This is a genomic window from Salinimicrobium sediminilitoris, assembly GCF_020866905.1.
GTDB classification, from domain to species: Bacteria; Bacteroidota; Bacteroidia; order Flavobacteriales; family Flavobacteriaceae; genus Salinimicrobium; species Salinimicrobium sediminilitoris.
Genome location: NZ_JAIVCC010000017.1, coordinates 173761 through 231431 on the forward strand (window position 1 = coordinate 173761; position 57671 = coordinate 231431).

Here is a 57671-nt window from a genome sequence, read left to right on the forward strand (position 1 = left end):
TGGTGCTTGTAATTTGAATTTTACCCGAAGGGTATAGAATCCCAATTACATCCGGCGCTGGAAATACAAAAGCTCTGCCGGCTTCGCCGTCAGCTTTTCTTGTTTTCGTCGCTACTGCAAAGCAAGCTTTGCGCAGCTCCTTAAACAAGAAAAGCGATGCTTTCGCATCGCTTTTGTGCTTGTCGGGATGACAGGATTTGAACCTGCGACCCTACGCCCCCCAGACGTATACGCTACCGGACTGCGCCACATCCCGAAATGAGAGTGCAAATTAAGCAGCTTATTTCTAATTTTCAAAGGGAAATATGCCTTTTTCCGGCCTTTCTCTTTTTCCTAATTTATGTCTGTCGCAAAATAACAGGAAATCAGAGGTCTAAAGGATTTCTGTAAAAACGCTAATCCCATAGTTTTAATAAAATCAATATGGGTTTAAGATACTTTTTTGAATAGCTATCCATTTTTTGCCTTAGTTTAGCCTCTGCACCTAAAACAGCTAACCAAAAATGAAGAAATATTTTATTTTTTTCTTTCTAATTCTTCTTCAGCAATCCTGCAAAATTCCTACTGAACCAAAAATCTACCCCTCTCTTTCTGAACGTGGGCTTGTTGCAGAACATGCAATGGTGGTATCGGCAAGAAAAGAAGCTTCAAAAATTGGTTTAGAGATCCTTAAAAAGGGAGGCAATGCATTTGATGCAATGGTAGCTACAGAGATGGCCCTGGCCGTGGTTTATCCTTATGCCGGCAATTTAGGTGGCGGTGGATTCATGGTGTACAGGCTTAACACAGGCGAAACCGGCGCTCTTGATTACCGGGAAAAAGCACCGCTTGGGGCACATCGTGACATGTACCTCGACAGTTTGGGAAATGCAGATCCTAAAAAAAGCAGGTTTGGAGGCCTGGCAGTAGGAGTTCCGGGCACTGTAGCCGGTATTTTTGCTGTCCACGAAAAATTTGGAAGTATGTCCATGGAAAAGATCCTGGCTCCTGTCATTGCTCTGGCCCAGCAAGGATTTATAGTCACCAAAAATCAGGCAGCCTCACTTAAAAAACACAGAAGTGCGATTATTAAAGCCAACGGAGAGGAAGTCTTATTTGCAGAAGCTCATGAACCCGGGGACACCCTTAAGAACCATGCTTTAGCAGCGACTCTGGTAAAGCTTGCAACCAGGGGCAGGAACGAATTTTATTCGGGAGGGACTGCAGAAAGACTGGTAAGATTCATTCAAGATAATGGAGGAATAATTTCAATGGAAGACCTGGCTACTTACGAGGCGCAATGGCGGGATCCTATTTCTTTCACTTACGACGACTTGAGGATCATCTCAATGTCTCCGCCATCGAGCGGCGGAATTGTAATGGGCCAAATTATGAAAATGATCGAAGCCTATCCCCTGGGCGAATATGGCCATAATTCGGTAAAGTCGATCCAGGTGATCACCGAAGCCGAAAGAAGAGCGTACGCCGATCGCGGCCACTACCTAGGTGACCCCGATTTTGTGGAAATTCCGACGCAAAAATTACTCAGCGATGAATATTTGGAGGATCGTATGCACAACTTCAGCTTTGACAGCGCCACTCCCTCCTCTGCCATTAGTCACGGCAGCATTCCAGGCTATGAAAGCATGGAAACCACCCACTACTCTATTGTGGATTCCGAAGGAAATGCGGTCTCGGTGACTACCACACTTAATGGAGCTTATGGATCCAAACTTTATGTGGAGGAATTAGGTTTTTTCCTAAACAACGAAATGGATGACTTTAGTGCCAAACCCGGAGTTCCCAACATGTTTGGACTCATAGGAGGCGAAGCCAATGCTATTGAGCCCGGAAAAAGAATGTTGAGTTCAATGACTCCTTCAATTGTAGAAAAGGAAGGAGAGCTTTGGATGGTTCTGGGTTCCCCGGGTGGATCCACTATAATCACTTCCGTGATGCAAACTATCTTAAATGTTGCCGAATACAGAATGGGAATGCAACAGGCTGTGAGCGCCCCCAGGTTTCACCATCAATGGTTACCCGACGAAGTACTTTTTGAACCCGATTCTTTTGCTGAAGCTACCCTGGATTCCCTGCAATTAAAAGGTTATGAGGTCTCTGTGGGAGAATCCACCATATTAGGAAAAGTTAACGCTATTCTGGTCCTTCCCAGCGGAAAACTGGAAGGAGGCGCCGATCCCCGGGGAGATGACGCTGCGGCAGGATATTAGTCGTGGTAAAATTGTGATCAATAATTAGCTTAAGGGAGGAATGGTGTACCATAAAATTTTATTCCTGCTTTTCTCATTTCTTCAGATAGGCTGAAAGGTTTCAAAAAATCTGCCTTTGATGTACATTTTAGATGCCTTTACAATTCTCTATTCACACTTTTATTGGAAGAGGCTTTGACCAATAAAAAAACCAACTAAACAGAGTGAATTTCGATATATGGATCCGTATTAAATGAGCAGAAAGAATTATCTTTAAGAAGAGCTTTTTTGAAGCATTACTCCCGGCACACCCCTTTTAAGATAAGGCTTTGAACGGAATAAAGAACCTTTTAAAGAAAATGCTCTTCCCGGTGACCCCGGTAGTTGTTCTTGCCGGAATGTTTTTCTTCATATTCATCTGGACCCTTATTGAAATATTTTCTACAACCCAAGCTTCTTCATTCCTTGCCGCGATAGCGGTTCCAATTTCTCTGTTTGTTTTTGTTCTTTATGGGGTCGAAAGGTTTATCGTTAGAAAAATTAATTATAGAATACTTTTTATTGGAGAACTTGTCCTTTTGCTAATTGTACCAATATCCTTTTACTATTCAGTAAGTATGATCGATCTAAATGTGACTACTGAAAAAAGTTACTTTGTAGTACTCTTTGTCTCAAAGAAAAATCCGTTAACTGACTTTAAAAGAAAAGGTTTATTTGAAAAAGAGTTATCTGTATCTGATCATATTATCCATTTGGACAGTAGCCTGTACAACAATGAGGACCTAAGAATAAGAGTGCCCGAAAACTGGCGGGAGATCTCTTACTCTAATGGAGAAATAATGCTTTCGGGGAAATTGACCCGTTACAGATTGTATTCCACAGAGGAGAATTTGAATATTACTGTTGATGAACTGCTGGGGGAGCTTGAAAAAGAGACTTTAGAGAGATAGAATAGGTTTAGAAGAAGTAGCTTGAATAATTCCGGTCCCACACATATTTTGCTATTCTATGGGTGGTTTTCCACCTTATTATAATAGAATACTTTTAGAAGCTGTTAACTTCACTGCAATCTTTGGTCACATCACGGAAATTGCCTAATTTTTAGTCTCTCCCGTTCTTAAATAGAAGACGCCCCCACCTCGAAAAAAGTTTGCATAAAGAAGCTTTTATTATTCGTACAACTGAAAAATGCGTTATGGAAAATTACAAAGATTTTGAAAAATTTGAAAAGCGACTTAACAGCCTTGATGATGATATAAGATCACGGGCGCTGCAGTACGCTTCGGAATTCTATGCCGATCACGATCTTAGCCGCGAAGAAGCCCTGGAAAAAGGCATTTCCAAAGCCGAACTGAAGAAAAGGGATCTGTAAACAGCAAACTATCCCATTTGGGTAGTTTTGTACTGGTAGTTTATCCCGGGACGACTATGCATTTCAACACGATCCCAAGGGGTAGAGGAGTGAGCTTCTCCTTTGGCTCCGCATTTAAGATCGCTCTCCTGGGCTTTTGAACCAAAAATGGAACATAAAATAGCGGTAACGACAGCAACAATAACTTTTTCCATTATTCTTAATGATTTGGGTTTTGATGTAGTTGCCTTAGGGAAGCGGGCCAAATGTAATAATTAACTTTTATTTAGGAAAAAGAAATGTGCAGAAAACTGCACCTCATATAAGGTGCTGAAAATGCCATTTTTAAGACGGACTATTTAAGCTTTTGTGAACTGGATCTGTTGAATATTATTACTCCTCCCCTTCTTCAGTAATCTGCTCTTTGATAAATTCAATTACCTCCCCATTGATCTCCGGGGTAGACCAATGCCCAACTTTTTCATAGGTATGGAATTCTGCATTTACGCCTTCGTTTTTATAAATATTTTGACAGGTCTCCCAACGCTTTGGTTGCATTTGTTCCCCAACAGTCGCATATACAACCGTACGCTCTTCTTCATTATAAGCATCGTCATATAGCACTGCATCATTGTCATCCAGTTGGCCCATAAAAATAAACTGCGGCACCTTTTTATAAACTTCAAGATCTATTTCACTACCCGAGATCTCCCGCAGGTCATTGATCCCCAAAGGATAATTAAGCGTATAATTATTCATCTCTTTTAGTGGCAACATGAGGATACCATTCAAGCCACCGGTGACTACGGCCCGAAGTTTTTCCGGATGCAGAAATGTAAAACGGTTGACAAAACTACCGGATGCCGAGAAGCCAGTCATTACTACTTTTTCCTCTACCGGAATCCCCAGATCCTGTAATCTTCGCCTGGCATCCCTAATCATCGCCAGCAACTGCAAGTCTATACGTTTGATCTCCTCATTTTGGGAGAGCATGGCATCTCTGTCCAGAGCGTGGGTGTATACGAGATTTTCCTTTCTAGTCCTGGGAAAAACCGGCACAAGTAACGGCAGGTGAAGTTCGGTGGCAACGATATTCCCTATAGATCTTTTTGTAGCCACAAAAATTGCCCCTTCCCGATGTAGTTCAATGGAATCTGATGTGAAACCGGTATTATTCGGTTCGACAGCCAGGAAGATTGTTTCAGCTTTTGTAGTTCCTTTTGGGATCATCAGTAAATATTCATGTGAAAAACCGGCAGCGGGATCGGCTTCAATGGAAATGAGCGTATCCTTAAGAAAGGACCCTGATCTGCTTTCGGAAAATGAGTTTTGGGAAAAACAATTTAAGAATGTCAGAATTAACGCAAGGCTAAGAAATAACTTCATAACCATTTTTTTAGTAGACGAACCGTCTGAAGTTTAGCACTAATAAAATTAAAAAAATACTCTAAAAAAAACTCACTTCAGAAGGTTACTTTAAACACAAAAAATATTTAAATGAAAAACAACCGGACATTTTTTACTGTTATTTTATTATCGTAATATTACAATGATTAATAATGTTATTTGTTTTACACAAACTTTCAAAGATGAAAACAGAACAAGAACTTAAAGATTCGGTTAAAGAGCGGTATTCTAAGATCGCGGAGCAGGGGAAGATAGAAAATGCTGCTTCCTGCTGCGGTGCCACTACCCCTTCCAACAAGGTATATAATATTATGATGGACGATTACACCGGCACAGATGGTTATTTGGAAGATGCCGACCTGGGTCTGGGTTGTGGTCTCCCTACTCAATATGCAGGAATAAAAAAAGGTGACACCGTTATAGATCTGGGGTCTGGTGCAGGTAATGATTGCTTTGTAGCCCGTCATGAAACCGGTGCGGAAGGTAAAGTGATAGGGATTGATTTTACCCCCACAATGATCAATAAAGCACGGACAAATGCTGAAAAGCTCGGGTTCAACAATGTGGAATTCCGCGAAGGAGATATTGATGAGATGCCTGTAAATGACAATAGTGCAGATGTCATTGTGAGCAACTGTGTACTTAACCTTGTGCCCAATAAGCAAAAAGTGATAAATGAGATCTTCAGGGTTCTCAAACCCGGAGGACACTTCAGTATTTCTGATATTGTTTTGGTAGGGAAACTTCCCGAAGCTTTACGCGAAGACGCGGAAATGTATGCAGGATGTGTGGCAGGAGCCATTCAAAAAGGGGATTACTTGCAGCACATTAAAGATGCAGGTTTTCAAAACCTTATCCTTCAGAAGGAAAAAACTATCACCATCCCAGATGATATTCTTGAGAAGTACCTTTCAGAACAAGAAATAGAAGAGTTTAAAAAAGGAGAAACGGGCATTTTCAGTATCACAGTTTATGGGGAAAAGCCCGGCACAAAGAAAGATAAGCCGAAACTTATAATGTCAAATTTACAAGACCAGGGAGCATGTTGCACCCCGGATTCCGGATGCTGTTAGAGGAAAACAGAGGCATTTATTGCCATATTAATGACAAAAATACCTGCTCCTATTAGGGCAGGTATTTTTTATTAAACGGCTAAATCTTTTAGCCAGTCTGCCTAATTGAACATTTTTCAATAGGTTAATGTCATTAATGAATTTTTAATGTTATAAATTCTTAACAAAATTATTCTCGTCTTTTAAGAAAATTTTTAGATTTACAATCTGATAATATTCCGGCTTCTTCCCTACCATTAGCCAGAACAAGTAAACCAATTCTTCTATAGGTATTTTATTAAGATTAATAGATAATACTTAAGTATCTACCAATTTAATAGGAGAGATAACAGCATTGCCCATATGAAACAAATTTACCTTCTCGTCCTCATTCTATCCCTGTTTAACATCAAAATTTCTTTTAGCCAAAATTTTGATGCCAGTTTAATTGAGCTGTATTTTGCCAATGACAGTTATCCCAGTGAGTTTATAAAATCTGATTCTGGTTTTTATTTCACCGCTACAGATCGCCATAACGGAAGAGAACTATGGTTTACTGACGGAACTCTTAAAAATACCCGAATAGTTAAAGACATAGCCGAAGGTGACAGAGATTCAGATGTTATTCCATTGGTGGTAATGGGAGATTTATTGTTTTTCCAGGCCAGTATTAATTGGTGGTCAGATCCTCAACTCTGGGTTAGTGATGGGACTGAAGATGGCACCTATCCTATTAAAGACATTCCTGTTTATGAAATGTTCTTATTTCAGGGAAAAGCTTTTTTTCAATCTTCCGGGGAAGCCGCAGGAAACGAATTGTGGGTAAGCGACGGCACCTCTGAAGGAACTAAGCTCTTTAAGGATATTAATGAGGGGCTGAATGGCAGTCATCCTGCAGGATTTTTTGAATTAAATAACCATCTATATTTTACAGCTAATGATGGAAAATCTGGTAGAGAAATATGGAAAACTGATGGAACCTCTGTGGGCACTACTTTACTAAAAGATATTCATGCTGTTCATGGTGCATTCTACAACAATACTAATTTCTTAGAATTTGATGATCAATTTTATTTTATGGCCGAAGATGGTCAGAATGGAATTGAGCTTTATAAAAGCGATGGAACTGAAGAAGGCACTGTCATGGTAAAAGATATTAATCCTAACGGCAATGCTGCAACCCACCTGATTGGTACGGTGACTCCACAAGGAATTTATTTTATAGCGAAAGATGGGCAAAACGGATATGAACTATGGAAAAGCGATGGAACCGAAAATGGAACTGTAATGGTCAAAAATATCACCCAGCAGGGGGATACCTTCAGTTTTAACAGTTCTTCTGATAGTTTTGCTACTTCAGGTAATACCGTCTTTTTTGTCGGTAATGATGACATTAATGGAGCCGAACTATGGAAAACCGACGGATCTGAGGAAGGAACCTTGATCGTAAAAAACATTAGCCCCGGTAGTAACTCGACCTATATAAGACATTTAAAAAGTTTCGGAGATAGAGTTCTTTTTGTGGCTTCTTCAAATAACCTGGAAATTTCTCAGCTTTGGACAAGTGATGGTACAGAGAACGGTACCCTGCCACTACACGAAGTAGATATAACTACCAATCTTTCCACCTTTAATTTTGAATTTATTGAATTTAATAACAAAGTTTATTTTGTTGCAAACTCCATAATTCACGGTCACGAATTATGGGTAACCGATGGAACAGCAGACGGCACAAAACTTTTTAAGGATTTTAATCACTGGTGGAGTAGCAACGCCCAGAACTTCCTTGACATTGATGGATTGTTATATTTTAGTGCTAGAAAATATTCCCATGGAAATAATTTATTTATAAGTAATGGAACCCTTGAAGGCACAAAAAGAGTAAAAGAGATCAATTCAGACTATATGTCCATAGACGAAAATTCTGAAATGATTGAGATGAATGGCAAGCTATATTTTAGTGCTATAGATGCAGAGTATGGCTATGAACTGTGGGTAAGTGATGGCACCGACAGTGGTACTCAAATGATAAAAGATATAGCACCGGGATCCAGAAGTAGTATGACCAGTGAAGGTTACAGTAAAACTTTTTCTATTGTTGGAGACAAGTTATTTTTTAGAGCCAATGATGGAGTCCATGGTAATGAATTATGGATGAGTGATGGAACTCCTTCAGGAACAAAATTAGTTAAGGATCTATATCCCGGAGCCCCAAGTGGTGATGCTTCTAACATTGTGTCTTTGAACAACGCCATCTATTTTAGAGGTGCTGACAATACAGGACCTGCCTTATGGAAATCTGACGGAACATCCGGTGGTACTGTGAAGGTAAAAAACCTTCAGGATCTCCGGCAAATTAGAGTGGTCAATGATAAACTTATTCTTACCGCCGATCTTCAAAATAGCACCTACGGTGCTCATGATCTTTTTTCTTCGGACGGAACTGCCGAGGGAACTATACATCTGAAAGCTTTTGGAGGTAATCTTGATGGAGATATACAATTCATGACCATACTAAATGATGAATTATATTTTGTTGCCAAAAATCCTGAAACTTTTAGAGTTTCTGTTTATAAAACTGACGGAACCTTGGAAGGTACAAAGCTAATGGTCGACGGTGGAAAAATTGGAATTCATCCGGATATTAACGTTATCACCACCTGTGGGGATTATGTCTATTTCATTGCCGAGAAAGAAAATAATTACAATGGAACTGAATTATGGAGAACTGCAGGTTCACCTGAAACCACCATCAGGTTGACCAAAACAACCGAAGGAATTTATAATTATATAAGTTCTCTGGCCTGTTTTCAAGACAATATTTATTTTAAGGATGCATATAATAATAAGGAAATCTGGCGAACAGATGGAAGCCCAGAGAATACGGATTTGATTTCTTATACCGTCAACGGAGGTGTTCCAACAGATGACTTAATGATCAATAAACTTGTCGCCGGTAAGAATGTTCTCTACTTCCTGGGAAGCACCAGTGAAAGCGGGGAGGAACTCTACGCCATCCAAAATGGTGAAATAGCCGCTCTTCCTGTAGATGAACCCCCCTCGGAAAATATATCGACAGATCTATTTTCAATTGAAATTAGCAATGAGACCTGTGCAGGTAAAGACAACGGGAATCTTTTTATTGAAGCTTCAGAAGAACATCCTTTTGTTGTCGAAATAGATGGAAAAGCTTATAGTTTTACTAAAGAATTAATGCTTGGGGATCTTAAACCAGGCGATTATACTATTTGTATAACTATTGAATCCCGTACAGATTTCCGGCAGTGTTTCGAATTTAAGGTAGAATCCGGTGGTTCCCTTGAAGGCGCGATGCAGTCGATAACCCGTCCCACTGGAAATTTTGTGAATGTCTATATTGAAAATGGCACAGCTCCTTTTATAGCCACGCTGGACGGAAAACTGATTGGCACTTACGCTTCTTCTAAGTTTTCTGTATTAACCAATGGTAAAGGAACGTTGGAGATTTCCTCTGGAAACGCCTGCGAAGGAAAGTTAGCCTTCAATGTTGAAGGAAATTACTCAATGGTAGCTTTTCCTAATCCAACTACTGCAGAACTACATATTGCAATTCCCACAGGTGATCTCAGAAAACTTCCGGTGCATCTCTACAATGGATCCGGCCAGCTTATTTCTTCAGCTTCTTATAGTATCAAGAACCATCTGCTAACAATCGATGTTGAAGATCTGAAACCCGGTGTTTATTACGCCATATTAAAATTAAAAACTCCTCACACCATTCAATTTGTGAAAAAATGAAAAATTTCAAATTAATTATTCTCTGCTTTCTGGTCTTCGCATGCTCTTCTGACTCTGAGCCACCAGATGAAAACGAAAAACAAAATAAAGCTCCGGAAGCACCCATCTTATTAACTCCTGAAGACAACCTCTTCTGTGTAGATAATGAGCTGGAATTTAGCTGGTTATCCGCAACAGACCCTGAAGGTGACAATGTTTCCTACTTATTCGAGATTTCTACTTCAAGTGATTTTTCGGAGATGTACTATAGAAAAGAACTCACTTCCTTGATTATGAATAAACAATTCGATAAAGGTATGACTTACTACTGGAGGGTGGTAGCTAAGGATAGCAAAGGCCATACCGGTGCCTATTCAGCTGTTCGCAACTTTTTTACTGAAGAAGCACCCAGCACAAATTCATTGCCGTCTGTTCCGAAAAAATTAAGTCCTGAAGAATATAAAATATACGGTTCAGAAGTAGAGTTAGCCTGGGAATCTATAGATCTGGATGATGACGAACTGAAGTATGATCTTTACTTTGGCACCTCTGAAAACCCTCCTTTATTGAAAGAAAATCTATCAACCTACGCCTTTGTAGTTAACAATTTAGAAGCCGGGACAATTTACCATTGGAAGATTGTGGCAATGGACGGAAAAGGTGGTAAATCTATAGGACAAGTCTGGAGTTTTAAAACAAACTAATGGAAGCTGAAGCTTTACTACTGAGTCTTTAACTTAAAAACAAAAGAATATAATACAGATTTAAAAAAATCATCTATTAGCATGGGCAGGTTAATAAGGACTATTTTAAATTAATCCTCATCCCAATTTTTCCAGGTTCTTCTCTTTAAGGAATGGGACAAGAAAAGATCCACTGCTAATTGAAAAAATATAAATAGCTGCTTAAGAACAGGACATTTTAAGCAGCTACTTAATTTAAATCATTTTTTATAGTAAGGTATTTTTAGGAACCTTCAGCTACGCCTTTCACCCTCTCGGCAGAATCTGATTTTGACAGGGACAAACGAACAATACTGTCTTCTTCTGCTTTAAGATCATGAGGTATATTTCCTTCAAGAGATAACATATCCCCTTTTTCTATTTTGTGTACCTGTCCATTAACTCCAAACGATATTATTCCTTCAAATAATTCTACAACAATAGGATAAGGCGTTTTATGTTCTTTCATCACCTGTCCTTTCTTCATTGCTATTCGTATTTCTTTACTGCTATCGGTATCCATTAAGACCTGGACGGCAGGTTTGGTATCATTATATTCGAGGTTCTTTAATAAAGAAGCGGTTTTCATAAATTATTTTTTAAGTTTCGATTTAAAGTACAAAAACTTCAGGAGAATAGGGATGTTTCAGCTAAATCCTAACAAAGGTTTTAGAATATTTAATTTGATCTGGTTTGTTGAAGCTTCACAAAAACACATAAAAAAACCGCCCGAAAATGCTATTTTCAGGCGGTTAATATTAAAAATGTTCTTCAGCTTATAGCCTCTTCAAGCCTCTTGTTTCCTTCTTCTCAGCGGGAACTATGCTAATTGCATATCCTCCTCCCGGAGCGCTCCACTGCTTTAGATCACTCTTACTGGTCACAACTACCTTCCTGATCTTATAAGCCTGCGGATTCTTTTTGTAATGCGCATCTTTAGCATCGGAATAAATGGTCGCAATATACTTTTGTCCAGGCTCAAGGAAATCAAAAGATATTTTTGAAGTTCTCGGGGTTTCCCCGTTTACATTTCCAACAAACCATTTTTCAGTACCTTTTTCTTTACGGGCAATAGTAATGTAATCTCCCGGTTCAGCTTCAAGATAAACACTCTCTTCCCAATCCATTCCCACATCTTTAATAAATTGGAATGCATCCATAAACCTTTCATAGTTCTCAGGAAGATCGGCAGCCATTTGTAGCGGACTATACATAGTTACATATAATGCCAGTTGATTAGCAATGGTACTGTTTACCCACGAATCATTTTCAGGATTTACCTTACTAATATCCATTTCAAAGATCCCTGGAGTATAATCCATTGGCCCTCCTAAAAGCCTGGTAAATGGAAGTACTGTCACGTGGTTAGGCTTGGAACCTCCAAAAGCCTGGTATTCTGTTCCTCTTGCAGATTCATTGGCAATAAGGTTTGGCCATGTACGGGCAACGCCTGTAGGCCTAACGGCTTCGTGAGCATTAACCATGATCTCATAATCTGCCGCTTTTTCAATAGCATACTGGTAATGATCTACGAGCCACTGGCTGTAGTGGTTCTCTCCTCTTGGAAGAATGTCTCCCACATATCCACTCTTCACAGCATTGTAACCGTGATCTTTCATGAATTGATAAGCGGAATCCAAATGGCGCTCATAATTTCTTACCGAAGAAGAGGTTTCATGGTGCATTACCATTTCCACACCTTTGCTCTTTGCATAATCTCTTATCTCCTCAAGGTCAAAATCGGGATATGGAGTCATAAAGTCAAAAACGTAATCCTTGGAATTCCCAAACCAGTCTTCCCAGCCAATGTTCCAGCCTTCCACAAGAACTCCGTCAAAACCGTGCTCGGCAGCGAAATCTATATACCGCTTAACATTTTCTGTAGTGGCACCATGAGTTTCATTAGGCGTGGCGTTTTCAAAATCTGTTTCTCCAAGTTTTACTGCGGCAAAATCATTAGTGTAGTGCCAGCTGCTTTTTCCTGTGATCATTTCCCACCAAACTCCTACGTATTTCATAGGTTTGATCCATGAAGTATCATCAATAGCCACAGGATCGTTTAAATTGTAAGTCATTCTTGAGGCAAGGATATCCCTGGCATCATCACTTACGATAATTGTTCTCCAGGGAGTCTTCCCTGGTGCGATCATGTATGCTTTATTACCTGTAACATCTGGAGTAAGCCATGATTCGAAGATCATGTTCTCATCATCCAGCTCCAGGTGCATTGCAGAATAATCGAGCAAAGCCGCTTCGTGCAGGTTAATATAAAGCCCTTCATCTGTTTTCATCAAAAGGGAAGTTTGCACCCCGGTATCCGAAAATGAGGTTTGGGAGAGGTTATCTGTAATAGAACCTTCCATTTCTCCTCTAATTTCAGAAAGTTTTGATTCAATATAATCATATTCCTGTGTATCGTAATCTCCCGGGATCCAGAAAGCGGTGTGATCTCCTGTCATGGCAAACTGGGTTTTTTCATCTTCTATGATGAAATGTCCCAGGTTTTGCTGCTGCGGAAATTCATATCTAAACCCGAGTCCGTCATTGAAAACTCTGAACCTTATGATCATTTGACGATCTGTTGGCTTTTGGTTAAGCACTACTGCCAGTTCGTTGTATTTATTCAGAATCTCGCTTTCTTCTCCCCAAACCGGTTCCCAGATTTCCTCTAAATCAGACTCTTCACGTTCTATGACTTCAAAATTATTGATTAGATTATGCTCATCATTTTTTAGGATCAATCCCAGCTTACTGGTTTCGATCACAGGCTCACCTTTGTAAAAAAGGCTATAAGCAGGAGTTCCGTCTTCCAGTAACTCAAACTGCATTTGCACCTCCCCATTAGGGGAAGAGACTTTTTGAGCTACCGCCACTGCAGTAAAACTTAACCAAAGGCAGGAGATTATTAGTAACTGCTTCATCTTCAATTTTTTCATTAGGTATTTATTTATTAAGGGTAATTAATTGTTTCTTTTTATTATCAGGAAACCTTATAAAAAGTCGATTGTTCTCGGCATCATAATGATATCCCGAAACATCAAAGATAGTATTCCATTTTTTCTTAAGCTCCTCTGCAGGCTTCTCCTCCAAAATTTTTCCGTTCAGGTTCACTGCTATCGGCTTCTCTTCCAGGTAGATCTCCAGCCAAAAATTTCTTTTTTCATTATTGCTGAAGTTATTTTCCTGCGGCTCATTAATTGTTACGACTACTTCTGAAGAAGTTGTTTTACTTTCAATCACCGTCTTAACAAAATGATCTTTTCGATAATCATTTGTTGTTCCCTCATCCTCATAAAGCGTAAATTCTGAAGGTTTTGCTCCCGGAAAGATCTCCAGGATCAAGGGCGCATTTTTCATGGCCCCTATATAAGGCATCACCGGCATTTTCGGAATGATCGCACCTTCTTTAACGAATATGGGAATAACTCCAAGAGGGGTGTCATAGTCAATAAACTGCTTTCCCTTAAAAGACTTTTTTGGATCATTATAATCTCTCCAGTTTCCTTTTGGCAGGTAAACCTGTCGGTAAGTTACTCCTTCCTCTACCACAGGAGCTATAAGCAGTTCCTCTCCAAACAAGAACTGATTATCTAATTCATAGGTTTCTTCCTCTGAAGGATATTCCAGCAACAATGGTCGCATAATTGGCAAGCCTGTGTCATATGCTTCCCTTGCATAGGTGTAGATATAAGGATGAAGCTGATATTTAAGTTCAATAGCTTCCTTTGCAATTTTTTCGGCTTCCTCTCCAAATAACCAGGGTTCCACAGCATTGTTTCCTTCGTGGTGGGCCCGGCTCAACGGATTAAAAACTCCAAACTGCAACCAGCGCACGTATAATTCTGAAAATTCTTCATAATCTGTGATCTCTCCGCAATAACCTGAAATATCTGTGGTCCAGAAAGGTATAAGCCCGAGGCCTGCAGACATTCCCATTGGGACCTGGTCGGCAAGGTTTTCCCAGCCGTCGGTTACATCTCTTCCGTTTCCGCTATCGCCGCTCCAGCCAAAGGTGTAGCGCTGCATCCCGGCATAGGCCGCCCTGGTCATTTGGAAAACCCGCTGGTTTGGATTTCTCTTTTCGAACTGCTCTGTTACCACGCGGTCCCACTCCAGTCCATAGACATTATGGATTTCGGCGTGCATACCTTTGTGGTGCTTCATGTAAAGCCTGTCTGTGCTTTCCTCGTTGCTCCAGGCCGGTTCGCCCATGTCTGTCCAGAATCCTTTTACTCCGTCATCAAGAGGCTTTTGCTGAAGTTCTCCCCACCAGTCGGCTACTTTGGGATCGGTAAAATCCACTACTCCGGCGTTTCCACCCCAGGGCCAGGGCATATCATAAGGCTTTCCTGTGCGAACATCGATAGCCAAAAATCCCTTTTTTGCCGCCTCTAGCCACTGATCTTCAACTACCTGGGAAATGACGGGATCCTGAGAGATTATCACCTTAAATCCATCTTCAGCCAAATCTGCAAGCATCTTTTTTGGATGGTCATACCTGTCCTTTCTCCACTCGAAATTCTGCAGGCCTTCTACCCAGCCAATATCCTGGTAAATAATGTCTATTGGAATTTCCCTTTTTCGGTAGTCTGTTGCAATTTCTCTTGTGAGCTCTTCGTTTACGAGCATTCCGCGGCTTTGGGACCATCCCAGGGCCCAGTTTGGTGGCATGATCGGTTTTCCGGTCAACCTTGTGTAGCTTTTGATCACTTCTTTCAGGTCTTTGCCATACATGAAGTAATAGATAAACGCCCCATCGGGTGCCGAAAATGCGAAATATTCATCAGATTTTTTTCCGAAGTCAAATTCTGTTTTATAAGTGTTGTCGAAGAAGATTCCGTAGTTATAGGTGCTTAAAAAGAAGGGAATGCTCTTGTACAATGGATCCTCGGTATCTGAATAACAGGGTTTATCACTGTTCCACATCGTGAAAGAACGTCCCCGGCGGTTTAGCGGACCGGTTTTCTCTCCCAGACCAAAGAACTGCTCTTCTTCCCGCAGGACTTTTCGTGTTTCAGTCCGTGTTCCTTCAGTAACATAGGCTTCGGCATCAAGATCTCCTAAAACGAGTCGTTGATACCTGTCAAAAATTTGAATTTTGAAGGGATTCTTGTGGACCATCACCCGGAGATCTCCCGTGAAGATCTCAAAGTTGGAAGCATTTTCTTCCACGTTAATGTTGAAATTTGGATCAAATTCTTCATTAATAACGGCAAAGGATTCATTGTTGCGGGTAAATTCCCCCGTGGGAGCATACCAGAACTTAATGTTCTTTGAATCAAGAAATTCGAGCATCAACTTCTCCCCGCCTTCACATCCAAAAATGAGCTTTTTGGCACCTGTTTTTTCAAAGCTGGCGCATGCTTCCAGGGAAATCTGCTGAGAGAGTGCTCCGAAAGAAAAGAGCATAAAAAGGAGCGTCAGCCTAAAATTTGAAATTTTCATGGTAGTCTTTTTAAAAAGTTATTTCCGGGAATTCCTCAAAGGTTTTCCCGGAATAACACCCTTAAAACCAAATGTCAAGTAGGGATTACTTATTTGGCTTCGAAATGTATAGTTTCAATGTAAAAGTCCACTGTAATCAGATAATCGCCTTCGGTTTCTGAAGTCACCCTCCACTTATTGTCGGGGTCATCACAACTATTTCTCACATAATATTCAGAAGCATTAACTATATCTGCATCAGCTTGGGGCGCGTTGATCCAGACGCCATCACACCATTCCCCCTTAAAAGTTGAAAATTTCAACTCTCCGGGACTCAAATGGGCTTCATAAGTAAAAATGAAAGGATCGACTGCATCCTGCACAAAGGCCTCAGAAGGATTTAGAGGAGCCCAGCCATTTGGAGCGGCGTCACCTATTGCATATAGTTCTGAATAAGGCGCATTGAGCTTTTCAAAACTTACATTTTCCTGCTCAAGGTCAATAGTAATATTATAACGACCCCTGGTTTCATCTGTCACCGTCCATTGATTGTCCGGTCCGTCGCAGCCGTTGGTCACGATATAACCGCTAGTTCCGGTAACAGGGACTGTTGTTTCGGTAGCATTGAGCCACTGCCCGTCACAGAAGCCCCCGGTAAAAGTGGAGAACTTGATGTTTCCGGTGTTTAGGACTCCGTTGTAGGTGAAGATGAAAGGATTTGTTTCACTTTGTTTAAAAGCTACAGGAGCACCAATGTTCCAGCCACTTTCCGAAGCATCTCCTACAATGTAAATTGCATTAAAAGCAGGCTGTGCATCTTTTACTTCGACCTGTTGAGTGGTTTCTACAGTTCCTCCTGCACCTGTTACAGTAAGAGTTACAGGATATGTCCCTGCTTCGGTATAAGTGTAGGTCGGGTTTTCTTCGGAAGAAACACCGGTTCCATCTCCAAAATCCCATTCATAGCTGTCCACGTTCTGGCTTAAGTTTGTAAAGCTAATAGTGAAGCTGTTATCCTGAGCTGCTGCATAACTGAAGTCGGCCGTAGGGGTGCCCACAACAGTTATGTCCCGGGAAACTGTATTTTCAACTTCTCCGGTGGTAGCAGTCAGACTAACAGTGTAAATTCCTGCATTTTCATACAGGTGAGTAGGGTGCTTTTGAGTTGAACCTTCAGATTCATCTCCAAAATCCCAAAAGAATTCTTCGGCATCGGTGCCAAGGTTTGTAAAACTGATGAGCTGGGGATTATCGGGAACCGCTTCAGAAGTAAAGTCGGCTGTTGGTTCGGGAGTGACTTCCGTGATATCATCATCAGAACTACAGGCCGTAAGCCCGAGGACGAAAAGGAAAAGAGTCGATATAACTTTGATATTTTTCATAATGTTCTTTTTTCCTGGTTAGTATTCGAGCACAAGCATGCTCCAGAATTTTAAGTAAGGCACTTCAAGCGTGATCTGGTTACCACTCTGAGTAAATTCGAGTTCCTGGGAAGCCCCTCCGTTAATATCGGGAGAGGCAAACCACACTTTAGAAACATTTCTACCTGCCTCTGCAGTGATACTAAAATTATCCTTAACCAAAGGTTCTCTCTGAATTTTGCTATCATCTCTCCATTGCAGGGTAGAAACGCCGTCGTAGTTCAACAAGTGAAGCACCTGACTGTTCTCCAATTGTTTTCCAACCACAGCAGCCTGCCCAACAACCGGAGGCCAGCTGTTCAGTTTCACATCTACATCCTGAGATTGTACTGCAGGGAAATTGAAGCTTCCGCCGTCACGTAAAAGGTTCTGATAAGCAGTGTGGAAATCGTAATACTCTCTAACGTTATTACGCAAATCCATGCTCATATCTAATTTATCATTAGGGAAATATTCACTGGACAACATGTGTTCACCCAATTCAAGATGTGCACCTCCAAAGGTGAAGATCACAGCATCGGTCATCAGGACAGCAGGAGTATTGAAATTTCCATCCTGGGCGTTATAGTTCATATATGCTGCCAGTACTGTATTGAGCTCTCCATTGGAATATTCATAATTCTCGAGGATCACCCGTGCAAGATCCTGATACTGATACCTGCTCCATATTTCTGAATAGGCAAAATCTACCGGAGCTTCAAGGATCTCTTCCTGCTCGTATTGGTCAACGGCATTAAGAACCAGCTTCTTATTTGGGAAACGATTCTCTAAAGAAATAAGAAAATCCTTATAAGCCTCTCCCAGATCAATCTTATAACCTTCATAGTTGTAAACCGTACCGCGGTTTCCCAGTTGATCAAGGTGCCAGCCATCAAATTCCAAATTTTCATAGACAGTAGCTGTCTCTCCAAAAATGTGCTCCTGCCATTCATCATTAGCAGGATCTGTCAACTGAATGTCTCCAAACCCTGAAAGTATATGACGATTAATATCGTTGTGATTGCGGTCGTTATACATTAACCACTCTACAGGCACGGGCTGTACTTCATCCTTTTTCCAGGCTCCAAAAAGTAGATTATAGAACATGGAAGCCATATTACGCTCCTGCGCCTGTTCAATAAATCCTTCTACAGTTCCCAGGTAGATCTCCCGGTTAAAAAGATCGCTCCAGGTCTCTGCCGGCTCACCATTTTCATCAAGAGGCAGAGGTCTTTGGTGCTCAAAATGCCAGTCGTAATACTGTAGCCCGTTTATGTGGTAATCCTTCAGGTTATTAAGAACGTCTGCTCTTTGGGAAGCTGAAATATTACCAAACTGCGAAAGAAAACCATAGCGGGGAAATTTGGTCCAGTCTGAAGAGACATCAACAGCCACCGTTCCAATTACTGTTTCCTCTCCGTCGGTTTCTTTTACAAGCTCAACCATGTAGCCTCTAAAGTCTTCGGAAGGAGGTTCCCAGGTCCAGGAAGTGCCGGTAAGTGGCGCCTCTTCTATCACTTCGCCCAAATATTTGTATCGTACTGTAGTGTTCTGGTGAGTCCCGTTCACACTGAAGTTCACTTCCTCACCCGGATTGTATTTTGCTTTGTCCTTTTTAAAATTGAGGACTTCGCTGTAGCTCATGTTCACCCCTTCATCAATGGGGCTTAACAGGGCGTCATCGTCGTTATTACAACTCACTAACGCCATGAACAATGCCAGTGGCGCGAGGAGCAAAAATTTTCTTTTTTTCATGTTTTTATTTTTGAACCTCCTGCCCGAAAACAGGAGGTGTTAAAAATCTCTTTTTTAAGGCCTAGAGTTTCGTAATGGTCATGTTATCTGTATCCAGATTGATCCTGATCTCATAAGTACCGGCGTCGCCTTCCTGCAGTTTCCATTTATTGTCCGGGCCTACACAACCTATCGCAGTGATATGCTCCGGATTGGTTACCGCCTGACCATTCTCGGCACTTACGATCCATTCACCGTTACACCAGTCTCCCACAGATTTGGAAAACTTGAATTCTCCGGTTGGATTGATAGCTCCCAATTCCCCGTTAAAGACAAAATCGCCATTATCATAAGTAAGCGGCATTGGAGTGTTGATATTCCAATCGCTTGGGCTACCGTCTCCTACAATGTAAAGACCCATAGGAGTGAATTTGATCGTGTTGTTCCCGGTGTTCAGGCTAACCCTGTATCTACCCGCAGTTTCTTCGGTCACCGTCCAGTTGTAATCGGGCTCACAGCCTGCTCTTTGTTCTACAGAACCGTCAACAGGCGCCTGGCCATTTTCTAATGGTCTGTACCACTCTCCGCAGAAATCTCCTGTTTCTCCTGCAAGGATCTTAAAGCTCCCGGGATTGAAATTTCCTTCATAAGTGAATACGAAAGGATCCTCCTCACTTCTCTCAAAGGCTGCAGGATTGTTGATATCCCATCCGCTTTTAGTAGCATCCCCAACGATCCAAAGTCGGTCGAAAGGTGAGTCTTCTATAGGATTTATGTCAATTGTTTTGTTTAGCAGATCAACTCTCAGCCTGTAATTACCTTCTTCTGTAACTGTCCACTGGATATCTTCTCCGCTACCACCTTCATTGTACACTATCTTATTATCATCATCGGCATCTTTTGTGTAAAAGTCCTGGCAGAAACAATCATCCTGACTTACTGCAAATTTGAAATTTCCTTCAGTAAGTTTTCCTTCATATATAAAAACCCCACGTTGATTTGCTGCAGTCAGTTTAGTCGCATTAGAGATATCCCATCCATTTGGACTTGCATCCCCTACAATAAACAACTTGCTTGAAACAGGTTTATAAGTAGCTACCGAAAATGCCTTTTTTGACACTTGATCTTCAACAGCAGGATCTGCAACTTCAGCCGTTAATCTTGCTTCAAGATCGTAAACCGTTCCGGCATCAAGTCCGCTGTTAAGCAATCTGTGATTGAGGGTTCCATGATCTATAGAAGCCAGATACCTATTCTTCTCACCTTCCACAAGGGTAATTAAGGGATCTGAAAAATCGCTTCCTGCAAGATCTATTTCAAGGGTATACATAATGGCAGCCCCGGTGCCCCGGTTTGTCCCTGTAGACCAGGTAAAGCCAAGTTCATTCCCCATAAAACGTTCTTCCAGTTCCAGGTTTTCTTCAGAAACTGTGAGAGCCAATTCATTATTAACATTTTCAATGGAAGGATCTTCCAGTTCATCAGTTTCACAGGAACCGCTTATCACTCCCAGGACAAGGACGAGCGTAATTACGTAAAATCGCTTCAGGTTTAAAATTGAATTCATATTTCTCATTTTTTAGTAACCGGGGTTTTGAACCAGGTTAGGATTCCTGTCTAATTCTATTTGAGGGATAGGAAATAACAAGTGCTTTTGTGAAGCATTGTTCCTCCCAATGGATCTAAGGAAGTTAAGACCATATTCGCCATCATTAACACGAATGAGGTCAAACCATCTTTGGCCTTCAAAAGCGAGTTCGATTCTACGCTCATGTAAAACTGCATTTCTAAAATCGGCCTGGCTAAGATTTTCAATATCATCAAGCCCTGCACGGTTACGTACCATGTTCAGGTAATCTTCGGCAAGTTCTGTTTGTCCCAATTCATTTAAAGCTTCAGCTTTCATAAGCAGCACATCTGCAAATCTTAGAATAGGAAAGTTCATTGGGCTGTTGTCATAAGCAGAAACCTGGCTTAATGGCACTAAAAACTTTCTGGTGTTATAACCTGTAAAAGAGAAACGGCTTTCATATTCCTTTCCGTCAAATTCCGGTCCGCCTTCGTAAAGTACTGTGGCATCCTTTCGCTCATCTCCTTCTTCATAAGCGTTTACAAATTCTTCAGTAGGCTGATTCCAACCGTAACCACCGGCAACAAAGTTGGCACCTCTTGGCCCCATAAAAGGACTTGCCCATGAAGCCTGATTTTCATTGCTCCAGAAATCATATCCTCCATTAGAAGCGTACTGCACTTCAAACAGGGATTCTACAGAATTTTCATTTGTAATGGAGAAATTATCAGCGTAATTCTCGTTTAGGGCATATCCCAGACTCTCAACTTCGTTAGCGTATTGCACTACTTCCTGATAATTTCCCAGAGTAAGATGCACCTTCGCCAGCAAACCATAGGCAGCTCCTTTTGATACTCTTCCTTTATTTTCCGAACCGTAAGAAGATTTAGGAGGTAAAAGTTCCGCAGCAGCATTAAGATCACTAATAATGAGCTCATAAACCTGAGCAACAGGATCACGTGGAGGGAATAGATCACTGTCTGAGCTTTGCGGCTCGGTGATCAAAGGCACATCTCCAAAGAATCTTGCAAGAATGAAATAGTAATGAGCTCTTAGAAAATGTGCTTCTCCCATGCTTCTTTTCCTTATGTCTTCATCAATGTCCATTTGCGGAGCTGCATCTAGAACGATGTTTGACATAAGGATCCCCGGCCATGGGCCTCTCCATAGATCCAGTACTCCGGCGTTATCTGTATTGGTTACAAAGTTTGCCATATCCTGGGTCTCGATTCCGTCAGATCCTCCCCCGGCACCAACAATACTGTTACCGGCCATGATATCTGTACTCCACATCCTTAAATTGTAAAGCTTTGGCCATTGTAATGGCTGGTAAGCTCCATTCACCACAGTCACCAACTCTTCGGCGGTGGTGGGATAATTCTCCGTGTTTATGGTGTCCAGCGGTTGCCTGTCAAGAAAGTCGTCGCTACAGCTCATAAGGAGCAGGGCAACCAGGGACATGATGTATATTTTAAAGTGTTTCATCGCTATTTTTTAAAATCCTAGATTAATTCCTACTGTGAAGTTGCGGGTCACAGGATATATGTTATTGTCAATTCCATTAGGTCCTACTTCAGGATCAAATCCTGAGTAATCGGTGATGGTGAACAGGTTTTGTCCGGCGAGATAAACTTTAGCTGAACTAAAAACATTATCTCCAAATTTCTCTACAGGTAAATTATATCCAAGGTTCACATTTCTGAGCCTCAGGTAAGAACCATCTTCTATATAACGCGTAGAAGGACGGGTGTTGTTGTTAGGGTCACCAAACACTGCTCTTGGCATATCATTACTCGTTCCCGGACCTCTCCATCTGTCCAGTACAGCTACTGATTGGTTTGTGGTAACCGACATACTTTCAGTATAAAGCCTGTTGGCGTTGAAAATATCATTCCCATAAACTCCCTGGAAGAAGATACTCAGGTCAAAATTCTTATACCTCAAGGTGTTGTTAAGGGAAAAAGTAAAATCTGGGTTTGGATTACCAATAAAGGTACGGTCATCATCTGTGATTCTTCCGTCGTTGTTAAGATCCTTAAACCTGATATCTCCCGGCGCTGTACTGGTCGCGGGATTCGTTCCCGGAGATTGTACTGCCGCATTATCAACTTCGGCCTGAGTCTGGAAAATTCCCTCCTGAACAAATCCGTAGAAAACATTGATTGGATATCCCGGCTGAATACGTGCCAGGTTATAGTTAAGTCCAATTCCACCTGTAGTAAGAGGGGTATCACTGTTGATATTGATCACCTCGTTATCATTGTAGGTGAATACATAATCTGTACTCCAGCTAAAATCCTCTCTGGCAAAGTTGTAGGTAGTCACTATGGCTTCAACACCCTGGTTTCTAATTGATCCTGCATTTATGAAAGGCACATAGATATCTGAGTACCCTGAAGTCACTGGCACCGATTGTGGTACCAACATATCTTCGGTATCCTTACGATACAGGTCGATCTTGAAATCTACAGCCCTGTCAAAAAGAGTGGCATCAAGACCAATATTGTATTGTTTCTGCGATTCCCACTGCACATTTGTATTTGGCAATGTGGTTGGAACAGCAGCAGTTACAAAATTACCATTGAAGTTATAAACATTGGTGTTGTAAGCAGAAGCAAAGGCGTAGTTCCCAATCTCCTGGTTTCCTGTCACCCCATACCCAAGCCTAAGTTTTAGCTCATTAATGGTATTCGATTCTCTAAGGAAATCCTCATCTGAAATTCTCCATGCAGCCGAAGCCGAAGGGAAGGTTCCGTACTTATTACCGGCACCAAATCGAGAAGATCCGTCTCTTCTAACGGTTCCGGTTAGGTAATACTTGTCCAGGTAATCGAGCTGCACCCTGGCGAAGTATGAAAAGATCGCCCATTCTGATCCGCTTCCGTTAATCGTTGGCAATTCAATTCCGTTATTGATCTGCTGAGTAGATTCACTTGGGAAATTCTGAACAGACCCACTAAGGTATTTGAAATCATTCTCCTGGGCACTGGTTCCCACCACCGCTGTAACAGAAGAACCATTGTCAAATTCCTTGTTGTAAGTTAAGATGTTATCCCAAAGAATGGTTACGCTTCGGTTTGATGACTCAAATAAAAATGCGTTTGGTGAAATATCGGTATCCCAGCTATAAGCGGGGCTCCACGTTCTTTCATACCAGAAATTCGCTTCGGCTCCAAAAAGGGATTTGAAAGTAAAATTCCTGAAAAGATCCAGTTCCCCAAATACATTCCCTTGAAGATTATAACCTGTAGTAGTTTGATCAACTATAGTCGCTTTACCTATTGGGTTTTCAACGTCTCCTGAATAGATAGGCTGACCAATGGGACCGGAAAAGTCTCCGTTTTCACGGTAGATAGGTTGGGTTGGAAGAGAAAGAATGGCTCCGTTAATGTTCATTTCCCCCTGCTCCTTGATGTCATGGTTCACCTTCAAAGAGTTCCCGAAGCGAAGTCGATCATTAACATCTGTATCACTGTTCAACTGAAAAATATACCGGCGATAATTATTGTTGATAATCACTCCTGACTGATCAAAAAAGTTGAGGGAGGTATATACATTCGAGTCCTCATTCCCATTACTGTATGCGAGGGTCACATTGTTTTGATGGCCTGTGGTAAAAAGGGCATCAAGCCAATCTGTCCCTGCTCCAAGAGCAATAGGATCGGCAAAAGCGGGATTTGTAGTAAATCCACCTGCGGCGAGCATCTCATTACTAAGTAGTGCAAATTGTTGCGCATTCAGAACATCGATCATGTCTGTTGGCTCCTGTATTCCGGAAAATATATCCAGGGTTAACTGTCCAACTCCGGCTTTTCCTCTTTTAGTGGTAACGATTACAACCCCGTTAGCTCCGCGTGATCCATATATAGCAGTAGCCGATGCATCTTTTAAGATCTGCATGGAAGCCACATCCTGCATGTTAACCTGGTTGAGCCCTCCATTCAGCGGTACTCCGTCTACAACAATAAGTGGATCATTATTACCAATAGTACCAATTCCCCGAATTCTTATCGTAGGATTGTTACCCGGTTGTCCCGAAGTGATAACCTGAACCCCGGCAGCACGTCCCTGTAAAGCTTCTCCAATGTTGGAGGCGGGTTGGGATTCAATATCATCTAAATCGATTGCGGATACAGACCCGGTAAGATCTCTCTGTCGCGATTGACCGTAACCTATAACCACCACCTCATCAAGTGCAGCTGCATCGGTATTTAATGTGACCGTCATAAAATCTGCCGCTGCTTCAATCGTTTTCGTTTCATAGCCCATATAACTTATCGTGAGCATAGAAGAAATAGAGGGAACCTCTATTGTAAAATTTCCATCAAAATCTGTGACCACTCCATTGGTAGTCCCTGTTTCAATGATGGTTGCTCCTGGAAGCGGAAGGTCTGTGTCATCAAGAACCTGCCCCTGTACTTTTACCTGGGCATTAACTTCCTGGGCTGTTAACATAATACCGATAAAGAAGAAAAGCAGCATGAGGCCCTCTTTCATTTTTTTACCAGAATTTAATAGCGTTTTGTTCTGCATTTATATTTTTTTTGATAAACAAACATTGCCAACCGGAAACCGGGTGGATTAATGAACACTTCAAACTTCCTAAATAAAAAGACTCCTATGACCTTTTTTAGAAAGCATATAGAAATAAAGATGGTTCAATTACGGTTAAACACCTGTAATTACAATACTTAAACAAAAAAGTAGACGCTGTTTTATATAGAAAATATTAAAGAAATATCGACTATTTTATAACTTTAGGGTAGTGTTTTCGAATAATTTCTGGTCAAAATCCTTCTTATCAAGCCAGGATTTATTTCTCAATTTGGTCTTGTAGGCATAAATGGAATTCACAGAGTATCCCAGGATCTGGGCAATGATTTCATTGTGGGTGATTCCCAACCTTATAAGCGCAAAAATCCTGAGTTCTTTATTCAAAATCTTGCCCTTTTTAATATAGATCTGTTCCTCGGGCCTCAGGAGCGAATTGAATTCTTCAATAAAATTAGGGAAGAGCTTAATAAAGGCTTCATCAAAATTACGAAGCAGTTTTTCCTTTTCCTTTTTAAGATCGTATGTACTTAATAAGTACTTTACCTTGTCGAGTTTTCCCTCTTCGGCAGTGACCTCTACCCTGGATTTGAAGTCCCTGAATTTTTCAAAAATATCTGCATCCTGTGTGAAGAAAAATCCAATATATTCTTCCTTAATCTTATTTGCCTCCAGGAGTAAATGATTCACCCTGTTCAATTCAAGGTTATTCAAATTTATTTTTTCATTGACGGCGGTAAGCTCACGGTTTATGATCTTTAAATTTTCATGAGCTTCTTCAATCACCTTCCTTGCCCTTTTAAGTTTCCTAACCTGGAAAAGGATCACTACCGCGAGTGCAATTACAAATATGAGTAGAAAACCCATAACCACATTCTGGGTAAGCAGCCGTGATCTCTGCCTTTCAATACGGTCGATTATTTGTTCTTCAATGAGAGGAAGAATTGCTCCTACCCTGATCTTTCTTTGTTGGGCACCATAGAAGGAAGCATCTTCATTGGCCTTATGGATATAAACAGAAGCTAGCCTGGTGTTTCCTTTTTCAAACATTATTTCGGAAAGTCTTATCACGGCCAGGTTCTCCTTTGCAGAAGTTTCAATATCGGCCATTGCGGCCACTGCCAGGTGGGGTATGGCTTTTTGTTTTTCACCCATCTCCACATAGATCTCTCCCAGAATAAAACTTGTAAGTGCCAGTTCCCGGGAATTTAGCTCCCGTCCCAGTAACTTTAAAAAACCCTTTCGGGCTCGCTCAAGATTACCTTCCTTAAATTGAATATAACTCTGAAGAAAAACATTAAAAAAAGTTCCCTCGTCTGTGAGCGCAAGTGCCTTTTCTCTATACTCTCTGGCAAGACGATTATATTTTTCTGAAAATTGCTTTAAGTTGCTGTATTCGGCCATTTCGCTATAACAGCGTCCCATTAAACCGTAATACAGGGATCTAAGATTCTCCGGAAGTCCTTCGGGTTCTATTAGGGAAAGATATTCCAGTGCTTCCTTATACATTCCTGCTGAAACACTTATATCGGCAAGATTGATGACAGCTGCGGCAATCAATTCATTATCCTGCAGCTTTTCTGCCAGTTCCCGGGTCCTTAAACCATAATAAAACGCCGAGTCCTGTTTAAAGACCCGGTATTCATTCAGCAATTCCTGATTAAGATGGTGTCTAAGCCTTAGATCCTCCTGTGGTGCCGAATCCAATTGCCTGCGGAAACTGCCTATTTTTTGCCATTTTTGAGCATCATATTGAGGCGCCTTTTCAATAAAAACTTCCAGTTCCTTCAATAGAGCTTCCTCCTGTCCCCAGGTCTTTGATAAACCCGAAATAAGGAAAAGAAGTAGGAAGAAAAGAAAGCGAGGGCTTTGAATAATCTTGAACATTAATTCTTTTGCAGCTTTACAATTATCAGATAATAGTCTGTGCTAATGAAGATTAACCAGAAGTCATCTGGAGCCGCAAGATAGGCAAATTTAAATTTTTATAAATGCCCGTCAACTTCTCCCGTTCAAATTTTATCCGCTCCTCAAAAATATTCAGTTTAGTAAAGTTCTAATGCCGGTATTAGAGTGCAGTGACCTCAGGTTTGGTATAGCTAAACAACTTAGGGCTAAAGCTAAGCATCACCCAGGCCCAATTTTGAGTTGCATCTTTATCTCCTCCTTTCAGGATCTCAAGAGATTCACTTCCGAACATCTGCGAATAGCCAACATTGACCTGAAGGTCCTTCCGGAATTTGTAACCGGCTGCCAGGTCTATTTCTGTTCCCAGGTAATTGTCCTGTTCATTTCCGGCAGCATCAACAATATTCGCGGAAGATGAAAACACGTGCGGCATTACAGAAAAGTCAAATTTTGAGGTGGTATAAGAAAATTTACCATAGATATCTAATAGTCCAACAGAGTTCTGGTGGTTGCCCACATAGAAGTAATCCATATGCCCGTTAAAACCGTGATTTGTTCCAAAAAGTGGAGTGAAGGATTTAATCTCTCCCGAAGTATCATCCATATCTGTCCCCGAAAAATATTCAGCTCCCAATCCTGCTATCCAGGTTGAAGAAAGCTTATAATTTAGATTTAGACCGGTGTACCAGGCAGAAACATCACGGTTGTTTCGGCTACCGGCCTGCCCGTAAGCTCCCACATTTCCTGAAAAATCGCCGGAGACAAAGTTGTGAAAAGCACCAAAGGTTTGGATATAATCAACTTCCCTGTCCTGTAAAGCCGTATCAAATTCATAACCTGTATTCATAAATAAAAAGCTGAATCCCACATTATTAACATCCATGTGGTACCAGGCCATTTGCAGGTTTTGATAGGAATTTACCAGGTATGGCGCCTCAATTAGAGTCTCTGCTTCGGCGTTATAAGCCGCAGCAACATCAAGCCTGTGGTTTGCAGCAGGTTTCCAGGATATAAGAGCCGCATCATGACTTTGCCCCTGCTGAGCCCAACCTACTTCTCCCAGAATTCTCTGGTTGTCGTAAGAAAGTACCTGTCTCCCCACGCGGAACAGGAAGTTTGGACTGGTTTGATACTGGCCATAAGCCTCAAAAAGGGAAAAAGTATTGTTGTCTTCCAGTCGCATAGTTGGAGAATCTCCCCAAACAGTTATACTTTGACCAGAAAATTTCACTTTCAGGGATTCATCCCCGTAACCAAGGATAAGACGGGTACGTTGAGAAGTGTGAGAAGCAGGATCTGCATTTTCCGGTAAAAGTGTTTTATAACCATTCCTGAATTCAAACCTTGGCCGCACCTGAAGATCGGCTTCAAAGGTCTGAGCAAATAAGGTTGAAGAAAAAAGAAGAGCGAAGAGAAGGTAAATTGTTTTCATTTAAAAGAAGTTTTCGGGTACAAAAAAACCTATTCCATGAATAAAAAAACATGATTTCTCTCATACTTGTTAAAATAGAAAGAACATTTCTCCAAATTGAAAGTCAATATGGAGAGGTGATATGAAAAACGAAAAACCCTGCCGTACAGACAGGGTTTAAATTTTTAAATCTTTTCAACCTTTTACTGAAGCACCTTCTCCCGACGCAGGAAAGAGTCCATTTTATCGGCAATCTCAAAACACTTGCTCACTTTTACAGTATCACTGCAAGAACGGGCGTCGGGTCTATACCCTTTGCAGGAAAAATCCTTTAGATCGATTTCCCGGAACTTTTCATCTATCGCAACACATTTTTTATACAGCGTATTAATATTTTCATTCCCCGTAAGTTCAAGGTTATTAGTCAGCAGGTATCCTATCATAAAATTTTCGATGGCGTACTGGGAGTTCTTGCAAACCAGGTAGGATACAACATCCTCCTCGGGCTTGCAAAGTTCTTCATTGGCTTCCCGAAGCTTCTTAACAGCTTCAATAAAGAGACCGGGTGCTTTGCTTTCCATAATTATTCATTTAAATTGTATTAAAGCTTTTCCGACAGGAGTACTACCTGCCGAAAAAGCCATTTTCAAAGTTACATATCCCTGTAGAGTTCCAGTCTTTCCCACTTGCTTTCCACTTCATCCTGGGCTTGCTTTAAAAGGCTTGCACCAATTTCGGCATTCTCTTTAGCCACTCGTGTAAAGCGGGTTTCATTATACATAAACTCTTTAAGGGGAGCCTGCGGAGGTTTCGAATCAAGTTTAAAACGCTTGCCTTTGTCTTTGGAAGGATCAAACCTAAAGAGCGGCCAATAACCGGTCTCCACAGCCTTCTCCTGTTGTCTTGGTCCATGCTTAAGGTCATATCCGTGTTCTCCACAGTGTGAGTAAGCAATAATAATTGAAGGCCCGGGATAAGCCGCAGCTTCTTCAATAGCTTTAAGAGTTTGCATATCTTTGGCACCAATGGCCACCTGGGCGACATAGACGTTCTGGTAAGAAACTGCCTGTAGCGCCAGACTCTTCTTAGACGTTCTTTTGCCTGAAACCGCGAACTTGGCACTGGCTCCCAGTGGGGTGGCCTTAGACATTTGTCCACCGGTATTGGAATAGACTTCGGTATCCATCACCAGGATATTGATGTCTTCTCCCGATGCCAGAACATGATCGACGCCGCCGTAGCCTATATCATAAGCCCAGCCGTCACCACCCAGAATCCAAACCGCTTTTTTGCGCAGGTATTCTGCAAGCTCATTCAGTTTAAGAGCTTCAGGAGTACCAACGGTGGAAAGAATGTTTTTCAACTCGTCAATGTCGGCGTGTTTTTGCTTTTTCTGAACCTCATTTGTTTCCGGATTATTCAGGATAGCGTTTACAAGTTCAGAACCAATCACCGGCTCCAGTTCCTTCAAAAGGTCAACTGCTATTTCCTGCTTTTTAGTAAGCGCCAGTCTCATTCCCAGACCAAATTCTGCGTTGTCTTCGAACAGGGAGTTAGCCCATGCCGGACCTCTGCCGAACTCATTCTTCTTATAAGGCGTGGTTGGAAGGTTACCACCGTAGATAGACGAACATCCTGTGGCATTTGCGATCATAATGCTGTCGCCGTAAAGCTGGGTCAACATCTTGATATACGGAGTTTCCCCACATCCCGAACATGCGCCCGAAAATTCGAACAAAGGCTCAAGGAACTGTGATCCTTTTACATTGGTGATCTGTAGCTCTGTACGATCATAGTATGGAAGCTGGGTGAAATAATCCCAGTTCTTGTTTTCGGCTTCAGCAACATCCAGTTTACTGCGCATGTTGATCGCCTTGAAGTTATCCACTTCCTTGCTTTGTGCAGGACATACCGCCACACAAAGATCACAACCTGTACAATCTTCAGGAGAGACCTGGAGGATGTAAGAATCAGTTCCGGAGAAAGGTCTTCCTTTAGCAGGAACAGTGGTAAGGCTTGCAGGTGCGTCGGCAAGATCTGTAGTAGGAACTACTTTTGCACGAATTGCGGCGTGCGGACAAATAGCCACACATTTGTTACACTGGGTACAAAGATCTGCTCCATCCCAAACCGGCACAAAATCGGCAATACCGCGTTTCTCATACTGAGTGGTACCCGTAGGGAAAGTGCCATCAACAGGGAATGCGCTCACGGGAAGTTCATCTCCCTGTCCCGCCAGGATCTTACCTAGCACATCTTTCACAAATGGATCGGCCTCGCCGGTCATCATTGGCTTAAGATGCTTGTTGCTGGTAATTTGCTTCGGATAATTCACTTTTTGGAGGTATTCCAAAGATTTATCAACCGCATTGAAGTTCATTTGCACGATCTTTTCTCCTTTGTGCGAGTAAGATTTTACAATAGCATCTTTGATCTTTTGAATGGCTTCATCTTCAGGAAGAACCCCGGATATCGCAAAGAAACAGGTTTGAAGAACGGTGTTAGTTCGTTTTCCAAGCTTGGCTTCAAAAGCCACTTTTGTAGCATCTACAACATAGAATTTAAGTTCCTTCTCTACTATATCTTCCTGCATTTTCTTCGGAAGCATATCCCAAACCTCTTCATTGGAGAAAGGAGCATTCAGAAGGAAAGTACCGCCTTTTTTTATCTTTTTCAGCAGGTCATATTTCTCAACAAAATTGAACTGGTGACAAGCAATAAAGTCGGCTGTATTGATCAGATAACTGGAGAAAATTGGCTGCGGACCAAAGCGCAGGTGGGAAACAGTTTGTGAACCTGCCTTTTTAGAGTCATAAACAAAATAACCCTGTACATAATTATCTGTAGTCTCCCCAATGATCTTGATGGAGTTTTTATTAGCACCTACAGTACCATCAGATCCCAAACCATAGAACATACAGTTAAAGGTATTCTTCTTAGTCTTGAAAACCGGATTGTAAAGCAAGCTGCTAAAGGAAACATCGTCATTAATACCTATTGTAAAATGGTTTTTTGGCTGAGGCTTCTGTAGCTCATCAAAGATCCCTTTTACCATGGCAGGATTAAATTCTTTTGAAGAAAGCCCATAACGGCCGGCTATGATCTGCGGAATATTTCCACCTGTCTCGGCAAAAGCAGTCACTACATCCAGATAAAGCGGATCTCCGGTACTTCCGGGCTCTTTGGTCCTGTCAAGAACAGCTATCTTTTTCACTGTTTTTGGCACCCTTGCAATAAAGTCTTTGATTGAGAAGGGCCTGTAAAGACGAACGATCAAAACTCCCACTTTTTCATCAGAATTCAGAAGCGTGTCAACGGTTTCCCTTACGGCACCTTCTCCCGATCCCATGATGACCACTACCCTTTCAGCTTCAGGATGTCCTTCGTAGTCGAAAAGATTGTACCTGCGGCCGGTGTGCATGTAAAACTCATCCATGATCTCCTGCACGATCTCCGGCACCCTTTGATAATAAAGGTTGGCAGCTTCCCGTGCCTGGAAGAAAACATCGGGGTTTTGAGAAGTACCGCGAATTACCGGACTATCGGGATCTAAAGAGCGTTTTTTGTGCTCCATGATCTTATCTTCGGGCATCATTGCCTTAATGATCTCATCCGGAATGCCATCGATTTTAGATATTTCATGAGAGGTTCTGAAACCGTCAAAAATATTCAGAAAAGGAACTCTTGATCTTAAAGTAGCTACTTGTGAAATAAGAGCGAAATCCTGAGCTTCCTGTACTGAGCCGCCAAAGAGCATAGAAAAGCCCGTTTGCCGGGCTGCCATAACATCTGAATGATCACCGAAAATTGAAAGTGCATGAGTTGCAATTGTACGCGCAGCGACATGTATCACATTGGGCAGCAATTCCCCTGCTATCTTATACATGTTCGGGATCATTAAAAGTAATCCCTGCGAGGCCGTAAACGTTGTAGTAAGCGCTCCGGCTTGAAGTGAGCCATGAACAGCACCCGCAGCGCCACCTTCACTCTGCATTTCTACGATCTTTGGAACATTATTCCAAATATTCTTTTTGCCTTTTGAACTATACACATCCACATGCTCTCCCATAGGAGAAGCCGGGGTGATAGGATAAATGGCACATACTTCATTCGTTTTATGTGCTACACGGGCCACAGCTTCGTTGGCATCACAAATGAGCTTTGGAAAGTTTTTCACCATGATATTTCCGGTTGTTGGTTCACTTATTAAGCTCCATGAAGCCACACTTTTTTCTCTAACAATTGCTCTTCACTCTCTTCCATGTCTTCCCTCGGGTGAATACAGTCTACAGGACACACAGAAACACACTGCGGATTATCATGGAAGCCTTTACACTCGGTACATTTATCGGCTACAATAAAGTAGAATTCATCAGATAATGCTTCCTGTTGTTCATTTGCATCCATTTCTTCACCACGGGGAGTGGTTACAATTCCTTCAAGTGCAGTTTCATCTGCCAATGACCATTCCTGATCTGGTTCGTAAATAGCATTATTCGGACATTCCGAAATACATGCGTCGCAGTTGATACATTCGTCTGTTATAAAAAGAGCCATAACTAAAGGTTTTAAATTATTACTTGATTTTCCCAATAAAAGTATTGTGGCTTTACCTGCTCAAACATGACGGTCGTCATATTTTATTTAACTAAGAATTATTCTTAATAAGCTCATTTTAAAAACAATATGACCTGCATCATATTTCCTGCTGCCGAATAAAAATACATTTGAGACAACATCTGCACCTTTTGGTCTATCCGGAAGGTCTCTAAACTAAAATGTATGATAGCAGCAGAAAAACCCAGATCCGAGGCTGAAGCTCTGGAGGCCGTAGTGATCCGCTTTGTGGGAGATTCCGGTGACGGAATGCAGCTCACGGGAACTCAATTTTCTGATACCTCGGCCATGTTTGGCAATGACGTGGCAACTTTCCCTAATTACCCTTCTGAAATACGGGCTCCCCAGGGTAGTCTCTATGGGGTTTCAGGATTCCAGGTCCACATTGGTAGTGTGGAGATCAGCACACCGGGTGACAATGTAGACCTGCTGGTAGCGATGAACCCTGCAGGCCTTAAGACAAACCTTTATGCGGTAAAACCGGGGCAGACGATTATTGTAGATGCAGATTCCTTTACAAAAAAGAACCTGGAGAAGGCGCAGTACGCCACTAATCCTCTGGAAGACGGAAGTCTCTCCAATTACAGGGTGATCCAGGTGCCAATGTCTTCTTTGACCAAAGAAGCGTTAAAAAACATTGAAGGTCTTGATCAAAAGATGATCACCCGCAGCAAAAATATGTTTGCTCTCGGAATGGTTTACTGGCTTTACAGCCGTTCTCCTGAACATACTATAGAATTCTTCAACAAGAAGTTTAAAACAAAACCTCATCTTATTGAGGCAAATACAAAGGTTCTCAATGCCGGTTATTTCTATGCTGAAACTATTGAGCTAATCCCTAACTCCTATAGTGTATCGCCTGCAAAGATGCAGAGTGGCACATACAGGATCATTATGGGAAATACAGCCACAGCATGGGGATTTCTGGCCGCAGCTGAAAAATCGGGGCTGGAGCTATTTTTAGGATCCTATCCAATTACTCCCGCAACCGATATCCTGCATGAGCTGGTAAAGCATAAGCATTTCGGTGTAAAAGCCTTCCAGGCCGAAGATGAGATCGCCGGGATCACCTCGGCAATCGGTGCATCTTTCGCCGGAGATCTGGCTATCACCACCACCTCAGGTCCCGGACTTGCTCTTAAAGGAGAAGCTTTAGGCCTTGCAATGATGATCGAGTTACCGCTGGTTGTAGTAAACGTGCAGCGTGGAGGACCATCAACAGGTTTACCAACTAAAACCGAACAATCTGACCTGCTACAAGCGATGTACGGCCGTAACGGGGAAAGCCCGGTGATCGTGATCGCCGCAAGTACTCCGGCGAACTGTTTTACTTACGCATATCAGGCAGCCAAACTGGCCCTGGAGCATATGACTCCGGTGGTACTATTGACCGACGGTTATATCGCTAACGGTTCAGCTCCATGGAGGATCAGAAAAGTAGAAGATCTGCCCGAGATTAAAACCAGGAAAGTTACTGAGGTAAAAGAAAACTGGCATCCCTACAACAGGGACGAAATAACCTTAGCCAGGGATTGGGCTGTTCCCGGCACCCCCGAACTTGAACATCGCGTTGGAGGCCTTGAAAAAGATCAAAAGACCGGAAACGTTTCCCACGTGCCCGAAAACCATGAAGTAATGACTCAGGTAAGGGCCGAAAAAGTGAAAAGGGTACAGAGTTTCATTCCTGATCTCATTCCCGAATTTGCTTCAGAAGGTGATCTGCTTATCGTAGGATGGGGCGGCACATATGGTTCTCTTCACACCGCTGCCAAACAACTTTATGACGAAGGCTCCAGAAATATTGGATTCGCTCATTTCAACTATATCAATCCGCTTCCGCGAAACACGGAGGAAGTGTTCAAAAAGTTCAAAAAGATAGTTGTGTGTGAATTGAACAGTGGTCAATTCGCCAGCATTCTCAGGATGAACTTTAGCAGGGAATTCCTTCAGTATAATAAGGTCCAGGGACTTCCATTTGCCAATACCGAGCTTATAGAGAAATTCAAACAAATTGTAGAATAACATGGAAACAGTAACTGCAAATAAGTACACTTATAAGGATTTTGCAAATGACCAGGAGGTAAGATGGTGTCCCGGCTGTGACGACTATGTTATTCTAAGGTCTGTACAAAAAGCCCTGCCCGAAATGGGTGTCAAAAAGGAGGATGTGGTGTTCATTTCAGGAATTGGCTGCTCATCCCGCTTCCCCTATTACATGGGAACTTACGGGATGCACGGAATTCACGGAAGGGCTCCGGCAATTGCTTCGGGAGTGAAATTAGCCAATCCAAACCTCAGCGTTTGGGTGATCACCGGTGATGGTGACAGCATGGCTATTGGTGGAAATCATTTCATCCACGTCTTGAGAAGGAATATTGACCTCAACATCATCCTGTTCAACAACGAGATCTACGGGTTAACAAAAGGACAATTCTCCCCTACCTCGCTGGTAGGTCAAAAAACCAAATCTTCTCCTTTTGGAAACACTCAGCCACCATTCTCCCCGGGAGAACTGGCCATAGGTGCACAGGCAAGGTTCTTTGCCCGGATTGGTGGAAATGCTCCAAAAGAGATGACCGATATCTTCATTGAAGCTGAAAAGTTTAAGGGCACTTCTTTAGTAGAGGTCCTGCAAAACTGCGTGATCTTCAATGACGGGTGTTACGTTAAGTACACAGACAAGTCAGTAAGAGAAGATAAGCAGTTGTTCGTGGAGCATGGAAGGCCAATGATCTTCGGAAAAGAGCGCAACAAAGGACTAGTGCTAAATAAGCTGAAGCTGGAGGTAGTAACTATTGGAGAAAATGGCGTGACTGAAGAAGATATTCTTGTACACGACGCCAAAGAAAAAGATCCTACCATGCACCAAATGCTGGTGAGATTGGAATATCCTTTAGTAACAGGAATTATAAGGAGTTATGACGATGTTACCCTGGAAGAGAGAGAAGATGCGCTCACAGCGCAGATAAAGTCAAAGTCAAAATTTAAACAGACAGATGACCTTTTCTTTTCGGGAGAAACCTATGAAGTAAAGTAGCGTAGAACTGATCTTCATCAGTTCTTACCTGCAACTGAAACGTTAATTTTATTAACAAATAAACCTGTATTAAAATGGGTTCAGAAGCAATCATCGTTTTTCTTATCGCGGGGATCGTATTGGTCGCCGGCGCTAACTTTCTCTCCAACCTCATCTCTCCAAAATCTGACAACCCAGCCAAGAGGGAACCCTATGAAAGTGGAATGACCACTATAGGTCCCACCTGGGTTCAGTTTAAAGTAGGCTACTACCTCTTTGCCATTCTCTTTCTCATTTTTGATGTGGAAGTTGCCTTTTTGGTGCCGTGGGCAGTAGTATTTGGAGAAATGGGAAGTATTGCCCTGGTAGAGATCCTCATCTTCCTCTTCATCCTGGGATTGGGATTAGCATATGCATGGAAAAAAGGAGCATTAAAATGGGAATAGTAAACAATAAAGAACAGGCTGCCCAAAAAGGCGAAATTCCGGCAGATTTTCCGGGAGACGTAATTCCTGCAGGAAACGGTGGGAATATCCTGGTCACTTCTCTTGATAAAGTAATTAACTGGGGGCGTGCCAACTCTCTTTGGTCGCTCTATTTCGGCACCAGTTGTTGTGCCATTGAGATGATGCAGACCGGTGCTGCACGTCATGATTATTCCCGCTTTGGTTTTGAAGTTGCACGCCCGTCCCCCAGGCAAGCCGACCTTATCATTATTGCGGGAACTATTACCACAAAAATGGCTCCTGTACTACGGCGTTTGTACGACCAGATGGCCGAGCCAAAATATGTAATAGCCATGGGTGCCTGCGCCATTAGCGGCGGACCATTCTTTTACAATTCCTATTCGGTAGTAAAAGGTGCAGACCACGTGATCCCGGTAGATGTTTACGTACCCGGCTGTCCGCCAAGGCCTGAAGCTCTTCTTGACGGAATGATCATGCTACAGCAAAAGATCCTGAAGGAGAAAAGACTGGAAAAACCGAATCCAATAGACGGTTTTGATGAAGGAAATTAAAATGTAATGGCCATGACCAACGAAGCACTGCAACAAACCATTTTAAGCTGGTTTCCGGATCCCGAATTCACTCAGCCACAATTCTCTGAAGAAGGCTCTCAATATCTTACCGTTAATACTGAACCCGAACAGCTGCACGAACTCATGCAACTGCTCAAAAATAATCCCGAAACCCATTTTGATTACCTGTTCTGCCTCACAGGGGTAGATTATGGAAAAGAATTAGGAGTAGTATATCATCTGGAGTCCACTGTTCACAGGCACATGCTGGTAGTAAAAGTACAGACAGAGGAACGTGAAAATCCTGTCTTAGAAAGTGTACAGGATCTTTGGGCTACCGCCAATTATCACGAACGGGAGGTTTATGATTTCTTCGGAATAATATTCAGAAACCATCCCAATTTAAAACGACTTTTCCTTACTGAAGACTGGGAAGGTTACCCACTACGAAAGGATTATGTGGATGAAATGAACATGGTTGTAAAATAGGAATTATGGAAACAGCTATAAAAGAACCCACGACATCAAAATCGAACTTCAAGTCCGAAGAATATTTCATTAACATGGGGCCGCAGCACCCTGCGACCCACGGAGTATTACGACTGCTGCTTACTATTGATGGAGAGATCATAAAAAAGGTAGATCCGGATCTCGGTTATATCCACCGCTCCATAGAGAAAATGTGTGAGAAAAACAGCTATCAGCAGATCGTTCACCTAACAGACCGGCTTGATTACCTATCGTCTCACATCAACAACGAAGCAGTTTGTCTCTGCGTTGAAAATGCGTTGGAACTGGAAGTGCCCGAAAGGGTAAAAGTGATCCGAACCATTTTAGGTGAGCTTACCCGCATCGCCTCTCATACCTTATGGTGGGGCGTAATGGGAATGGACGTAGGGGCGCTTACCTCCTACTTCTACGGCTTCAGGGATCGCGAAATGATCAACGACATCTTTGAAGAAACCTGCGGTGCCCGCCTTACCATGAATTACAATATTCCCGGCGGACTTATGCAGGACATCCATCCTAATTTTGTAAAAAGGGTAAAGGAATTCATCCCTCACTTCAGGTCTAAGCTTCCTGAATATGACCGACTGCTCACCGGCAATATCATCTTTCAGAAAAGAACAAAAGGAGTAGGCATTTTAACCAAAGAAGATGCAATCAACTTTGGTGCATCAGGACCAGTAGCACGAGCTTCAGGTTACTCCTGTGACGTGAGAAAGCACCACCCATACAGCGCCCTTGACAGAGTAAACTTCACTGAAGCGCTTGATACTACAGGAGATTCCTTCGCAAGATACCAGGTAAGAATTGCCGAGATGTGGGAATCTCTAAACATTATTGAACAACTTATAGATAACATTCCTGAAGGCGATTTCAAGGTTGCTACTAACGCAGTGATCAAGCTTCCAAAAGGAGATTTTTACCAAAAAGTTGAGACCGCCAGAGGGGAATTTGGAGTCTACATCATTAGTACCGGAACAAAGAATCCGTACCGGGTGAAGTTTCGTTCTCCGGGGCTATCGAACCTTTCCCTGCTCAACCACATTACAGTGGGCGGGAAAATTGGGGACCTGGTCGCCACCATGGCCACTATAGATATTGTTGTACCAGATATTGATCGTTAACCTGAAAACAATGAACAGCATTTCTCACATAATTGATTGGTTTATAAATACAGAGGTGTTGAATATGGCCATGATCGCCCTAATCTACCTTACTGTCTTTGCCGTGCTGGGATTGTTCCTGGTTTTGCTGGAAAGAAAGGTAGCTGCATGGTTTCAGCTGCGGATAGGCCCCAACCGTGTGGGTTACCTGGGATTGTTCCAAACAATTGCCGATGCTTTAAAACTGGTTTCCAAAGAACTTACCGGAACTGAAAAAGCCGACAAATTTCTTTACAACCTCGCACCCTATTTTGTCATCGTCACCTCATTAATGGCTTTAGCTGTTTTTCCATTCACCAAAGACCTGCAGGCATTTGACATTAATATCGGGATTTTCTTTCTAATCGCTATTTCCTCTATTGGAGTTATAGGAATTCTTTTGGGAGGATGGAGCAGCAATAACAAGTTTGCTCTTATTGGCGCTATGCGAAGCGGAGTTCAAACTGTAAGTTATGAACTTTCCGTTGGGCTTTCTTTACTGACAATGGTGATCCTGACCGGCAGCCTTCAGCTTTCTGAGATCATTGAAGTACAAAAGGGTGGCTGGTTGATCGTACAGGGACATATTCCTGCCATCATTGCTTTTATGATCTATATGATCTCAGGTACAGCCGAAACCAATCGTGCTCCTTTCGACATGGTGGAAGCAGAATCTGAACTTGGAGCAGGATACCATACGGAATATTCCGGGATGAAGTTCGCTTACTTCTTCCTGGCAGAGTTTATCAATATGTTCATCATAGCTGCCATCGCCACAACGGTGTTTTTCGGAGGCTGGTTGTCTCCTTTCGGGATCACAGAGTCCCTGCCATGGATGGGCCTCTTCTGGTTTCTCGCGAAAACGTTTGTGCTGGTGTTTCTAATGATGTGGTTCCGCTGGACTTTTCCGAGGCTTAGGATAGATCAGCTGTTAACGCTTGAGTGGAAATATCTACTCCCAATCAACCTGGTGAACCTGGTGCTAATGGCCGTAATCGTATGGCTTAACCTTACCATTCAAATCTAATTGCTATGGGTTATTTCTCTAACATATACTACGGAATTGGAACCCTTCTCACAGGAATGAGGGTCACCGGAAAGTATTTCATAAATGCCCGAAAGGGTGCTATTACTCAGCAATATCCCGATAACCGTGACACATTAAAGATGTTCGAACGCTTCCGTGGGGAAGTGGTCATGCCGCACGATGAGAACAACGAACACAGCTGTACCGGCTGCCAGAAGTGTGAAATTGCCTGCCCTAACGGAAGTATCGAGATCATTTGGGACCGGGTAATCGATCCCGAAACCGGAAAAAAGAAGAAAGCAATAGATCAACACATCTACCACTTCGGAATGTGCACCCAGTGCGGACTCTGTGTCGATGCCTGCCCTTCGGATGCAATAAAATGGGCGCAGAACTTCGAGAACTCTGTCTATGACAGGACTCAGCTTACGAGAATTTTAAATAAACCCGGTTCGAAGGTGAGAGCCGGAGTAGAAGAATAAGCCATGGAAAAAGTAATTTTTTACATCCTTGCAATTATAATGGTGGCTTCGGCCATTGCCGCGGTGAGTAGCCGAAAAATGCTTCGGTCGGTGGTGTATCTGCTTTTTGTCCTGATAGGGGCCGCCGGTCTCTATTTTCAAATGGACTACAACTTCCTGGCTGCCATTCAGCTAACGGTTTATGCGGGAGGGGTTGTGGTACTTATCATCTTTTCAGTCCTGCTCATTCAGCATATTGAAATGCAACTGGAAGTAGCAAGAAAATCACGCCGGGCAATCTCGGCTTTATTGTGCCTGTTGGGATTGAGCGTTTTCCTGGCTACCATCTATGCACATCCTTTTGAAGCAGCAGGAGTGACTACAACTACAACGACTGCTGAAATTGGTAGAGCGCTGCTCAGCTTCGAAAAACAAGGGTTTATACTTCCGTTTGAAGTAATTAGTGTCCTGCTGCTTTCAGCAATGATAGGAGCTATAGTGATCGCCAAAGGCGGAAGACAGATCAAGCAGCCACCCTTCGAGAAATTGGATCCGGAAAAGATCCTTCAGGGGATATCGAAAGAAGTCAATGAAGAAAAAGTTCCTGAAGAAGAAATAGGTGTCTAAAATGACATTTTTGAACCAAAATATTTAAACACATCCGGCAGTTGCCGATAAATATAAAATCTATGATCCCGGGCGTAAGCATAAACGAAATCCTCACCCTCACTTCTATCCTGTTCTTTATAGGAGTGTACGGTTTTATTACCCGAAAGAACCTCATCTCCATCCTCATCTCGGTGGAACTCATTCTGAATTCTTCGGTCATAAATTTTGTGGTGATCAATAAATACCTCTATCCCGAGCTCCTGCAGGGAATGGTGTATTCGATCTTCATCATAGCCGTAGCTGCAGCCGAAACTGCTTTGGCGGTGGCGATCATTATTAACATTTACAGGCGAACAGGCTCTGTAGAAGTGAGCGAAACTGAAACCATGAAGCATTAATCTGTAAAAGAAATGAACCTCATCAACCTTCTTTTAATTCCTGCAATTCCTCTGGCTGTTTTCCTGATCCTGGGAATCTTCAGCCATAAGATCAAGCCGGCAGCATCGGGCGTAATTGGTGTGGCAGGTCTGGCTACCTCCACCCTGCTCTCCTACTATACTGCCTGGCAGTACTTCTTTGTCTCAGGAAAGGTAAATGGCGTCTTCCAAACCTTTGTTGAAAAGACGGTATGGATAAGATTTACTGAAACGCTCCACATTGATATGGGCGTACTTGTGGACCCTATCTCGGTAATGATGCTTATCGTAGTCTCCACAGTTTCGCTGATGGTGCACATTTACAGTAGGGGCTACATGAAAGGGGATGACGGATATACGCGTTTCTTCGCCTACCTGTCTCTGTTCACTTTTTCAATGTATGGATTAGTCCTTGCGACAAATCTCTTCCAAATCTACATTTTCTGGGAGCTGGTGGGAGTTTCTTCCTTCCTGCTCATTGGCTTTTATTACACTAAAACCTCGGCCATTGCAGCTGCCAAAAAAGCTTTTATTGTTACCCGTTTTGCCGATTTCGGATTTTTGATCGGGATCTTTATCATCGGCTTTTATACTAACACTTTTGACTTTCAACTGCTGAATGATCCACAGGGACCGGCGATCCTTACCTGGGCCTCTACTTCCTTTATGGGACTTTCGGTGATCACCTGGGCACTAATTCTCATATTTATTGGCGGTGCGGGAAAATCAGCCATGTTCCCGCTACATATCTGGTTGCCCGATGCCATGGAGGGTCCCACACCTGTTTCAGCATTAATACATGCTGCAACTATGGTTGTAGCCGGAGTCTACCTGGTGGCACGTTTCTTCCCGATGTTCTATATGGTTGAAGATGGATTTGTTTTGCAGATCGTTACGTACGTCGGAGCATTTTCTGCTCTATTTGCTGCTGTTATAGCCATTACCCAAACAGATATTAAAAGAGTCCTTGCCTTCTCGACCATGTCACAACTTGGTTATATGATGATGGCTTTAGGAGTTTCCGGGCTGGAGGGATATGAAGGAGTAGGATATATGGCTTCCATGTTCCACCTCTTCACCCACGCCATGTTCAAAGCTTTACTCTTCCTGGGGGCAGGATCTGTGATCCATGCCGTCCACAGCAATCTGCTACAGGAAATGGGCGGATTGCGAAAATTTATGCCGGTAACCCATTTCACTTTTCTTATTGCTGCCCTGGCCATTGCAGGAATTCCTCCCCTGGCCGGATTCTGGAGTAAAGACGAGATTCTGGTTGCAGCTTATGAAAACAGCCGGTTCATCTATGGAGTTGGGGTCTTCGTTGCAGGCTTGACCGCATTCTATATGTTCAGGCTTTACTTCGGAATCTTCTGGGGTAAGGACAGGCAGTATAAACATACTCCGCATGAATCTCCCGCTTCCATGACCATTCCTCTTATCGTATTGGCGGTGCTGACAGTGACAGCAGGCTTTGTTCCCTTCAGTGAATTAGTGACCGCAGATAAAGCAGGATTTGAAGCTCATTTAAATTTACCTCTTGCAGCCATAGCAGTAGCGGTGGGTGCTTTGGGAATCTTCCTTGCATGGATCTTCTATAAAAAAGAAAACGATCTGGCTTTCCGATTTGCAACCGCATTTGGATCGCTTTACAAGTGGACCTCCCATAAATTCTATTTTGATGAGATCTATCTCTTCGTAGCCAGAAATATCTTCTTTAAAAATGTCGCCGCTCCTATAGCGAAGTTCGATAAAAAGATCGTAGACGGTACCATGGAAGGTATAGGCAACCAGACGGTAGTCCTCTCCCGGAAGATAAAGGGCTGGCAATCGGGAAAAGTTCAGGATTATGCCTTTGGATTCATGGGAGGTTTGGTGGTACTCATCCTGGTCTTCATTTACATTTTTAATAACTAAGGTGCTATGGATATTTTAACTCTATTTGTCGTTGTTCCGGTACTGGTGATCCTGGCACTGGTTTTCACCAAAGATCTTAGACAGGCAAGGGTCATTTCCATGATTGGCGGTTTGGTCCAGCTGGGTATGGCAATAAATCTTTTGTTCGCCTACTTCAGGGAAAGAGCAGTCAATGATGCTATCATGCTCTTCACCCGCGACCTTGTTTGGTTTGAACAATTCAACATCCATTATAACATTGGAGTCGACGGAATTTCGGTTTCCCTGATCCTGCTAACTTCTATTATCGTTCTTGCAGGTGTTTTCATTTCCTGGAAGATGGAAGAACTACCTAAGGAGTTTTTCATTTCCCTGATCGTGCTGGCCACAGGCGTTTACGGATTTTTTATATCTATAGATCTCTTCACCATGTTCGTTTTCTATGAGATCGCAGTGATCCCAATGTATCTGCTTATCGGGATTTGGGGTTCGGGAAACAAGGAATACTCAGCTATGAAGCTAACCCTGATGTTGATGGGAGCATCGGCAGTTCTCATGGTAGGAATTCTTGGGATCTACTTCAACTCAAATGCCGATGGCGGAGCACTTACTTTTAATATCCTTGAGATCGCAAAAGTGAATATTCCTTTTGAAGCTCAAAAGTTGTTCTTCCCTTTAACCTTTATCGGATTTGCCATTTTAGGAGCTCTATTTCCTTTCCATACCTGGTCACCTGACGGACATGCCTCTGCACCTACTGCAGTCTCCATGCTGCACGCCGGAGTTTTAATGAAGCTTGGAGGCTACGGAATTTTCAGAGTAGCTATGTTCCTGCTTCCTGCCGGAGCATTAGAATGGAGTTGGTTCTTCATCATCCTTTCGGCTACCGGAGTGATCTATGGCGCCTTTGCTGCCCTGCGTCAAACCGATCTAAAATACATTAATGCCTACGCATCTGTCAGCCACCTCGGGATGGTGACCTTTGCGCTGCTCATGCTAAACAAAACAGCATGGAATGGTGCCATTTTACAATCTCTGTCTCACGGATTCATGACGGCCCTTTTCTTTGCTTTGATCGGAATGATCTATGGTAGAACCCATACCCGGGACATTACAAAACTTGGTGGGTTGCTTAAAGTTATCCCTTTTATTTCAGTAGTGTATGTTATTGCCGGAATGGCTTTACTGGGTCTTCCCGGCTTCAGCGGATTCGTAGCCGAAATGAACATCTTTATGGGTGCATTTCAGCAGGACAGCATGTTCTACAGGATCGCTACCATTGTCTCTATTTCAGCAATAGTCGTAACTGCGGTATATGTACTGCGGGTGGTTGGAATAATGCTCATGGGACCGGTGAAGAATGAAGCTTATAACCATCTGGAAGGAACAACCTGGTACGAGAAAACCGGAATTATGCTATTGTTGATCCCTATAATAGGAATTGGTATAGCTCCATTGTGGATAAGCAATTTAATTATGGAAAGCCTTCAGCCTTTCATCCAGGGAGTGCTATAAATTAAAAGAATAGAAAATGGAACTGAGTAGTTTTTTACTAATGCGGCACGAGATCTCCCTACTGGCGATCATCCTGCTTCTCATCATTGCCGAGATCGCCATTCCCGATCATAAAAAGAGCAGTATTCTGCACCTGGCCTTGCTTTTCTTCGGAATTCACACTGCTGTAGGTTTCCTGCCGCTGGCAGAAAGTTTCCTGTTTGGAGGCATGTTCAGGAGTAATGACATGATCCACTTTTTTAAAGGTGTGCTAAATATCGGTGTTTTCACCCTCTTACTTCAATCAGCGGAATGGGTGGAAAAGAATATGCTGAGTCAGGAAAGAGGAACTGAATTTTTCATCCTTCTGTTCGCTTCCCTGTTGGGTATGTACTTTATGATCTCTGCCGGAGATTTCCTTATGTTCTTTATTGGGATGGAACTTTCCACTCTTCCCGTCGCTGCACTTGCCGCCTTTGAGATCATCAAAAGGGAATCGGGCGAGGCAGGAATTAAATTTATTCTTTCCGCAGCTTTGGCTTCGGGAGTATCGCTGTTCGGGATTACGATGTTATATGCCACCAATGGCTCTATCTATTTTGAGGATATTGTGACTACTCTGAATGCGGAAAATCTTACGCTCCTGGGTTTCATACTGTTCTTTACCGGACTTGCATTTAAGATTTCCCTCGTGCCTTTCCACTTTTGGACTGCCGATGTTTACGAGGGAGCTCCTATCGGCATCGCTTCATACCTTTCGGTAATATCCAAAGGTGCTGCAGCATTTATCCTAATGATCCTGTTATTCACTGTCCTTAAACCTTTGATGCACATTTGGGAGCCTATGCTTTATGTGCTGGCAGTGGCCACCATGTTCATTGGAAATATCTTTGCCTTACGCCAGGAGAACATGAAACGTTTCCTCGCCTACTCCTCCATTGCCCAGGCAGGTTTTATTTTGCTGGGGCTCATGACCGGTAGTCAATTGGGAACTGCTACAGTGGTTTATTTCATCACTATTTACATCTTCTCGAATCTTGCAGCCTTTGGAGTGGTACAGGCTATTTCCACGAAAACCGGAAAGGAGAATATGAAGGATTACGAAGGTTTATACCGCACAAATCCGAAGCTAAGCCTGGTGATGATGCTGGCACTTTTCTCTTTAGCGGGAATTCCGCCGGTTGCCGGTTTCTTTGGAAAATTCTTCCTCTTCACGGCGGCAGCCAGTGAAGGCTTCTACCTACTGGTATTTTTGGCTGTGGTGAACGTTACCATTTCACTGTACTATTACCTGCTGGTGATAAGAGCCATGTTCGTTCGAAAAGGGGAAGCTCCAATCCCATTTTTTGAGAACAAATTGTACATGAGACTGGGTCTTTTGATCACTGTTATCGGGATTGTGGTTCTTGGTCTATACAGTCCGTTGTACGAATACATATATCAATTAAGTGCAGGTTTAAATTAGCAGGTCATGGCATTAGAAGGAAAACATAGCTTCGGAAGCATTGGAGAAACAAGAGTGAGTTTCATTGAGAAGAAAATTGATGAAGACCGGAAGGAGTTCCTCACCCGACTTCTCGAGCATAACGATTTTCAGGTTATAGTCGAGGAAGAAAAGAAGAAAAAACCTGAAGACCCCCAGCTGTATACAGTTGCCGTGACAGATATCACTTTTAATCCTGTAATTGGAGTGTTCGAAAGAAAATTAAGAACATTTGACGGTCGTAAAGTAACGCCGGGATACTGGAACCAGCTTACCGAGGACACCAAACCGCAATACTGGAAATAGTTTAATCTTTTTATGTTTAAGTTGGCCGGAGATGGTCAGGGGGCTCTGCAGAAACAGGGCCCTTTTTTTACTATAGAAGTGTGGACTAACTTAGCACCTTAAGGTGTCAAAAATGTGAAAACTGCTCTGCGATTTTTTACCTTTATTTCTTCCTCCCGGTAATCTTCAATGATCTCATCATCGATATGTGCGTCCTTACCTTTCCACTTCAGGCGAATCTCACTCACCTTACGCAGATCTGCAAAATCCTCTAATCTTTTTCGCGAATCTCTTTCGTTGAGATGGTCTTGTATATAAGATTTAAGCATTTCTCTCATTTCCTCCCGCACAATTACCAATTCAAAATTTCCGTCCCCGGTTTCAGCATTTGGAGCAAGTTCTATATTAGGTCCTATGTATCTAATATTCATAAGTTCTACCAGAAGGAATTTCCCGGTTATTTCCTGGTTATCTGCAATAATAATGGCCTCCTGCGCTTCATAAAAATCAATGATCTTCAGCAATTCCCTGAGAGATCTGGTGATCTCATCCTTTTTTTCCTCACCATCCAGAGTCTTCATGACTCTCACAAGCTTTGGAAAAATACCACATCCTATACCTTCAATAAAAAAAGCTGCCTCTTCTACACCCTCTACTACCCCGATATCAAAACCGGTTTTCTTAGTGGATTCCCTGATGAACTTTTCGGGAGATCCAATTTTGAAAGTTGTAGCAATATTATTGGCTGTACCATAGGGAAAAACCTGCACCGGTACCTGCAGTAATTTATTTTTTTTGGCTTCAATCATTACCTGAGCAAACTTTTGCACTGTTCCATCACCCCCGGCCACAAATATTATATCTGCATCCTTTTTAACAAATCGATCCCAGAATGGATCATTGGTTGAGAAATAGGAGAATTCAAAACCGGCTTCTTTTAATTGCCTTGTTAGTTCTTCCTTATCATGATTTCCAGTGCCGGCTGTGGGATTATGAATAAGAATAGCTTTTTTCATTTCGGATGGTTTTTAATAAAAATAAGCAGCAAAAAACTTTTCTCAGCCCTTCTTAACACAGACTTATAATTCTCCCGTTTTATCTTATGCTAAAGTTTCGTAATTTCAAGAAACAAGAAAATAAAAATAAAAAAGCACTATGAAAATACTGGTAACCAACGATGACGGAATATACAGTCCCGGCCTTTCCTGCCTGGCAAAATGTGCCTCAAAATACGGCGAAGTGATAGTTATGGCGCCCGATGTAGAACAATCATCCATGGGACAGGCCATAACCTCGGCCAGGCCCATAACCTATAAAAAATCTCCTATCCATTTCGAAGGAATGGAAGCATACAGGGTAAGCGGTACTCCTGCCGATTGTGTAGCACTGGGAACTCACTTATTTGATGATATTGATATCGTGCTATCGGGAATAAATATTGGGTCCAATCTGGGAAATTCGGCCTGGCATTCAGGAACTTTGTCTGCTGCCCGGCAGGCTGTACTCTTTGGCATTCGCGGAATTGCCCTTAGTGTATCTGTCGGAGAGAATGAGCCCGATTTTGATGCGTTAGAGTCCTTTGTTGTAGATTCCCTGAAAGAAGTGATGCACGAATCCTCAATGGAACTTCTCAACATCAACTTTCCCCGGGAACCTGAAGGTGATATTGTATGGACCTGCCAGTCAATACGGCATTACGACGGAAAAGTGATCCAACAGGAAGACCCAATGGGCCGCGAACATTACTGGTTCACCGTATTCCCTATTGAAGAAGTAGAGGAAGGAACAGACAGATGGGCAGTAAAACACGGCAAGACAAGTATTACTCCGATGATCCTGGACCTTACCGACAAAAAGGTTTATGAAGAAAAGAATAGCATATCCAAATAAAGCCGGTTTGGTTACGGGAGACCATAACTGAAGAAATATTCACCTTTTCAAGAATATTTGAATAGTCCACAACTTTTGGTCTTGATCACCTTCGACCTCGAACAAGTTCGGGTGTCGGTTAAAACAAAAAAGCCCTGCACTTTCGTGCAGGGCTTTACTTCGTCGGGGTGGCAGGATTCGAACCTGCGGCCTCCTGCTCCCAAAGCAGGCGCGATAACCGGGCTACGCTACACCCCGAGATCAACTAACGCTGATGAGTTACATTAACTTGTAAGCGGCTGCAAATATAAGAAAGAACTTTAGTTTCCGGTTCAATTCTACTTATTTTTTGAAATTTTATTTACCTATTCTACAGTGAAGGTCTTTCTTATCAAAACAGGTTTACCGCTCGGAGTAAATCCCTCCAGTACCACTTCAAAATCTCCATCAACATCTGATGTGAAAAATTCAATTTTCCCACCGTTCTCTTCGACGTAAACCATAGGTTGCCATAAAAGCTGGTAACGGTAATCGGGAATACGATTGTTTTTGTTCTCCGCGTTATATACCTGTTTAAAATATCTTTTTGGGATTTCCGGTTGCACCAACTCCACATTTTCAGCATAAGGAGCAGTGTGAAAATCAGGAAAATCTCCATTGATGGTTTCCACCAGAATAGCCCCCTGGTAAATCTCAGGTCCAAGATAGATTTTATCTCTAATGATCTTTATCGTCTGAATTCTATTAGAATCCAAATTTACAAGTGAAGAATGATCCTGAACAAGAATTCCGTCCACCATAACCAATGGACGAACTCCCATGTTTAGATGGCCCAAAAGCCCCCTCACCTCAAAAACATAAGTATTATCCTTCTCTTTTATTACCCGGGCAGATTTAATGATCTCTAAAAACGTCTCCTGCACACCTTCAAATCTTGTGTAATCATCCAGATTGTAAGTTTCAACCAGGCTCTTTGGAAATATAATTTCTTCCTGCACCGGAACAAGTGTGTCGGGCTTAAGTGAAAAATAGGCATTTTCTATTTGATTGTACAGGCTACGCTGTATGATCTCCTGTTCCATTTCAGAATTAATTGTATAATCAATAAATTTAAGGTCTTTAGTTGTTATGCCTTCCTCTTCGTCTAATTGTATCTGAAAATTCCCTTGTACATTACCTACTATTTCAATTACTGCGCTTTCGTCCCGAAGACCGCTGTCAAGGTTAAAAAAGAACTGTCCATTTTCCTTAGTTATAGCAAACTGAGCAAATCCTTCATATGAGGGAATAGACAAAGCAACTCTCCTATTTCCGGGAGAAACTTCACTTTCCCCGGAAAAGACACGGCCACTCACTATCTGCCCTCGTAATTCGGGCAGAAAAAGCATAGGGGAACCAGAATCTTTAGAAGAATTCTCTTGTTTAGTAAGTACTTGAGAAGGTTCAACTTCAACGGGAGCAGGCAGACCTCCTATTTTGCGTACGGAAAGAGAGTAATTTCCTGCAGCTGCGTCCGGTTCCATTCCCTGGATTGTTATTTGTACCTGTTCTCTTTTTCCAAAACTCTTTTTGCTCAATTCGAGATCTAAAAAATCTTTTTGCTCTATAGGTTCTCTACGACCTTTCTTTAAAGCTACACCTGTAGATAAATCAATTTCTTTCGCAACTTCAGTATCTTGAAACAACTTCTTCTGATCGCCTTGATATGGATTGATCACTACCAGATCCCCCTCAAAAAAGGCATTTTTAAAGTTCTTCATCCAGTTTGTATAGGCAATTAACTTATAGCTGCCCGAGGGTGTATTAGTGGGAACAAAGAAATCTGCGCTACCTCTTCCATTCTTCAGTTCTATTTTTTGCTTAAAGATGACACTATCATCTTTCCCTATCATTTCTACATAAGCTATTTTGCTAAAGTTTGATACCTCACCGTTATCTTCTTCAACGTTATACACGCTGTAAAGAAGATATTCTCCCGGAAACAGAAGAGACGTATTATAATCCACATAGATCTTCTCATGCGGAATATTTTCAGTCAAATCATCAACCACCAAAGATCTGTCTATTGTTTGTCCCTGCATTTCCTGAGATAGGAAAATACCAAGGACTATGAACATTGCTAATATTATTTTCATCATACTATTTCTATTCTTCCCAAAATTCGGGAGGTACATTCGTTCCAAAAACCGTACAATCTATACAGGCAGCTCTAACGAATCTATACCCTTTTTGAACATCAAAACCAAGATATTTTAATCTTCCCGTTGCTAAAGACTCCCTTAATACCTCCCTGTCGGCCGCTGTTCCTGTTGGCGGAAATACAGCTTCACATTCCTTCACGTGAGCATCGGGACGAAAATCATTGCGGTTGTAGAAGTCTTCAAAATCAAAAAAGATCCTCTGCACGGTTACCGCAGCAAGTGAAAATACTCCCACCACTGCTTCATCAGGATCACTTTGAGAAATAATGTTTCCATTGATCAAACCGAGCTGATTTTGAGTGAATAAGCTTTCAGATTCCGAAAAATCCTGAAGAGTCTCATAATAAGAATATGCTTCCTCAGAAAGAGAAAGCTGTTTAACAAGAATGCTGTATCTATGGGCAGTTTTAAAGCTTTCCTTATCCATGAACTTGATCAAAAGTCTATCAATATTATTTTGCGCCTGTTCATTGGTATTTGCCAGGATAATCTCACTTGACCCCTCTGTAACATAACATGTTGTTTCCTCTTTGGTCTTTATAACTTGTACAAGTTCATCGTCAATCACGTAAAGATCTCTCATGGATGTAAAGGGAGATACGATCTTATAGGTTTCCTGATAATTATATTTGAAAAATCCCGAACTCCCTTCAGGGCCATTTACATCAGCTAAAATGGCAAGTCCCTCTTCCCCTTCTATAGTTACTTTCTGCGCATACAGTGAACTTATTTCTGAACTTTCAGGTAATTTTTCTATTTCCGAAGAATATTGTCTTCCATTGGAGGTGTTAATTTCCAGTCTGTATTCAACATTTTGCAGTGCCTTAAAAGGCTGAACAGAAACATATTTACCCGGCTCGGTTTCTTGAAATTCATGAACATCGGAGTTACTTACCACTCTAATCTGGGCGTTACTTTCTTTCGCAGGACCTTTCTCTTCAAGAGAGTATGTACGGCTTAGAAAAATTTCCTGATAAGACAGTTCATTAGTGATCGTTCCTTCAACAACCAGAGCATTTTCATATGTATCGGCCTCAATATCGATCGGTTTAACGCACCCGGAGGCAAAACCAATTAAAATAACAGCTATCAAAAACTTACACAAAGTATCTATTTTGGCAATCATCTTCTGCTGCTTTAAAATTTAAAATTATAGGTTATTGTAGGAACGGGAATAGCGAAAATTGAGGTTTTATAAGCTTTGACCTTTTCATTCTCGGTCACAAAAAATACAGAATAGGGATTATTTCTCCCCAAGACATTATAAATCGAAATATTCCAGAAACTATGGGCAAGCTTTTCAATCTTATGATTCCCCTCAATGTTTAAACTAAGATCCAGCCTGTAATAGTCGGGGATCCTGAATTCATTACGGTCACTGTACATGACATACTCTGCCCCATTATAGGTATACTTTCCTACAGGATATGTAATTGGTCTACCTGTTTGATAAACAAAATTGGCCGACAAACTAAAGCGTTTAGTGAATTTATAGTTGGCTACCAATGAAAAGTCATGAGGTTTGTCAAAGTTTGACGGGAAGTAATCTCCACCATTTACTATTTCTTCTTTAAATTCTCCTGCCAGTTTAACAAAGGATCGTGAATAGCTATAGCTCAACCAACCGTTAAGATCTCCTTTGGTCTTTTTTAGCAGAAACTCTCCGCCATATGACTCTCCCTCTCCCTGCAAGATTTCAGTCTCAATAGTTTCATTAAGAAAAAGCTGAGCTCCTACTTTATAATCCAATATGTCATTTGATTTTTTGTAATAACCTTCTACACTTACTTCATACATGTTATTAAAGAAATTCTTGTACAGCCCCAGGGAATATTGATTTGCTCTTTGGGGTTTTATTATAGCATCAGATAATTTGTAAGTATCTGTAGGCGATGCAGTAGTATTCGTAGACAGGGTATGAATATATTGATATGTACTATTATAGCTAGCCTTTACCGAAAGATCTTCCTGCAGCAAATATCTTCCCGAAACCCTTATTTCGGGACCTCCATAGGTCTCAATTACTTCGTTATTTTCATAATCAACTCTGTCAATGACCGAACTTTCCCTCCGTGGAGCCCCTTCCTGATATATTCTTTCTACGCCTTCTCCCAAAGCGGCAAACATAGAAAACCTGAGCCCGGCACTTAGGAGTAGCTTTTTAGTTACTTCATAATCATCTCCTATAAAAACGGCTGCTTCCAGTCCTTTTTCCTGTGCCACTTCTCTTGGCTCAATAGCCGATTCACCACGAGGTTCAATTTCTCCGGGATTTACCAGGTAAAGTTTTCCTGAAACCCCATAGTCCCACCTATGCCTGTCATTCAATTTATATTTGAAGTGGGTCTTGATGCCGGTCTCATTTATCCCATATCCAGAACGGAAATCATTGGTGAATTCTCCCGCATAATCTATATTAAAGGTGTAATCTGAATTTGTGACCTGTAAATTTCCCTGGTGCCGGTTGTTGAACCTGTGAACCAGATCAAGAGAAAGCAATCTGTTACTGTAGCCGTAAAGGGAGTCGGGGGTTATATTGAATTTATCATTGCTATAATACCCCATCAAATCGAGATCTGTGTCATCACCAAATTTGTGATTGTACTTTGCCACCACATCATAAAAAGAAGCTTCATTATCTTTTAGGGATTCTTCATCCAAAGATCTTAAAATCCAATCTGAATACGTGCTTCTAAAACCAACCAGGACTCCAGATTTCCCTTCTACAACAGGCACTTCTAAAGTGAGATTTCCAGTCACGGGACCTATAGCACCTTCTCCGGCAAATTCATCTACATTGGCATCTTTCGTTCTAATATCAAAAACTGAGGACAACCTGCCTCCAAAATGTGCCGGCATGTGACCTTTATAAATATCAACTGCTCCGGTTGTAAACGGATTCAAGGCCGAAAAAATCCCGAAGAAATGTGCCGGATTGTAAATTACTGCATTGTCCAGAAGTATAAGGTTTTGGTCTGCCCTTCCCCCACGAACATTAAAGCCGGCTGCACCTTCCCCTGCCGAAGATATTCCCGGAAGGGTCGCACTTACTTTAAGGATATCTCTTTCCCCCAGAACCAGTGGAATATTTTTTATCTCTTCTACATTTATCTCCTCTTTACCCCCGCCTGCATCACTTACGTTACTATCTGGATTTGATTCAAGTAATACCTCTCCAAGTTGTTGAAAGTCTTCTTTAAGACTAAAATCCAGTTCACCGTCATTGTAGATCACTACTCTTTTAGCAAGGTCTTCATTCCCCAGGGATCGGGTTTCCACTATGTTCACCCCCGGCGGCAGTCTCAATTTATAATAACCATTTTCATCGGTTACTGTTCCAATTTCGCTATTCCTCACAGAAATTGCCAGGTTAGGAATTGGCTGCCCGTCTTCGGCACTGGTAACCCTTCCGGTAAGGCTAAGTCTTTTCTTTCCCGCTGATCTTTCGGCACGACCAATGTTCACCGTTTCTAAAGGTGTCTCCGACGTTTTCTTTATACCTTCAAAGAAAACAGGATTGTAGGTTTCCTCTTGCTCCTGTTCAACCACCTGGACATCCCTATTTCCAAAGAAATTATCTGGCAACTCTTCGTAAAGAACACTACTTTGAGTTAGGATGATCCTCTCATTGAGAAAATGGAAATTCAACAATGTGTTGTCAAGGAGATCTTTCAACAACTCCTCAAGACTTATATTCCTGTAATTACCTGAAACAGGTTGCTGCGGAAGCCAGGCTTCGTTGTAGTAAAATTTAAAATTAGTCTTCGTCTCTATCTGAAGCAGAACTTCCTTAAGCGGAAGATTGGAGAACTGGAGATCTATTTTCTCTTGGTTCTGTGCATCAACTGTAAAAACAATTAAAAAGAACAAACAGGTAAACCAGTTTCTCATTGGGCAATATCATTTGAAAGTTCAGATAAATTTTGGAACATGGCTACCAATGCCCCATCCCGATTATCTTTTTGTTGTTTTCTGTATTTTCTGTATTGCTCTCTCACCGCTGCTTTATGATTGGGAAACAGCTCAAGAAGATTTTTTCGGGAAAGCTCATAATAGTCGTCCCTATATTTAACATAATAATCGGGAGACTGTGGATTAAATTCATAATGAACCAGTTCCCGCCCGGAAATTTTTTGCTGTGACAGCTTGTGTTTTTTGAGCACCTGCATATTGGGACCGTCATAAATTACTTGAAAAATCCCCGAAAGACCGGACTCCCCTTCGTAGATATTTTTAAAATAGATTGAATTTAATTTAAAACCATCAAGACGATTAGGAAGTAATTTAAAAACTGTCGCTCCCCGTTGACTGGGGAGTTTTACCAGGAGGGCATCATCAAAAATATTATATTTGGCTTCAACATTAAAGTAAGGTTGATCCTCGTATAATACTGTCATAGGCACAAATTCATTGAGCCAAAAAAATTTATGCTTTTCATTGATCATCCTGTGATTCTCAATATATTCAACTCCTGTAAAAATGCGGGTGTTTTGGATCCCTATGGTTTTATCGAGATTAAAATAGGCTTCCTGAAGATTTAATGGCAGAACCTTTTTTTGACTCCACATGGTATTTCCAATAAAAAGAAGGACGAGTAAAGCTGAAATTTTATAGGGGTTGATCATGTAGTTCTTCAATAAAAAAAATTATAATATTTTCTTAAAATAATAAAGAATTCCAAAAATACACAAAAACATAAAACTCAAAATTTTTGAACCCTTTTAAATTCAGAATTTCCACAGTCAATCCTGTAGACTTATATAAGCTAAATCTTTGAGCTACGCACCCTTAACACATTAATAAACTCACCATTCATCATCCGAAATTTGCATTAAAAACAAAAAGCCCCGCAATTGCGGGGCTTCAAAATGTTATTTTAAACACACAATTTTATTAAAATTTATTGCTTCTTAAACTCAGCGTCAACGTCGATAACTACCTTGTCGCTCAAGACAGCTTCAGGGAATTTTGGCCCCAGGTTAAAATCCGATCTATTTACATCTCCAGTAATCGCGAACCCCGAAATTAATTCTCCATTTTGATTTGTAATTGTGCCCCGATGCCAAACATCAAGAGTTACAGGTTTAGTGATTCCATGGAAAGTTAGATCTCCCTTTACTTTAAATTTCCCTTCTCCCACTTTTTCTGAAGAAGTACTCACAAATGTCATTTTTGGATACTTTTCAGCATCAAAAAAGTCGGCACTTTTTAAGTGACTGTCTCTTTTCTCAACTCCGGTGTCAATAGAAGGCACCTGAATTTCTACAGTATATTTAGCATCACTAAGATCTTCATTTGAAGTTTCTATAGTAGCATCAAATTCGTTGAAACGACCTTCCACTTCCGAAATGCCAAGGTGAGTGATGCCGAAAGAAACCTGAGAGTGGGCCTTATCGGCTTTCCAGGTGGTTTGAGCAGAAATAGTTGTGCTTAAAAAAGCGATAAATAGAAAAGCAAATATTTGTTTCATTTTGTTGGTTTTAATTGTTAATGGATTTATTGTTTGTCATTCATTGCCTTTTCAAGGGTCTGCAAAAAAGCTTCTGTGGGTTGTGCTCCCGAAACAGCGTATCGATCATCAAAGACAAAGAAAGGAACGCCCGTTACCCCAATATTTCTCGCCTCCATTTCATCCTGCTTAACCTCATAATTAAAATCATCAGATTCAAGCATCTGTTTCACTTCAGCAGCATCCATCCCAATAGAAGCAGCTATTTCAACCAGAACTTCGGGATAATCAATATTTTTTGCATCTTCAAAATGTGCTTTAAACAAAGCTTCTTCTATTTCGTCGCCCAAACCTTCAGATTTAGCCATCTGGATCAACTTATGCGCTCTAAAAGAATTTGCCAGCACAGAATCTTCGAGGTTAAAATCCAGCCCCACTTCCTTAGCCATTTGAGTAGCCCGGCTAAACATTTGCCTTGCCTGCTCTTTGGAAACACCTTTTGCTTCGACGAAATAATCGATAGAATTCATGTCTGCACGCGTTTCCAGCGTTGGGTCTAACTGAAAACTTTTCCAGGTGATCTTTACCTTATCTTTTTCCGGAAATTGCTCCAGCGCAGCCTCAAATTTTCTTTTGCCAATGTAACAGAAAGGACATCTAACGTCCGACCAAATTTTTACTTCCATAATTACTCTTTTTGATGATAACCTGCAGCTTTAAAAAAGTTCTGCACGATTTCTTTTGCTTCTTTATTCCTCCCAAAAATATGAAAATCTGAACCTTTTATTTCCAACTCCACTATTCTGGAGTAAGGAAGCAGGTCCTGAAAGCAAAATTCTTTGTTTTTTAACTTCCCGGGATGAAAAATTACCAGAACAATTTTTTGAGTGGAAACCTGCTTTATCCTATCCAGCAGCTTTGGTTCGATCTCCTCTGGTTGGATAAAAGCGATAGCATCTGCCTCCCAGCAACCATCTTTCTCACAAGTTGTGAATTCAACTTCGGCCGGTACATCCAGATCCCCCAGCCGCTTCTCTAATATTGATTTTTTCGTTTCATCGCGGGAGATGAACAGCAGGCGCAAGTCCTGCTGCACAGCTGCCATTGCCAAAGCAGGACAAAATTCCCCACTTTCTCCAATAATTGCTACTGTCTTCTTTCCCATCTTACTAATTACTTTCAGAAATAAGTTTTCTCCCTTTGCGATGTGAGCTTATGCTACTTTTACGAACTGTACCTCAACATTTATTTTAATCTGGTCTCCCAAAACCACATTTCCTGCTTCGGTAACTGCATGATAGGTCAAACCGAATTCTTTTCGGCTAATTTTCCCCGATACAGTAAGTCCGGCTTTGGTTTGTCCGTAAGGATCTACAACTTCCCCTCCATATTCAACATCAAAAGAGACAGTTTTTGTTACGTCCTTAATTGTAAGCTGTCCTTCAACTGTATCGTCATTCACATTGAAACTGTCGGCTTTAAAAACAAGGTAAGGATGGTTTTCCACCTCAAAGAAATCACCAGATCTAAGGTGCTCATCTCTTTGATCATTGCTGGTGTCTATAGATTTTACATCTGCCTTAAACTCAATGTCATTAACCTTTTTAAATTCCTCTCCTTCACTCTCGGCCGCTCCTTCAAAAACCTTGAATTTCCCGGTAACGGTTGAGATCATAAGGTGCTTTACTTTAAAAGTCACTTCACTGTGT

45 protein-coding genes and 2 tRNA genes (1 of these 47 running past the window's edge) are annotated in these 57671 nt (G+C 41.9%); 21 read left to right on the forward strand and 26 right to left on the reverse strand.

From position 1 onward, the window contains the following. Window positions 1–182: 182 nt before the first annotated feature. Window positions 183–256 (reverse strand) — tRNA-Pro (locus LA313_RS15685). Between the two features lie 247 nt (window positions 257–503). Between LA313_RS15685 and ggt the strand changes: the two genes are divergently transcribed. The 3 genes from ggt (at window position 504) to LA313_RS15700 (ending at window position 3561) form a co-directional block, all read left to right on the forward strand. Next, the gene (gene ggt / locus LA313_RS15690; protein ID WP_228916686.1) at window positions 504–2210 is read left to right on the forward strand and encodes a gamma-glutamyltransferase; all 1707 of its coding nucleotides are present in this window, start codon (window positions 504–506) and stop codon (window positions 2208–2210) included. A gap of 308 nt (window positions 2211–2518) precedes the next feature. Beyond that, window positions 2519–3139: a hypothetical protein gene (locus LA313_RS15695; RefSeq protein WP_228916688.1), complete on the forward strand. Its 621-nt coding sequence runs from the start codon at window positions 2519–2521 to the stop codon at window positions 3137–3139. Between the two features lie 245 nt (window positions 3140–3384). Next, window positions 3385–3561 (forward strand): hypothetical protein, encoded by a 177-nt coding sequence (locus LA313_RS15700; RefSeq protein ID WP_228916690.1) that lies wholly within the window; start codon window positions 3385–3387, stop codon window positions 3559–3561. An 8-nt stretch (window positions 3562–3569) separates the two neighbouring features. Here LA313_RS15700 and LA313_RS15705 read toward each other — a convergent pair whose 3' ends face one another. Together LA313_RS15705 and LA313_RS15710 are read right to left on the reverse strand one after the other, a co-directional pair. Beyond that, entirely contained in the window at window positions 3570–3755 is a 186-nt protein-coding gene (locus LA313_RS15705) for a hypothetical protein (RefSeq protein ID WP_228916691.1), read from the reverse strand. A 178-nt stretch (window positions 3756–3933) separates the two neighbouring features. Then, the gene (locus LA313_RS15710) at window positions 3934–4926 is read right to left on the reverse strand and encodes a hypothetical protein (protein ID WP_228916692.1); all 993 of its coding nucleotides are present in this window, start codon (window positions 4924–4926) and stop codon (window positions 3934–3936) included. 203 nt (window positions 4927–5129) lie between these two features. On the opposite strand from LA313_RS15710, the gene LA313_RS15715 reads away from it, so the two are divergent. From LA313_RS15715 to LA313_RS15725, 3 genes are all read left to right on the forward strand, one after another. Beyond that, window positions 5130–6020 carry an arsenite methyltransferase gene (locus LA313_RS15715; RefSeq protein WP_228916693.1) on the forward strand — a complete coding sequence of 297 codons (891 nt, stop codon included), beginning with the start codon at window positions 5130–5132 and terminating at the stop codon, window positions 6018–6020. A 342-nt stretch (window positions 6021–6362) separates the two neighbouring features. Then, on the forward strand, window positions 6363–9776 hold the full coding sequence (locus tag LA313_RS15720; protein ID WP_228916694.1) for an ELWxxDGT repeat protein: 3414 nt from the start codon (window positions 6363–6365) through the stop codon (window positions 9774–9776). After that, window positions 9773–10459 carry a fibronectin type III domain-containing protein gene (locus LA313_RS15725; RefSeq protein ID WP_228916695.1) on the forward strand — a complete coding sequence of 229 codons (687 nt, stop codon included), beginning with the start codon at window positions 9773–9775 and terminating at the stop codon, window positions 10457–10459. The genes LA313_RS15720 and LA313_RS15725 overlap by 4 nt, the downstream gene beginning before the upstream one ends. Window positions 10460–10721: 262 nt before the next feature. Here LA313_RS15725 and LA313_RS15730 read toward each other — a convergent pair whose 3' ends face one another. The 13 genes from LA313_RS15730 to LA313_RS15790 form a co-directional block, all read right to left on the reverse strand. Next, complete coding sequence (locus LA313_RS15730; RefSeq protein WP_228916696.1) at window positions 10722–11066, reverse strand: cupin domain-containing protein; 345 nt, start codon at window positions 11064–11066, stop codon at window positions 10722–10724. Window positions 11067–11253: 187 nt separating this feature from the next. Then, entirely contained in the window at window positions 11254–13413 is a 2160-nt protein-coding gene (locus LA313_RS15735) for a glycoside hydrolase family 97 protein (RefSeq protein WP_408641381.1), read from the reverse strand. Between the two features lie 7 nt (window positions 13414–13420). Beyond that, on the reverse strand, window positions 13421–15922 hold the full coding sequence (locus tag LA313_RS15740; RefSeq protein ID WP_228916698.1) for a glycoside hydrolase family 31 protein: 2502 nt from the start codon (window positions 15920–15922) through the stop codon (window positions 13421–13423). An 89-nt stretch (window positions 15923–16011) separates the two neighbouring features. Continuing rightward, window positions 16012–17283, reverse strand: coding sequence for a PKD domain-containing protein (locus LA313_RS15745; protein ID WP_228916700.1), 1272 nt, complete (start codon window positions 17281–17283; stop codon window positions 16012–16014). A gap of 18 nt (window positions 17284–17301) precedes the next feature. Beyond that, window positions 17302–19056 (reverse strand): glycoside hydrolase family 66 protein, encoded by a 1755-nt coding sequence (locus LA313_RS15750; protein WP_228916702.1) that lies wholly within the window; start codon window positions 19054–19056, stop codon window positions 17302–17304. 61 nt (window positions 19057–19117) lie between these two features. Next, complete coding sequence (locus LA313_RS15755) at window positions 19118–20602, reverse strand: SusF/SusE family outer membrane protein (protein WP_228916704.1); 1485 nt, start codon at window positions 20600–20602, stop codon at window positions 19118–19120. Between the two features lie 12 nt (window positions 20603–20614). Then, the gene (locus LA313_RS15760; RefSeq protein ID WP_228916706.1) at window positions 20615–22090 is read right to left on the reverse strand and encodes a RagB/SusD family nutrient uptake outer membrane protein; all 1476 of its coding nucleotides are present in this window, start codon (window positions 22088–22090) and stop codon (window positions 20615–20617) included. Window positions 22091–22099: 9 nt separating this feature from the next. Then, the gene (locus tag LA313_RS15765) at window positions 22100–25138 is read right to left on the reverse strand and encodes a SusC/RagA family TonB-linked outer membrane protein (RefSeq protein WP_228916708.1); all 3039 of its coding nucleotides are present in this window, start codon (window positions 25136–25138) and stop codon (window positions 22100–22102) included. 216 nt (window positions 25139–25354) lie between these two features. After that, window positions 25355–27043, reverse strand: a complete 1689-nt coding sequence (locus LA313_RS15770; protein ID WP_228916710.1) for a DUF6377 domain-containing protein — start codon at window positions 27041–27043, stop codon at window positions 25355–25357. A 181-nt stretch (window positions 27044–27224) separates the two neighbouring features. Further along, complete coding sequence (locus tag LA313_RS15775; protein WP_228916718.1) at window positions 27225–28496, reverse strand: alginate export family protein; 1272 nt, start codon at window positions 28494–28496, stop codon at window positions 27225–27227. Between the two features lie 182 nt (window positions 28497–28678). Then, complete coding sequence (locus tag LA313_RS15780; protein ID WP_228916720.1) at window positions 28679–29056, reverse strand: hypothetical protein; 378 nt, start codon at window positions 29054–29056, stop codon at window positions 28679–28681. 71 nt (window positions 29057–29127) lie between these two features. After that, window positions 29128–32655 carry a pyruvate:ferredoxin (flavodoxin) oxidoreductase gene (nifJ, locus tag LA313_RS15785; RefSeq protein WP_228916722.1) on the reverse strand — a complete coding sequence of 1176 codons (3528 nt, stop codon included), beginning with the start codon at window positions 32653–32655 and terminating at the stop codon, window positions 29128–29130. 26 nt (window positions 32656–32681) lie between these two features. After that, a complete protein-coding gene (locus tag LA313_RS15790; protein WP_228916724.1) occupies window positions 32682–33032 on the reverse strand; it encodes a 4Fe-4S binding protein in 351 nt (116 codons plus the stop codon). Window positions 33033–33257: 225 nt separating this feature from the next. Here LA313_RS15790 and LA313_RS15795 point away from each other — a divergent pair, with 225 nt between their 5' ends. From LA313_RS15795 to LA313_RS15860, 14 genes are all read left to right on the forward strand, one after another. Next, a complete protein-coding gene (locus LA313_RS15795; protein ID WP_228916726.1) occupies window positions 33258–35114 on the forward strand; it encodes a 2-oxoacid:acceptor oxidoreductase subunit alpha in 1857 nt (618 codons plus the stop codon). Between the two features lies 1 nt (window position 35115). Next, the gene (locus tag LA313_RS15800) at window positions 35116–36129 is read left to right on the forward strand and encodes a 2-oxoacid:ferredoxin oxidoreductase subunit beta (RefSeq protein WP_228916728.1); all 1014 of its coding nucleotides are present in this window, start codon (window positions 35116–35118) and stop codon (window positions 36127–36129) included. Window positions 36130–36203: 74 nt separating this feature from the next. Continuing rightward, complete coding sequence (locus tag LA313_RS15805) at window positions 36204–36554, forward strand: NADH-quinone oxidoreductase subunit A (protein ID WP_228916730.1); 351 nt, start codon at window positions 36204–36206, stop codon at window positions 36552–36554. Continuing rightward, window positions 36545–37126: an NADH-quinone oxidoreductase subunit B gene (locus LA313_RS15810; RefSeq protein WP_228916732.1), complete on the forward strand. Its 582-nt coding sequence runs from the start codon at window positions 36545–36547 to the stop codon at window positions 37124–37126. The genes LA313_RS15805 and LA313_RS15810 overlap by 10 nt, the downstream gene beginning before the upstream one ends. A gap of 12 nt (window positions 37127–37138) precedes the next feature. Continuing rightward, complete coding sequence (locus tag LA313_RS15815) at window positions 37139–37615, forward strand: NADH-quinone oxidoreductase subunit C (protein WP_228916735.1); 477 nt, start codon at window positions 37139–37141, stop codon at window positions 37613–37615. A 5-nt stretch (window positions 37616–37620) separates the two neighbouring features. Then, on the forward strand, window positions 37621–38757 hold the full coding sequence (locus tag LA313_RS15820) for an NADH-quinone oxidoreductase subunit D (protein WP_228916737.1): 1137 nt from the start codon (window positions 37621–37623) through the stop codon (window positions 38755–38757). Window positions 38758–38767: 10 nt separating this feature from the next. After that, entirely contained in the window at window positions 38768–39802 is a 1035-nt protein-coding gene (nuoH, locus tag LA313_RS15825) for an NADH-quinone oxidoreductase subunit NuoH (RefSeq protein WP_228916739.1), read from the forward strand. Window positions 39803–39807: 5 nt separating this feature from the next. Then, on the forward strand, window positions 39808–40284 hold the full coding sequence (locus LA313_RS15830; RefSeq protein ID WP_228916741.1) for a 4Fe-4S binding protein: 477 nt from the start codon (window positions 39808–39810) through the stop codon (window positions 40282–40284). A 3-nt stretch (window positions 40285–40287) separates the two neighbouring features. Continuing rightward, window positions 40288–40890: an NADH-quinone oxidoreductase subunit J family protein gene (locus tag LA313_RS15835; protein ID WP_228916743.1), complete on the forward strand. Its 603-nt coding sequence runs from the start codon at window positions 40288–40290 to the stop codon at window positions 40888–40890. A gap of 41 nt (window positions 40891–40931) precedes the next feature. Next, on the forward strand, window positions 40932–41270 hold the full coding sequence (nuoK, locus tag LA313_RS15840) for an NADH-quinone oxidoreductase subunit NuoK (RefSeq protein ID WP_228916745.1): 339 nt from the start codon (window positions 40932–40934) through the stop codon (window positions 41268–41270). Window positions 41271–41282: 12 nt separating this feature from the next. Then, complete coding sequence (nuoL, locus tag LA313_RS15845) at window positions 41283–43202, forward strand: NADH-quinone oxidoreductase subunit L (protein ID WP_228916747.1); 1920 nt, start codon at window positions 41283–41285, stop codon at window positions 43200–43202. 6 nt (window positions 43203–43208) lie between these two features. After that, window positions 43209–44696 carry a complex I subunit 4 family protein gene (locus LA313_RS15850; protein ID WP_228916749.1) on the forward strand — a complete coding sequence of 496 codons (1488 nt, stop codon included), beginning with the start codon at window positions 43209–43211 and terminating at the stop codon, window positions 44694–44696. Between the two features lie 16 nt (window positions 44697–44712). Then, on the forward strand, window positions 44713–46140 hold the full coding sequence (locus LA313_RS15855; RefSeq protein ID WP_228916750.1) for an NADH-quinone oxidoreductase subunit N: 1428 nt from the start codon (window positions 44713–44715) through the stop codon (window positions 46138–46140). 6 nt (window positions 46141–46146) lie between these two features. Next, the gene (locus LA313_RS15860) at window positions 46147–46464 is read left to right on the forward strand and encodes a hypothetical protein (protein WP_228916751.1); all 318 of its coding nucleotides are present in this window, start codon (window positions 46147–46149) and stop codon (window positions 46462–46464) included. 98 nt (window positions 46465–46562) lie between these two features. Here LA313_RS15860 and LA313_RS15865 read toward each other — a convergent pair whose 3' ends face one another. Then, window positions 46563–47459, reverse strand: coding sequence for a diacylglycerol/lipid kinase family protein (locus LA313_RS15865; RefSeq protein ID WP_228916752.1), 897 nt, complete (start codon window positions 47457–47459; stop codon window positions 46563–46565). Between the two features lie 139 nt (window positions 47460–47598). On the opposite strand from LA313_RS15865, the gene surE reads away from it, so the two are divergent. Further along, entirely contained in the window at window positions 47599–48333 is a 735-nt protein-coding gene (gene surE, locus LA313_RS15870) for a 5'/3'-nucleotidase SurE (RefSeq protein ID WP_228916753.1), read from the forward strand. A 162-nt stretch (window positions 48334–48495) separates the two neighbouring features. On the opposite strand, the gene LA313_RS15875 is transcribed toward surE, so the two are convergent. From LA313_RS15875 to LA313_RS15915, 9 genes are all read right to left on the reverse strand, one after another. Next, a tRNA-Pro gene (locus LA313_RS15875) sits at window positions 48496–48570 on the reverse strand. A gap of 107 nt (window positions 48571–48677) precedes the next feature. Next, window positions 48678–50450 carry a hypothetical protein gene (locus LA313_RS15880; RefSeq protein ID WP_228916754.1) on the reverse strand — a complete coding sequence of 591 codons (1773 nt, stop codon included), beginning with the start codon at window positions 50448–50450 and terminating at the stop codon, window positions 48678–48680. 7 nt (window positions 50451–50457) lie between these two features. Continuing rightward, entirely contained in the window at window positions 50458–51639 is a 1182-nt protein-coding gene (locus LA313_RS15885) for a DUF4249 domain-containing protein (RefSeq protein ID WP_228916756.1), read from the reverse strand. Between the two features lie 11 nt (window positions 51640–51650). Then, window positions 51651–54404 (reverse strand): TonB-dependent receptor, encoded by a 2754-nt coding sequence (locus LA313_RS15890; protein ID WP_228916758.1) that lies wholly within the window; start codon window positions 54402–54404, stop codon window positions 51651–51653. After that, window positions 54401–55150: a hypothetical protein gene (locus tag LA313_RS15895; protein ID WP_228916761.1), complete on the reverse strand. Its 750-nt coding sequence runs from the start codon at window positions 55148–55150 to the stop codon at window positions 54401–54403. The genes LA313_RS15890 and LA313_RS15895 overlap by 4 nt, the downstream gene beginning before the upstream one ends. A gap of 263 nt (window positions 55151–55413) precedes the next feature. Continuing rightward, on the reverse strand, window positions 55414–55983 hold the full coding sequence (locus LA313_RS15900) for a YceI family protein (protein WP_228916762.1): 570 nt from the start codon (window positions 55981–55983) through the stop codon (window positions 55414–55416). A 26-nt stretch (window positions 55984–56009) separates the two neighbouring features. Then, window positions 56010–56648, reverse strand: coding sequence for a DsbA family oxidoreductase (locus LA313_RS15905; protein WP_228916763.1), 639 nt, complete (start codon window positions 56646–56648; stop codon window positions 56010–56012). A gap of 2 nt (window positions 56649–56650) precedes the next feature. Next, window positions 56651–57127, reverse strand: a complete 477-nt coding sequence (locus tag LA313_RS15910; protein ID WP_228916764.1) for a hypothetical protein — start codon at window positions 57125–57127, stop codon at window positions 56651–56653. A 48-nt stretch (window positions 57128–57175) separates the two neighbouring features. Further along, window positions 57176–57671, reverse strand: partial view of a YceI family protein gene (locus tag LA313_RS15915; RefSeq protein ID WP_228916765.1) — the 3' portion only. Its footprint extends 32 nt past the window's final position; only the last 496 of its 528 coding nucleotides appear in the window; its start codon lies beyond the right edge, outside the window; its stop codon occupies window positions 57176–57178.

What these genes read in the sequence shown, in the direction of transcription:
- LA313_RS15720 (WP_228916694.1), top strand. Translation starts at nt 6,363, where the DNA reads ATGAAACAAATTTACCTTCTCGTCCTCATTCTATCCCTGTTTAACATC.
- LA313_RS15710 (WP_228916692.1), bottom strand. Translation starts at nt 4,926, where the DNA reads ATGAAGTTATTTCTTAGCCTTGCGTTAATTCTGACATTCTTAAATTGT.
- LA313_RS15700 (WP_228916690.1), top strand. Translation starts at nt 3,385, where the DNA reads ATGGAAAATTACAAAGATTTTGAAAAATTTGAAAAGCGACTTAACAGC.
- LA313_RS15880 (WP_228916754.1), bottom strand. Translation starts at nt 50,450, where the DNA reads ATGATGAAAATAATATTAGCAATGTTCATAGTCCTTGGTATTTTCCTA.
- LA313_RS15765 (WP_228916708.1), bottom strand. Translation starts at nt 25,138, where the DNA reads ATGCAGAACAAAACGCTATTAAATTCTGGTAAAAAAATGAAAGAGGGC.
- LA313_RS15740 (WP_228916698.1), bottom strand. Translation starts at nt 15,922, where the DNA reads ATGAAAATTTCAAATTTTAGGCTGACGCTCCTTTTTATGCTCTTTTCT.
- LA313_RS15705 (WP_228916691.1), bottom strand. Translation starts at nt 3,755, where the DNA reads ATGGAAAAAGTTATTGTTGCTGTCGTTACCGCTATTTTATGTTCCATT.
- LA313_RS15820 (WP_228916737.1), top strand. Translation starts at nt 37,621, where the DNA reads ATGGAAACAGCTATAAAAGAACCCACGACATCAAAATCGAACTTCAAG.
- LA313_RS15835 (WP_228916743.1), top strand. Translation starts at nt 40,288, where the DNA reads ATGGAAAAAGTAATTTTTTACATCCTTGCAATTATAATGGTGGCTTCG.
- LA313_RS15800 (WP_228916728.1), top strand. Translation starts at nt 35,116, where the DNA reads ATGGAAACAGTAACTGCAAATAAGTACACTTATAAGGATTTTGCAAAT.
- LA313_RS15855 (WP_228916750.1), top strand. Translation starts at nt 44,713, where the DNA reads ATGGAACTGAGTAGTTTTTTACTAATGCGGCACGAGATCTCCCTACTG.
- LA313_RS15810 (WP_228916732.1), top strand. Translation starts at nt 36,545, where the DNA reads ATGGGAATAGTAAACAATAAAGAACAGGCTGCCCAAAAAGGCGAAATT.
- LA313_RS15885 (WP_228916756.1), bottom strand. Translation starts at nt 51,639, where the DNA reads ATGATTGCCAAAATAGATACTTTGTGTAAGTTTTTGATAGCTGTTATT.
- LA313_RS15865 (WP_228916752.1), bottom strand. Translation starts at nt 47,459, where the DNA reads ATGAAAAAAGCTATTCTTATTCATAATCCCACAGCCGGCACTGGAAAT.
- LA313_RS15715 (WP_228916693.1), top strand. Translation starts at nt 5,130, where the DNA reads ATGAAAACAGAACAAGAACTTAAAGATTCGGTTAAAGAGCGGTATTCT.
- LA313_RS15725 (WP_228916695.1), top strand. Translation starts at nt 9,773, where the DNA reads ATGAAAAATTTCAAATTAATTATTCTCTGCTTTCTGGTCTTCGCATGC.
- ggt (WP_228916686.1), top strand. Translation starts at nt 504, where the DNA reads ATGAAGAAATATTTTATTTTTTTCTTTCTAATTCTTCTTCAGCAATCC.
- LA313_RS15900 (WP_228916762.1), bottom strand. Translation starts at nt 55,983, where the DNA reads ATGAAACAAATATTTGCTTTTCTATTTATCGCTTTTTTAAGCACAACT.
- nuoH (WP_228916739.1), top strand. Translation starts at nt 38,768, where the DNA reads ATGAACAGCATTTCTCACATAATTGATTGGTTTATAAATACAGAGGTG.
- LA313_RS15815 (WP_228916735.1), top strand. Translation starts at nt 37,139, where the DNA reads ATGACCAACGAAGCACTGCAACAAACCATTTTAAGCTGGTTTCCGGAT.
- LA313_RS15750 (WP_228916702.1), bottom strand. Translation starts at nt 19,056, where the DNA reads ATGAAAAAAAGAAAATTTTTGCTCCTCGCGCCACTGGCATTGTTCATG.
- LA313_RS15790 (WP_228916724.1), bottom strand. Translation starts at nt 33,032, where the DNA reads ATGGCTCTTTTTATAACAGACGAATGTATCAACTGCGACGCATGTATT.
- LA313_RS15775 (WP_228916718.1), bottom strand. Translation starts at nt 28,496, where the DNA reads ATGAAAACAATTTACCTTCTCTTCGCTCTTCTTTTTTCTTCAACCTTA.
- LA313_RS15755 (WP_228916704.1), bottom strand. Translation starts at nt 20,602, where the DNA reads ATGAATTCAATTTTAAACCTGAAGCGATTTTACGTAATTACGCTCGTC.
- LA313_RS15795 (WP_228916726.1), top strand. Translation starts at nt 33,258, where the DNA reads ATGATAGCAGCAGAAAAACCCAGATCCGAGGCTGAAGCTCTGGAGGCC.
- surE (WP_228916753.1), top strand. Translation starts at nt 47,599, where the DNA reads ATGAAAATACTGGTAACCAACGATGACGGAATATACAGTCCCGGCCTT.
- LA313_RS15735 (WP_408641381.1), bottom strand. Translation starts at nt 13,413, where the DNA reads ATGAAAAAATTGAAGATGAAGCAGTTACTAATAATCTCCTGCCTTTGG.
- LA313_RS15910 (WP_228916764.1), bottom strand. Translation starts at nt 57,127, where the DNA reads ATGGGAAAGAAGACAGTAGCAATTATTGGAGAAAGTGGGGAATTTTGT.
- LA313_RS15730 (WP_228916696.1), bottom strand. Translation starts at nt 11,066, where the DNA reads ATGAAAACCGCTTCTTTATTAAAGAACCTCGAATATAATGATACCAAA.
- LA313_RS15850 (WP_228916749.1), top strand. Translation starts at nt 43,209, where the DNA reads ATGGATATTTTAACTCTATTTGTCGTTGTTCCGGTACTGGTGATCCTG.
- LA313_RS15770 (WP_228916710.1), bottom strand. Translation starts at nt 27,043, where the DNA reads ATGTTCAAGATTATTCAAAGCCCTCGCTTTCTTTTCTTCCTACTTCTT.
- LA313_RS15830 (WP_228916741.1), top strand. Translation starts at nt 39,808, where the DNA reads ATGGGTTATTTCTCTAACATATACTACGGAATTGGAACCCTTCTCACA.
- LA313_RS15745 (WP_228916700.1), bottom strand. Translation starts at nt 17,283, where the DNA reads ATGAAAAATATCAAAGTTATATCGACTCTTTTCCTTTTCGTCCTCGGG.
- nuoL (WP_228916747.1), top strand. Translation starts at nt 41,283, where the DNA reads ATGAACCTCATCAACCTTCTTTTAATTCCTGCAATTCCTCTGGCTGTT.
- nifJ (WP_228916722.1), bottom strand. Translation starts at nt 32,655, where the DNA reads ATGGTGAAAAACTTTCCAAAGCTCATTTGTGATGCCAACGAAGCTGTG.
- LA313_RS15860 (WP_228916751.1), top strand. Translation starts at nt 46,147, where the DNA reads ATGGCATTAGAAGGAAAACATAGCTTCGGAAGCATTGGAGAAACAAGA.
- LA313_RS15760 (WP_228916706.1), bottom strand. Translation starts at nt 22,090, where the DNA reads ATGAAACACTTTAAAATATACATCATGTCCCTGGTTGCCCTGCTCCTT.
- LA313_RS15780 (WP_228916720.1), bottom strand. Translation starts at nt 29,056, where the DNA reads ATGGAAAGCAAAGCACCCGGTCTCTTTATTGAAGCTGTTAAGAAGCTT.
- LA313_RS15805 (WP_228916730.1), top strand. Translation starts at nt 36,204, where the DNA reads ATGGGTTCAGAAGCAATCATCGTTTTTCTTATCGCGGGGATCGTATTG.
- LA313_RS15905 (WP_228916763.1), bottom strand. Translation starts at nt 56,648, where the DNA reads ATGGAAGTAAAAATTTGGTCGGACGTTAGATGTCCTTTCTGTTACATT.
- LA313_RS15890 (WP_228916758.1), bottom strand. Translation starts at nt 54,404, where the DNA reads ATGAGAAACTGGTTTACCTGTTTGTTCTTTTTAATTGTTTTTACAGTT.